At 60.1% G+C, this 56,610-nt stretch carries 45 protein-coding genes, 4 tRNA genes and 1 pseudogene; 27 read left to right on the top strand and 23 right to left on the bottom strand.

Annotated features, from left to right (window positions below):
- The first annotated feature begins 449 nt into the window (after positions 1–449).
- The 3 genes from HX811_RS11190 to HX811_RS11180 all read left to right on the top strand — a co-directional run bounded on the left by HX811_RS11190 (position 450) and on the right by HX811_RS11180 (position 3,939).
- On the top strand, positions 450–1,580 hold the full coding sequence (locus tag HX811_RS11190) for a carbon-nitrogen hydrolase family protein (protein ID WP_177036806.1): 1,131 nt from the start codon (positions 450–452) through the stop codon (positions 1,578–1,580).
- Positions 1,581–1,584: 4 nt separating this feature from the next.
- Positions 1,585–2,619 (top strand): AraC family transcriptional regulator, encoded by a 1,035-nt coding sequence (locus tag HX811_RS11185; RefSeq protein ID WP_177045931.1) that lies wholly within the window; start codon positions 1,585–1,587, stop codon positions 2,617–2,619.
- 300 nt (positions 2,620–2,919) lie between these two features.
- Entirely contained in the window at positions 2,920–3,939 is a 1,020-nt protein-coding gene (locus tag HX811_RS11180; RefSeq protein WP_177045929.1) for a pyruvate dehydrogenase, read from the top strand.
- A gap of 134 nt (positions 3,940–4,073) precedes the next feature.
- Here HX811_RS11180 and HX811_RS11175 read toward each other — a convergent pair whose 3' ends face one another.
- Positions 4,074–4,544 carry a MarR family winged helix-turn-helix transcriptional regulator gene (locus HX811_RS11175; protein WP_003207868.1) on the bottom strand — a complete coding sequence of 157 codons (471 nt, stop codon included), beginning with the start codon at positions 4,542–4,544 and terminating at the stop codon, positions 4,074–4,076.
- Positions 4,545–4,689: 145 nt separating this feature from the next.
- On the opposite strand from HX811_RS11175, the gene aceE reads away from it, so the two are divergent.
- Positions 4,690–7,359: a pyruvate dehydrogenase (acetyl-transferring), homodimeric type gene (gene aceE, locus HX811_RS11170; RefSeq protein WP_003207866.1), complete on the top strand. Its 2,670-nt coding sequence runs from the start codon at positions 4,690–4,692 to the stop codon at positions 7,357–7,359.
- Here aceE and HX811_RS11165 read toward each other — a convergent pair whose 3' ends face one another.
- Positions 7,360–8,208, bottom strand: coding sequence for a DUF2242 domain-containing protein (locus tag HX811_RS11165; RefSeq protein ID WP_177045927.1), 849 nt, complete (start codon positions 8,206–8,208; stop codon positions 7,360–7,362).
- An 89-nt stretch (positions 8,209–8,297) separates the two neighbouring features.
- A complete protein-coding gene (locus tag HX811_RS11160) occupies positions 8,298–9,197 on the bottom strand; it encodes a LysR family transcriptional regulator (RefSeq protein WP_003207864.1) in 900 nt (299 codons plus the stop codon).
- Between the two features lie 128 nt (positions 9,198–9,325).
- Here HX811_RS11160 and HX811_RS11155 point away from each other — a divergent pair, with 128 nt between their 5' ends.
- Positions 9,326–10,504: an MFS transporter gene (locus HX811_RS11155; protein ID WP_177022254.1), complete on the top strand. Its 1,179-nt coding sequence runs from the start codon at positions 9,326–9,328 to the stop codon at positions 10,502–10,504.
- 115 nt (positions 10,505–10,619) lie between these two features.
- Positions 10,620–11,954: a Na+/H+ antiporter NhaA gene (nhaA, locus tag HX811_RS11150; protein ID WP_177045924.1), complete on the top strand. Its 1,335-nt coding sequence runs from the start codon at positions 10,620–10,622 to the stop codon at positions 11,952–11,954.
- Positions 11,955–12,043: 89 nt separating this feature from the next.
- Here nhaA and HX811_RS11145 read toward each other — a convergent pair whose 3' ends face one another.
- From HX811_RS11145 to HX811_RS11100, 10 genes are all read right to left on the bottom strand, one after another.
- Positions 12,044–13,918 carry a SurA N-terminal domain-containing protein gene (locus HX811_RS11145; protein ID WP_003207860.1) on the bottom strand — a complete coding sequence of 625 codons (1,875 nt, stop codon included), beginning with the start codon at positions 13,916–13,918 and terminating at the stop codon, positions 12,044–12,046.
- 230 nt (positions 13,919–14,148) lie between these two features.
- A complete protein-coding gene (locus tag HX811_RS11140) occupies positions 14,149–14,421 on the bottom strand; it encodes an HU family DNA-binding protein (protein ID WP_003174819.1) in 273 nt (90 codons plus the stop codon).
- Positions 14,422–14,567: 146 nt separating this feature from the next.
- Positions 14,568–16,964: an endopeptidase La gene (gene lon / locus HX811_RS11135; RefSeq protein ID WP_003207858.1), complete on the bottom strand. Its 2,397-nt coding sequence runs from the start codon at positions 16,962–16,964 to the stop codon at positions 14,568–14,570.
- 151 nt (positions 16,965–17,115) lie between these two features.
- The gene (gene clpX / locus HX811_RS11130; protein WP_003207856.1) at positions 17,116–18,399 is read right to left on the bottom strand and encodes an ATP-dependent Clp protease ATP-binding subunit ClpX; all 1,284 of its coding nucleotides are present in this window, start codon (positions 18,397–18,399) and stop codon (positions 17,116–17,118) included.
- 112 nt (positions 18,400–18,511) lie between these two features.
- Entirely contained in the window at positions 18,512–19,147 is a 636-nt protein-coding gene (gene clpP / locus HX811_RS11125; RefSeq protein WP_003174822.1) for an ATP-dependent Clp endopeptidase proteolytic subunit ClpP, read from the bottom strand.
- 92 nt (positions 19,148–19,239) lie between these two features.
- A complete protein-coding gene (gene tig / locus HX811_RS11120) occupies positions 19,240–20,550 on the bottom strand; it encodes a trigger factor (RefSeq protein ID WP_003207855.1) in 1,311 nt (436 codons plus the stop codon).
- A 401-nt stretch (positions 20,551–20,951) separates the two neighbouring features.
- Positions 20,952–21,027: transfer RNA gene (locus tag HX811_RS11115), tRNA-His, on the bottom strand.
- A gap of 82 nt (positions 21,028–21,109) precedes the next feature.
- Positions 21,110–21,194: transfer RNA gene (locus tag HX811_RS11110), tRNA-Leu, on the bottom strand.
- A 56-nt stretch (positions 21,195–21,250) separates the two neighbouring features.
- Positions 21,251–21,326 (bottom strand) — tRNA-His (locus tag HX811_RS11105).
- A 32-nt stretch (positions 21,327–21,358) separates the two neighbouring features.
- Positions 21,359–21,435 (bottom strand) — tRNA-Arg (locus tag HX811_RS11100).
- 230 nt (positions 21,436–21,665) lie between these two features.
- On the opposite strand from HX811_RS11100, the gene folD reads away from it, so the two are divergent.
- Entirely contained in the window at positions 21,666–22,520 is an 855-nt protein-coding gene (gene folD / locus HX811_RS11095) for a bifunctional methylenetetrahydrofolate dehydrogenase/methenyltetrahydrofolate cyclohydrolase FolD (RefSeq protein WP_003207853.1), read from the top strand.
- A 209-nt stretch (positions 22,521–22,729) separates the two neighbouring features.
- Positions 22,730–23,662, top strand: coding sequence for a D-alanyl-D-alanine endopeptidase (gene pbpG, locus HX811_RS11090; protein ID WP_003207851.1), 933 nt, complete (start codon positions 22,730–22,732; stop codon positions 23,660–23,662).
- Positions 23,663–23,708: 46 nt separating this feature from the next.
- On the opposite strand, the gene HX811_RS11085 is transcribed toward pbpG, so the two are convergent.
- On the bottom strand, positions 23,709–24,338 hold the full coding sequence (locus HX811_RS11085) for a peptidase C39 family protein (RefSeq protein WP_102370290.1): 630 nt from the start codon (positions 24,336–24,338) through the stop codon (positions 23,709–23,711).
- A 263-nt stretch (positions 24,339–24,601) separates the two neighbouring features.
- Between HX811_RS11085 and HX811_RS11080 the strand changes: the two genes are divergently transcribed.
- On the top strand, positions 24,602–24,763 hold the full coding sequence (locus tag HX811_RS11080; protein WP_003207847.1) for a hypothetical protein: 162 nt from the start codon (positions 24,602–24,604) through the stop codon (positions 24,761–24,763).
- A gap of 4 nt (positions 24,764–24,767) precedes the next feature.
- Here HX811_RS11080 and HX811_RS11075 read toward each other — a convergent pair whose 3' ends face one another.
- Positions 24,768–25,178: a hypothetical protein gene (locus HX811_RS11075; protein ID WP_003207845.1), complete on the bottom strand. Its 411-nt coding sequence runs from the start codon at positions 25,176–25,178 to the stop codon at positions 24,768–24,770.
- Between the two features lie 216 nt (positions 25,179–25,394).
- Between HX811_RS11075 and HX811_RS11070 the strand changes: the two genes are divergently transcribed.
- Genes HX811_RS11070 through HX811_RS11060 form a run of 3 tightly spaced genes read left to right on the top strand, consistent with a single transcriptional unit; the run spans position 25,395 to position 31,174 of the window.
- Entirely contained in the window at positions 25,395–28,616 is a 3,222-nt protein-coding gene (locus HX811_RS11070) for an efflux RND transporter permease subunit (protein WP_003207843.1), read from the top strand.
- The gene (locus HX811_RS11065; RefSeq protein WP_102369543.1) at positions 28,606–29,772 is read left to right on the top strand and encodes an efflux RND transporter periplasmic adaptor subunit; all 1,167 of its coding nucleotides are present in this window, start codon (positions 28,606–28,608) and stop codon (positions 29,770–29,772) included. The genes HX811_RS11070 and HX811_RS11065 overlap by 11 nt, the downstream gene beginning before the upstream one ends.
- Positions 29,756–31,174 (top strand): efflux transporter outer membrane subunit, encoded by a 1,419-nt coding sequence (locus HX811_RS11060; protein ID WP_177045922.1) that lies wholly within the window; start codon positions 29,756–29,758, stop codon positions 31,172–31,174. Before HX811_RS11065 ends, HX811_RS11060 begins: the two co-directional genes overlap by 17 nt.
- A 51-nt stretch (positions 31,175–31,225) precedes the next feature.
- Here the strand turns inward: HX811_RS11060 and HX811_RS11055 are convergent, their stop codons facing one another.
- Together HX811_RS11055 and HX811_RS11050 are read right to left on the bottom strand one after the other, a co-directional pair.
- Positions 31,226–32,473 (bottom strand): ATP-grasp domain-containing protein, encoded by a 1,248-nt coding sequence (locus HX811_RS11055; RefSeq protein WP_177045920.1) that lies wholly within the window; start codon positions 32,471–32,473, stop codon positions 31,226–31,228.
- A complete protein-coding gene (locus HX811_RS11050) occupies positions 32,470–33,399 on the bottom strand; it encodes a DMT family transporter (RefSeq protein ID WP_177045918.1) in 930 nt (309 codons plus the stop codon). Before HX811_RS11050 ends, HX811_RS11055 begins: the two co-directional genes overlap by 4 nt.
- A gap of 297 nt (positions 33,400–33,696) precedes the next feature.
- Between HX811_RS11050 and HX811_RS11045 the strand changes: the two are divergent.
- Positions 33,697–34,058 (top strand): annotated as a pseudogene (locus tag HX811_RS11045) (RND transporter); the annotation flags it as partial.
- Positions 34,059–34,281: 223 nt separating this feature from the next.
- On the opposite strand, the gene HX811_RS11040 reads toward HX811_RS11045, so the two are convergent.
- Positions 34,282–34,734 (bottom strand): hypothetical protein, encoded by a 453-nt coding sequence (locus tag HX811_RS11040; protein ID WP_177045916.1) that lies wholly within the window; start codon positions 34,732–34,734, stop codon positions 34,282–34,284.
- Positions 34,735–35,204: 470 nt separating this feature from the next.
- Between HX811_RS11040 and HX811_RS11035 the strand changes: the two genes are divergently transcribed.
- Complete coding sequence (locus tag HX811_RS11035) at positions 35,205–35,453, top strand: DUF6124 family protein (RefSeq protein ID WP_177045914.1); 249 nt, start codon at positions 35,205–35,207, stop codon at positions 35,451–35,453.
- Between the two features lie 123 nt (positions 35,454–35,576).
- Here the strand turns inward: HX811_RS11035 and HX811_RS11030 are convergent, their stop codons facing one another.
- Positions 35,577–36,860, bottom strand: coding sequence for a Zn-dependent hydrolase (locus tag HX811_RS11030; protein WP_087693198.1), 1,284 nt, complete (start codon positions 36,858–36,860; stop codon positions 35,577–35,579).
- A 179-nt stretch (positions 36,861–37,039) separates the two neighbouring features.
- Positions 37,040–38,527, bottom strand: a complete 1,488-nt coding sequence (locus HX811_RS11025) for an NCS1 family nucleobase:cation symporter-1 (protein ID WP_003207834.1) — start codon at positions 38,525–38,527, stop codon at positions 37,040–37,042.
- Positions 38,528–39,128: 601 nt separating this feature from the next.
- On the opposite strand from HX811_RS11025, the gene hydA reads away from it, so the two are divergent.
- The 3 genes from hydA to preA all read left to right on the top strand — a co-directional run bounded on the left by hydA (position 39,129) and on the right by preA (position 43,374).
- Positions 39,129–40,568 carry a dihydropyrimidinase gene (gene hydA, locus HX811_RS11020; protein WP_003207833.1) on the top strand — a complete coding sequence of 480 codons (1,440 nt, stop codon included), beginning with the start codon at positions 39,129–39,131 and terminating at the stop codon, positions 40,566–40,568.
- Positions 40,569–40,732: 164 nt separating this feature from the next.
- A complete protein-coding gene (locus tag HX811_RS11015) occupies positions 40,733–42,100 on the top strand; it encodes an NAD(P)-dependent oxidoreductase (protein WP_087694481.1) in 1,368 nt (455 codons plus the stop codon).
- Entirely contained in the window at positions 42,100–43,374 is a 1,275-nt protein-coding gene (gene preA, locus HX811_RS11010) for an NAD-dependent dihydropyrimidine dehydrogenase subunit PreA (RefSeq protein ID WP_003207829.1), read from the top strand. The genes HX811_RS11015 and preA overlap by 1 nt, the downstream gene beginning before the upstream one ends.
- A 119-nt stretch (positions 43,375–43,493) precedes the next feature.
- Here the strand turns inward: preA and HX811_RS11005 are convergent, their stop codons facing one another.
- On the bottom strand, positions 43,494–44,114 hold the full coding sequence (locus tag HX811_RS11005) for a TetR/AcrR family transcriptional regulator (protein WP_003207828.1): 621 nt from the start codon (positions 44,112–44,114) through the stop codon (positions 43,494–43,496).
- Positions 44,115–44,258: 144 nt separating this feature from the next.
- Between HX811_RS11005 and HX811_RS11000 the strand changes: the two genes are divergently transcribed.
- From HX811_RS11000 to HX811_RS10955, 10 genes are all read left to right on the top strand, one after another.
- Positions 44,259–44,702, top strand: coding sequence for a GNAT family N-acetyltransferase (locus HX811_RS11000; RefSeq protein ID WP_003207827.1), 444 nt, complete (start codon positions 44,259–44,261; stop codon positions 44,700–44,702).
- Between the two features lie 23 nt (positions 44,703–44,725).
- The gene (gene copC, locus HX811_RS10995; RefSeq protein ID WP_003207825.1) at positions 44,726–45,091 is read left to right on the top strand and encodes a copper homeostasis periplasmic binding protein CopC; all 366 of its coding nucleotides are present in this window, start codon (positions 44,726–44,728) and stop codon (positions 45,089–45,091) included.
- Between the two features lie 3 nt (positions 45,092–45,094).
- A complete protein-coding gene (gene copD, locus HX811_RS10990; protein WP_177045912.1) occupies positions 45,095–45,952 on the top strand; it encodes a copper homeostasis membrane protein CopD in 858 nt (285 codons plus the stop codon).
- A 148-nt stretch (positions 45,953–46,100) separates the two neighbouring features.
- Positions 46,101–47,369 (top strand): OprD family porin, encoded by a 1,269-nt coding sequence (locus HX811_RS10985; protein WP_177045910.1) that lies wholly within the window; start codon positions 46,101–46,103, stop codon positions 47,367–47,369.
- 324 nt (positions 47,370–47,693) lie between these two features.
- Positions 47,694–48,515 carry an NAD(P)-dependent oxidoreductase gene (locus HX811_RS10980; RefSeq protein ID WP_003207819.1) on the top strand — a complete coding sequence of 274 codons (822 nt, stop codon included), beginning with the start codon at positions 47,694–47,696 and terminating at the stop codon, positions 48,513–48,515.
- Positions 48,516–48,545: 30 nt separating this feature from the next.
- The gene (locus HX811_RS10975) at positions 48,546–49,421 is read left to right on the top strand and encodes an SMP-30/gluconolactonase/LRE family protein (protein ID WP_003207816.1); all 876 of its coding nucleotides are present in this window, start codon (positions 48,546–48,548) and stop codon (positions 49,419–49,421) included.
- 51 nt (positions 49,422–49,472) lie between these two features.
- Positions 49,473–50,444 (top strand): TRAP transporter substrate-binding protein, encoded by a 972-nt coding sequence (locus HX811_RS10970; protein WP_177045908.1) that lies wholly within the window; start codon positions 49,473–49,475, stop codon positions 50,442–50,444.
- Positions 50,445–50,511: 67 nt separating this feature from the next.
- Positions 50,512–51,039 (top strand): TRAP transporter small permease, encoded by a 528-nt coding sequence (locus tag HX811_RS10965; RefSeq protein WP_003207813.1) that lies wholly within the window; start codon positions 50,512–50,514, stop codon positions 51,037–51,039.
- A complete protein-coding gene (locus tag HX811_RS10960; RefSeq protein ID WP_003207810.1) occupies positions 51,040–52,320 on the top strand; it encodes a TRAP transporter large permease in 1,281 nt (426 codons plus the stop codon). It abuts the gene before it with no gap.
- 213 nt (positions 52,321–52,533) lie between these two features.
- Complete coding sequence (locus HX811_RS10955; RefSeq protein WP_177045906.1) at positions 52,534–53,394, top strand: aldose 1-epimerase; 861 nt, start codon at positions 52,534–52,536, stop codon at positions 53,392–53,394.
- Between the two features lie 123 nt (positions 53,395–53,517).
- On the opposite strand, the gene HX811_RS10950 is transcribed toward HX811_RS10955, so the two are convergent.
- A complete protein-coding gene (locus HX811_RS10950) occupies positions 53,518–54,663 on the bottom strand; it encodes an HlyD family secretion protein (RefSeq protein WP_003207807.1) in 1,146 nt (381 codons plus the stop codon).
- Positions 54,660–56,318, bottom strand: a complete 1,659-nt coding sequence (locus HX811_RS10945; protein WP_003207803.1) for an MFS transporter — start codon at positions 56,316–56,318, stop codon at positions 54,660–54,662. The genes HX811_RS10950 and HX811_RS10945 overlap by 4 nt, the downstream gene beginning before the upstream one ends.
- Positions 56,319–56,610: the final 292 nt, after the last annotated feature.

Genomic DNA, 56,610 nt, shown 5'->3' with positions numbered 1-56,610 from the left:
ACATTGATGGGTGCGAAGAGGATGCTCATGGACTCTTACGCACACATCTTTACTTGTACATACAAGCATATGCAAGGTTGTTGCCAACTCGACGCGTCGTTGTACAGAGAGGCCTGTAAGGCGCTGAAACACTTGAGTTGCGCGGCCAGCCCTCGGCGAACCCATTGCGCGAATCAACCTTGGCGAGGAACTTGCGCACGGTATTGAGGCACAAAGTAACAATCTGCCAGAAGCTGGTGCGCGCACGAGTAACATCCCACGGCATTGACCAGCGCGCGTGCACCTGTGGTCACAACCCGTTACTGTCGACCCTGGAAAGATCCGGCCCGCGGCGAAAACACGCACTCAAGGCTTTTGAGATTTTCGTGCCAAACCACGGTTTTTCGTACCCAGCCCAGAAATTTGAGAGAAAATGCAAACCCAGCACACGGTCCGTTGTCATTTGCCCCATGCGTAAACTTCTTGCCTTCACCCTCATCATGGCCCTGGTCGCCGCCGTTTCCGCCTATCTGGTCTGGACCCAGGAGCGCCCCGTGGGCCATTACCTGTCCGACCTGCGGATCAACCTGGCCGTCGACCAGGGCGTGCCCGCCGACCGCGGCAACCTGTTGGGCATCCAGCCGGAACTGTTTCCCGCCGACTACCAGAGCCTGGAACGCCTGCACCTCAAGCTGGCGGCCTATCTGCAAAACGCCCGTGACCAGGGCCTGATCAACGACAAGACCATCGTGGTACTGCCGGAACATATCGGCACCTGGCTGATGGTCAGCGGCGAAAAGAACGAGCTGTACCAGGCCACCAACCTCAAGGAAGCGATGAACTGGTTGTCGGCGAGCAACCCGCTGCTGTTCCTGCGGGCCTTGATCAGCGCCAAGGGTGACGACCGCATCGACGACGCCTACCTGCGCATGAAGGCCCCGGCCATGGCCCGCGACTATCAAGTGCTGTTCGGTGGCCTGGCCAAGGAATTCGGCGTGACCCTGGTGGCCGGCTCCATTGCCCTGCCCAACCCGAGCGTCAGCCAGGGCCAGCTGCAGATCGGCCATGGCGCGCTGTACAACACCAGTGTGGTCTTCGACCGCGATGGCTTGCCGCTGGGCCAGCCGCAACGCCAGCTGTATCCGATTTTTGACGAGCGCGGCTTTATTGAGCCGGGCGATGAAAACAGCGTCAGCGTGGTCGATACCCCGGCCGGGCGTCTGGGCATCCTGATCGGCAGCGACAGCTGGTACCCGGACAACTACCGCAAGCTCAACGAGCAAGGCGCCCAGTTGGTGGCGGTGCCGGCCTTCGTGATCGGCCGCGAGACCTGGGACAAGCCGTGGCGCGGCTTCAAAAGCGTGTCGACGCCAGCCGAGATCAGCCTCAAGCCCGAAGAGCTCAGCGAAGGCGAAGCCTGGCACCGCCTGACCCTGATCAGCCAGCAACCCATCAGCCAGGCCACCGCCGGCATGAGCGTGTTCCTGCGCGGGCAGTTCTTTGACATGGGCAGCGCCGGGCAAAGCTTCCTCAGCAGCAACGGCCAGGTGTTCGCCGACGGCAATGCCCGTGGCGCGCGCCTGCTGAACGTGTGGCTGTAACTCAATGAAGCCGGTGCGGCTTGGGGATTTGTCGGTGGGCTTCGTCCACACCTTGACCGATGCGATCCACAGCCATGGCCTGGACCCGCAACCGTTGCTGCTGCAATACGGCCTTGACCCGGCACGCCTGGCCGAGGCGGGTGCACGCTTGTCGATCCCGCGCTATATGCGCCTGGGCTTTGCGGCCATCCAGTTGACCGGCGACGCCAGCCTGGGCCTGCGCATGGGCCAGCTCAGCCGCCTGAGCCAGGCCGGGCTCGCCGGGGTCACCGCCGCCCAGGCGCCCACCGTGCGCGAAGCCGCCCGTACCCTGACGCGCTTCGAAGCCTTGTACGGCTCCAACTATCGCGGCCAGTCGAGCTTTCACGAGGACACGGATGGCGCCTGGTTGCGCTTCTATTCCATCAGCCCCTACAACGCCTACAACCGCTTTGTGGTGGATTCGATCATCGCCGGCTGGCTGCATCAGTTGTCGAGCCTGAGTGCGCAACCGGTGCCGGCGCAGCGGATCGAAATCGAGTTCCAGGCCCCCGACTACAGCGAGCGCTACAGCGTGCTGGGGGACTGCCCGATCCAGTTTGGCGCCGAGCACAATCAGTTGCGCCTTAGCCAGCAAACCCTGGCCCTGCGCAACCCGGAACACTGCCCGAGTACCTGGCAATTACTGGTGCAGTTGTGCGAACGGGAACTGGAGCAGTTGACGCGCACCCGCAGCCTGCGCGAGCGCATTACCCGCTTGCTCGGGCCGATGCTCAATGGCGGCCGGGAACCCGACCTGGAAGAAGTGGCGTCACGCTTGAAACTGCCGACCTGGACCCTGAGGCGCAAGCTGGCGGAAGAAGGGACTCAGTTCCGGGCGATTCTCAACGACACTCGCCGCGACCTGGCCATGACCTACATTCGCGATACCGAACTGGCGTTCGGTGAAATTGCCTATCTGCTCGGTTTTGCTTCAGCGGAAGCCTTTCAACGGGCGTTCAAGCGCTGGAACAGCCAGACCCCAGGGGAATTTCGCCGCAGTCAGCGGCATTCCGCCTGACGTCTGTCTTACAGCTCGGTGGCATCATCGGCCGGATCCAGCGGATCCAGTTCAAAGGCGTGGTACTCGAGCAATTCTTCCTGGTAATCGTCCATGGTTGACTCCTTGTTTTATGAAAAGGGGTTGCTTAGTGACCTGCACAACCAGCCTAAAGTGCCGTCATGACGAAAAAATGTCCGTGGCATGACGTTCCTGCACTTCAGAATTAAACGTAGCAGGATTGCCTTGATTTAGCCGGATGAATTTTAGATGCAACTGCAATCATTGCAATTGCAATCGTAAGCCGAATTCCTTTAGGGTATGGGCACCCGTTGCCAAGCGACCCTGCTCATGACTGCCAGCACCGAACGCTCTGCCCTGATCTGCATCGACGCCCTGAATGCAACGCAGCAGCCCCGCTGCTCGCCCCTGTATAGCGTGATGACCATGGCCAACACCCTGGAGTCCAGCCGGCAGGCGTGGGTGATTCGCGGCCAGTCGCGCTCACGCCGAGTGGTGAGCTGGCCCACCTGGTTCGCGCGCAATACCGGGGAAAAACCCATGCTGTACCTGCACACGGCCGCGTCATCGGCGCAGTTGCGCGCGCTGTCCGGCGAGACCCGTCAGCGGGGCATCCTGTGCAACGACAATGCAACCCAGCCCTCCCCTTCACTGCCCTTATGGCTGGTCAGCAATCCTCACTGCACACCTTATGACCCGGCCTCCGGCGAGGAAGCCCGGGCGATTGTGCTGGCGGGTTTGCAGGCGCTTTATGTCGACGGCGAGCCGGGGTTCTACTACCTGGCACTGCACGATCAACACGAAGGGCCAGGGCTGAGCCCGCAGGATAGTGACCATGCGCTCAGGGGCATGTACCGGGTCCGGCGCTCATACACGAGTGAATTGAGGGTGCGGTTGCTGGGTGCGGGTCGAGCGTTTGAAGAAGTCGTGCACGCCGCGCAGTTGCTCGAGACGGATTGGAACGTCGAGGCGCAACTGTGGAGTTGCCCCAGCTATACACGGCTGGCCCGCGAAGCGGATGCAGCGCAACGCTGGAACCGCCTGCACCCGTTGGCACCGAAGCGCAGTTGTCATCTAAGGGATTGCCTGGCTGGGGATGGCGCGCCGGTGGTCGCAGTCACCGGGTATCCGCAGCCGATCGTCGATCAATTGGCGGGGCATGTGGATGCGCGGTTTGTGGCGTTGGGTGCGGGCTCCGTGGAAACGTCAGCACCCAGTCGCTACTGGATAGCGGTGTTGGCGTTGAAGGCGCTGGCGGATGACGGCGTTATCGAAGTAGAACAGGTAGAAGCCGCCCTGCATCGATATCACCTTAGATGAATGGAATGCGATCAAATGTGGGAGCTGGCTTGCCTGCGATAGCGGGGTGCCAGGCGCCGATACTTTGGCAGACCGTCCGCTATCGCAGGCAAGCCAGCTCCCACCCTGGATCTCGGTGCCCTCTGATATTTGCTTCAGGTCTTACGCCGCCCGCGGGTCTGCACGCCCGCCTCCATCGCCAGCCCCGCGGTACGCTCCAATGCCTCGGCAAAAACCCGGCGTTGCTCGCTGTCGAGCTGCGACAAAAACAATTCATCCACGCTGCTTTCGTAGATTTTCCACATCTTTTTACGCAATACCCGGCCCGCGTCGGTGATCGAGACAAAGGCAGCACGCCCGTCACCGTCGGAGCGCGAACGCACCACCAGGCCGTCCTTTTCCAGGCGGTCGACCAGGCGCGTCAGGTTGTAGCGTTCGATGGCCAGCACATCGGCCAATTCGTGCATGCGCCGGGTGCCATCGGGGCCACTTTCCAGGCCCCACAAAGCGTCGTACCAGGCATACGGCGGCAGACCGGCATCGGCCAGGCGCCGTTCGATTTCACGGATGACCGTCCTGTGGGCCCGAACAAAACGGAACCAGACATCAGGCTCTTTCGACGACATGCAACACCATCCGGGGAATTTCAAGAAGGTTGCAATAGTAGCTCATCCCGCGCTAGATTCAGCCATGTAGTTGCAATTGCAACTACATTCGCAAAGCTCCCACAAGGAGCCCACACGCTGAAACCCGTCCACCCTGGAGCCTGACATGACCCCGAACACTGCAGTACGCCTCGACGACGATCCACAGGAAACCCGCGAATGGCTGGAGTCCATCGAATCGGTGCTGTCCACCGAAGGCCGCCCGCGCGCGCATTACCTGATTGATCAGTTGCTGGATTTCGACGTGGCGCGGCATGGCGACTTCTACGGGCGGGTGACCACGCCGTACGTCAACACCATCCCGGTAGACCGCCAGCTGCCCTACCCCGGCAACCTGGCCACCGAGCGCCGGCTGAATGCGTTTATCCGCTGGAACGCCATGGCCATGGTGCTGCGCGCGGGGAAACATTCCGGCGTGGGCGGGCATATCGCAACCTATGCGTCGGCTGCGGTGCTGTATGACGTAGGCTTCGACCATTTCTTCCGTGGCCGAACTGAAAGCTTCGATGGCGACCTGGTGTACATCCAGGGCCACTCCGCGCCGGGCATTTACGGGCGGGCGTACCTCGAAGGCCGGATCAGCGAAGCGCAGCTGGACAACTTCCGCCGGGAAGCCGGTGGCGACGGTTTGTCATCCTATCCGCACCCTCGCCTGATGCCGGACTTCTGGCAGTTTCCTACGGTTTCCATGGGGCTCGGACCGATTACCGCCGCGTATCAGGCGCGCTTCATGCGCTACCTGGAGTTCCGCGACCTCAAGCAGCACCAGGGCCGCAAGGTGTGGGCGTTCCTCGGTGATGGCGAGATGGATCAGCCGGAATCCCTGGCAGCCATTTCCCTGGCCGGGCGCGAGAAGCTCGACAACCTGATCTTCGTGGTCAACTGCAACCTGCAACGCCTCGATGGCCCAGTTCGCGGCAATGCCAAGGTGATCCAGGAATTCGAAAGCCTGTACCGCGCCGCCGGCTGGAACGTGATCAAGGTAATCTGGGGCGGCGGCTGGGATGCGCTGCTGGAAAAGGATAAAAGCGGCTTGCTGCGCCAGCGCATGATGGAGTGCGTGGACGGCGACTATCAAAACTACAAATCACAAAACGGCGCCTACGTGCGGGAACACTTCTTCGGCAAATACCCGGAGTTGCTGGCGCTGGTGGCAGACATGTCCGACGACGACATCTGGAAACTCTCACGGGGCGGCCATGACCCGGACAAGGTCTACAACGCCTATGCCGCCGCCGTGCGTCACAGCGGCCAGCCGACGGTGATCCTGGCGAAAACCGTCAAGGGCTTCGGCATGGGCGAGGCCGGCGAAGGCCAGAACATCAACCACCAGCTGAAAAAGATGGGCGCTGAAGCCGTCAAAGCCTTCCGCGATCGCTTCGGGCTGGAAGTGGCCGACGACCAACTGGCTGAAATCCCGTATCTCAAACCGGCCGCCGACAGCGAAGAAGCCCGCTATTTCGCCGCCCGCCGCCAGTCACTGGGCGGCTACGTACCGGCTCGCCATAGCGCGGTCGAGTCGCTGAAGATCCCGGAACTGGATGCCTTCGCCACCCAGCTCAAGGACACCGGCGAACGCGCGATCTCCACCACCATGGCCTTTGTGCGCATCCTCGGCACCCTGCTCAAGGATCCGAACCTGGGCAAACTGATCGTGCCCATCGTGCCGGACGAGTCCCGCACCTTTGGCATGGAAAGCCTGTTCCGCCAGATCGGCATTCACTCCGCCGTCGGCCAGCTCTACACCCCACAAGATGCCGGCCAGCTGTCCTACTACAAGGAGAGCAAGGACGGACAGATCATGCAGGAAGGCCTGAATGAATCCGGCGCCATTTCCTCGTGGATCGCAGCAAGTACGTCCTACGCCAACCACGGCTTGATGACCGTACCGTTCTACATTTTCTATTCGATGTTCGGCTTCCAGCGGGTCGGCGACCTCGCCTGGGCCGCAGGTGATGCACGGGCGCGGGGCTTTCTGCTGGGGGCGACGGCCGGGCGCACCACGCTGATGGGCGAAGGCCTGCAGCATGACGATGGCCACAGCCATGTGCTGTCGTCGGTGATCCCGTGCTGCATTTCCTACGATCCGACGTTTGCCTTCGAGCTGGCGGTGATCATTCGCGAAGGCATGCGCCGGATGTACGTCGAGCAAGAGGACATCTACTACTACATCACCCTGCTCAACGAAAACTACCCGCACCCGGCGATGCCCGAAGGCGTCGAGGACGGGATTCTCAAGGGTATGTATCGGTTGAAGGCGGCTGAAGACACCACGCAACCACGGGTACAACTGATGGGCAGCGGTTCGATCCTGCGGGAAGTCATCGCCGCCGCGGACCTGCTGCGCGATGATTTTGCCGTGGCCAGCGATGTGTGGAGTGTCACCAGCCTGACCGAGCTGCGCCGGGAAGGCCATGCCGTGGAGCGCTGGAACCTGCTGCATCCTGAAAGCGAACCGCGTACCAGCTATGTCGAGCAGTGCCTTGAGGGCCAGCCCGGGCCCGTGGTGGTCGCCACCGACTACATGAAAATCTTTGCCGATCAGATTCGCCCGTTTGTACCGGGCCGGCGCTTTGTGGCGCTGGGCACCGATGGCTTCGGGCAATCGGATACCCGCGAAACCTTGCGCGAGTTCTTCGAGGTGGACCGGTATTTCATTGCCCTGGCGGCCCTGAAGGCGCTGGCGGATGACGGCCTGATCAGCCGCGCCAGGGTGGCGGAGGCGATCAGCCGCTACGGGATCAACGTCGACAAGGCCAACCCCGTAGCGGTGTAGTTACTGCGCAGGCGTCGGCAGAGGCGGAATCGCTTCGGTCGGCGCCGGCAGCGCAGGAGTGGTGGCCTCTGGCGCAGGTGCCGGGGCTTCCTTTGGTGCAATCGGCGCGGGTTCCGCCGGTGGTACCACCGGCTCCGATGCCGCTGGCTCTACCGCCGGCGTCACTGGGGCTGCCGGTGTGGCCGGCGTTTCTTTTGGCACTTCTTTCGGCGCTTCAACCTTATCGGCCTTATCGGCCTTATCGGCCGCCGGAGCTGCCTTAGGTTCCGGGATGCCCAGGTCAGCCTTGGGTTTCTCTGGAATATGCGCTGCCTTTTTCACTTCCTGGGGCAGGAAAACGTCCACCAGGGCGAAATAACGCTCATAAAACTTCGGCGCAGACACCGTCTCGCTGGCCACCTTGACCATGGAGTCGTCGGTGGAGCCAATCGGCATCGACACCGAACCCAACACACCCACACCGAGGCTGGCGGAGTTGTTGACCTTCTTCAAGGCGTAGCGATCCTGCAAGGCGTTGGCGAACATCGTCGAGTGATGATTGCCGCTGCCATCGTCGGCACACACCACGTTGAAGCTGATCTGCAGGTGAGTTTCGCCGGTCTGCTGGAAGCTCTTGTTACCCGCCACCAGCTTTGGATCGCTGCTGGTGATGATGTAACCCTGGCTCAACAGCGCACGCCGCGCCGCTTCGCAGGCCGCCGTGTCACTGACCGGGTAATCACGGGAAAACGTGCCGGAGTCGTCGAAGTTCTCATGTTCATAAATAGCGGTCTTGGGTGACGAGCAGCCCGCAGCGCCCGCCAGCACCAGCGCCAACCCGAGGCTACGCAAGTGAAATGATGTCGACATCGAAAATCCTGAGGAAAACAGTCAGGGCGGTATTGTGCAACAGAACGTGGCCTCGGCGCGCGAATTCCTGTCGGTAAAACGTCACAACCTTACGGGACGGTGTCCGCAGGAAAAAGCCGCTCGCCCATATGGTCGATAAACACACGCAATTTCGCCGAGGCATGGCGACTTGATGGCCAGAGCATCCAGAAGCTGCCGCTGTGCTCCAGGTAATAGTCCAGCACCCGTTGCAGCCGGCCCTGCTCCACCGATTCGCGAACCATGAAGTCTGGCAGGCAGGCAATCCCCAGGCCTTCATGGGCCACGTGCATCAGTGATTCGATGGTGGTGGAGACCAGCGGCGCACGCAGGGTCGGCTCCGGCAGGCCCGGCTCCGGGCGCAGTGGCCAGGTTTCCAGCTTGCCGGTGGCGCAGAATTTGTGGCGCAGGCAGGCGTGGTCGCTCAAATCCCGGGGCTGGCGCGGCGTACCGTGCAGGCGCAGGTACTCCGGGGACGCCACCAGCACCAGGCGGTAATACCCGAGGTGGCGCGCCATCAAGCGTGAGTCCTCGGGCTTGCCGGTGCGGATCACCGCGTCGAAACCCTCCTCGATCACATCCACCATGCGGTCGGAGAAGTCCACGTCCAGCTCGATCTCGGGATAGGCGCGCATGAAATCCGTCAGTACCGGCATCAACAAGCCGCGCACTTGCGGCAGGCTGACGCGCAACTTGCCTCTGGGGGTGGCGGATGCCTGGCTCAGTTCCTGTTCTGCGGCTTCGACTTCCGCCAGGATGCGCCGGGAGCGTTCGAGAAACAGTGCGCCCTCGCTGGTCAACGTGATACTGCGGGTGCTGCGATGGAACAGCCGCACCCCCAGGCGCTCTTCGATGCGCGCGATGCTTTTGCCAATCGCCGAGGACGACACCCCCAGCATGCGCCCGGCCTCGGTAAAGCTGCGGGTTTCGGCCACCTGCACAAACACTGAAATACTGCCCAGGCTGTCCATCGTCTCGCTCCCGAGGATTGCGGACATTGGCGTCCGATAAGTTCGGAACCTTAGCCTGTTTTTCTCCACCGTGCAGCACCCTACTCTGGCTCCCTGCCCTTTCGTCTGAAAACCGGAGCCCAGAAAACATGAGTGACAGCGCCCTATCTTCCACGACCCGCGCGGTGAGCCGTGAACGACTGCCTCTGGGCGGTCTGTTGGCATTGGCTACCGCCGGTTTCATCACCATCCTCACCGAAGCCATGCCGGCGGGTTTGCTCCCGCAAATGGGCGCCGGCCTCGGGGTGTCCGAAGCGTTGGTGGGCCAGTTGGTGACCCTGTACGCCCTGGGCTCGCTGTTGGCCGCGATTCCCCTGACCATCGCCACCCGGGGCTGGCGCCGGCGGCCATTGCTGATGATTGCCATCGGCGGGTTTGCCTTGGTCAACAGTGTGACGGCGTTTTCCAGCGATTACCTGCTGACCCTGGTGGCCAGGTTCTTCGCCGGGGTGTTCGCGGGATTGCTCTGGGCGCTGCTGGCCGGTTATGCCAGCCGCATGGTTGCGCCGCACCTGCAAGGCAGGGCCATTGCCGTGGCCATGCTCGGCGCGCCATTGGCGCTGTCACTGGGTGTACCGGCCGGGACATTCCTGGGCACCACGGTTGGCTGGCGCCTGAGCTTCGCGATCATGTCCGGCCTGACGGTTGTGCTGCTGGCCTGGGTGCGCTGGCAGGTCCCGGACTTTGCCGGGCAACAGGCGGAAAAACGCCTGGGGCTGCGCCAGGTGCTGGCACTGCCAGGGATTCGTCCGGTGCTGTTTGTGACTTTCACCTACGTACTGGCTCATAACATTCTCTACACCTATATCGCGCCGTTCCTGGTACCTGCCGGGATTGCAGCGGACATCGACCAGGTGCTGCTGGTGTTTGGCCTGGCGGCGCTGCTGGGTATCTGGATCGTCGGCGCGCTGATTGATCAGCGGCTGCGCGCCTTATTGGTAATCAGCTGCGCAATGTTCGCGCTGTCGGCCCTGGCGCTGGCGTTCTGGATCACCTCGGCGACGGTGATCTACACCACGGTGGCGTTATGGGGGCTGGCGTTTGGCGGTTTGCCGGCATTGCTGCAAACGGCGCTGGCCAAGTCGGCCGGGGATTCAGCCGATGCCGCACAGTCGATGCTGGTGACGGTGTGGAACCTGGGCATCGCCGGTGGCGGACTACTCGGCGGCATGTTGTTGCAAGGGTGGGGAGTGACATCGTTTCCATGGGCGGTCGCCGCGTTGGTCGTACTGGCGCTGATCGCGACGCTGCGTTTAACCGATGTTTAAACGAAACGTGACGTGATGTTTCTTAACTCTTATGATCGCACCGGGTGCGCTGCTGCATACGGCACAGCGCAGGTTAAAGGATAAGCATTGGTCGGGCCGCCAATGGAGACTTGTCGTGCCTGATAAACACCCTGCTATTCCGCGCCCCCAGGTTCTGGTCGAAGGCGCCCTGTCCGCATTGGAGCGGTTTTCAAGGATCGAAGCAGTCAGCGGTATCGTGTTGCTGCTGGCAGCGATCGTCGCGCTGGTCTGGGCCAACAGCCCCGTCGCAGATTCCTACGAACACTTCTGGAACACCCCACTCACTATCGGGCTGGGAGACTTCACGGTCTCGCGCTCGTTGCACTTCCTGGTGAACGATGGGCTGATGACCATCTTCTTCCTGGTGGTGGGCGCCGAGATTCGCCAGGAGATCAGGGACGGCGCACTCGCCAACCTGAAACTGGCCACCCTGCCCCTCGGCGCGGCACTGGGTGGCGTGCTGATGCCGGCGCTGATTTACACCCTGCTCAACCATGGCACCGTAGCGGCCAGTGGCTGGGCAGTGCCCACTGCCACCGACATTGCATTTGCCGTGGGTGTGCTGGCGCTGTTGGGTAAATCCATCCCCGCCGGCGTGCGCATCCTGCTGCTGGCGCTGGCGATCATTGATGACATCGTCGCCATCCTGATCATCGCGATTTTCTATACCGCCAGCCTGGACTACATGGGCCTGGTGATCGCGGCCTGCGGGCTGGCGCTGGTGCTGGTTTTTCAGCGGATGGGAATTGGCAAGGCGGTGGTGTACCTGTTGCCGGGGGCGATTGTCTGGTTTGGGCTGCTCAAGACCGGCGTGCATCCTACGCTTGCCGGCGTGATGCTGGGCATGATGACACCCGTCACGTCCAGGCCCACCCGGGAACGCCCTCTGGACACCATCGGGCGCACGTTCAACGAGCTGATGGAGCGGCTTTCACAATCGGCTGAAAGTGCCCATCAAGTCGCCAAACCGTTGAAGCAATTGAGACAGGCCCAACGGGAAATGTTGCCGCCGGTGCAGCGGATTCAAGCCGGGTTACACCCATGGGTGGCCTTTGGCGTCATGCCACTGTTTGCCCTGGCCAACGCCGGAGTGAGCCTGCAAGGGTTCAACCTGGACGATCCACTGCCCCACGGCGTGTTCATGGGGGTCATCCTGGCCCTGGTGCTCGGCAAGCCGCTCGGTGTGATGCTGGCGAGCGTGGTGCTGGTCAAACTGAACATCTGCCAATTGCCGGAGGGCGTGACCTGGAACGGCATCGCCCTGGTGGGCCTGCTGGCGGGGATCGGTTTTACCATGTCGATCTTCATCTCGTCGCTGGCCTTCTCCGATCCGACGCTGCTGTCGGCTGCCAAGCTGAGTGTGCTGAGCGCTTCGACCCTGGCGGCTGTGATTGGCCTGAGTTGGGGCAAGCTCAAGTTTGCGCGTTGAATCAAGACTGGTTGAGTCAGCTGATTAGTGGATAAAAAAAGACCCCGGCCTCTTCAGGCCGGGGTCTGTTTATTCAGGCTGTTACGAGATCAGAACTTCTTGATCTCAGCCTTGGTTTCCAACTGCTTGCGATAGGCGGCGAAGTCTTGCTGGCCGACACGGGACGCGAGGAAGCGGCGGTACTGAGCCTTCTCGTCATCGGTCGGTGCAGCGGCTTCATTGACCGCGTTCAAGCGCACGATCACCAGGCTACCGTCTGGCAGGGTCACGCTGGTGAAGGTCGGCTTGTCCTTGGCCGCAGGCTTTGGCATGCGGAACAGGGCTTGCAGCACGGCTGGCTCGACGCCTTCCTGGCCACGGGTGGCCGCTTCGGTGACTTTCCAGGCCTGGCCATCCACCGGCTGGTTCAGCGGTGTCTTGCCATCACGCAGGTTGGCAATCAGCTCGTCCGCGTGAGTCTTCGCCGCAGCGCTCGCGCGCTCCTTGGTCAACTGGGCACGGATGGCAGTGGCAACGCTTTCCAGCGGCAGCTGGGTAGGCTTCAGGTGCTCTTTGGCACGCAGCACCACGATGGTTTCCGGGTCCAGTTCGATGGCGGTGCTGTTGGCACCTTCATCCAGTACTTCAGGGCTGAATGCAGCGGTCACTACGGCACGGTTGGCAGCGATGCCTTCGCCACCTTCACGGCCAAACGGCGCGGAAGTGTGCACGGTCAGCTTCAGATCCGACGCCGGCTGGGCCAGGTCGGAAGCTTCGAATGCAGCGTCCTCCAGTTGCTTGGTCGCGTCGACGAAACGCTGTTCAACCTGCTGGGTCTTGAGCTCGCGGGTCAGCTTGTCTTTCAGGCTGGCGAACGATGGCACTTCTGGTGCTTCAACACCCAACAGCTTGATCAGGTGCCAGCCGAAGCTGGAACGCACCGGTGCCGAGACCTGGTCCTTGTTCAGTGCATACAGCGCTGTTTCGAAGGCAGGGTCGTAGACACCAGGGCCAGCGAAACCGAGGTCACCGCCGTTGTTCGCAGAACCCGGATCCTGGGAGAACTCCTTGGCCAGGGCTTCGAATTTCTCGCCCTTGGCCAGGCGTGCCTGGATCTCTTCGATCTTGGCCTTGGCCTGCTCGTCGGTGGTCTTGTCGTTGACTTCAATCAGGATGTGCGCCGCGCGACGCTGTTCAGCGAGGTTGGCGGTTTCTTTCTGATAGAGGGCTTGCAGCTCATCGTCCTTGACCGCGACCTGGTCGAAGAAGGAAGCCTTCTTCAGCTCCAGATAGTCGATGACCACCTGGTCCGGGGTCATGAACTCCTTGGCGTGCTGGTCGTAGTAAGCCTTGACCTCGTCGTCAGTGATCTTCACTGCTGCAGGGTCGGCCTTGACGCTGACGGTGGCAAAATCGCGGGTCTGTTTTTCCAGACGGGCGAACGCGAGCACTTCGGCATCAGTCACAAAACCGCTGCCGGCAATGCCTGCACGAACCTGGCCGATCAGCATTTCCTGGCTCAGCATCTGACGGAATTGCATACGGCTGTAGCCCAGCTGACGGATCACCTGGTCGAAACGCTCAGCGTTGAACTGGCCATCCACCTGGAATTCCGGCGTCTGCAGGATCACTTGATCCAGCGCAGCTTCGGAGAAAGCGAATTTCGAATCGGCCGCGCCTTGCAGCAGCAGCTTGCGATCGATCAGGCCCTTGAGGGCGGCGTCGCGCAGCAGCTTTTCGTCCAGCAAGGAAGCATCGAAGTCCTTGCCCAGCTGTTGCATCAGCTGGCGACGTTGCATGTCGACGGCCTGGCCCAGTTCGCTTTGGGTGATTTCTTCACCGTTGACCTTGGCCACGTCCTGCTTGTTGTTGGTCGAAGCCTGAAAAATAGCCTCGATACCGGTGAACGCCATCAATGCGACGATGATCCCGATAATGGTCTTGGCAATCCAGCCTTGTGAATTGTCCCTGATATTCTGCAGCATGCGTCCCCCAGAAACGGTTGAACTTCAAAATTAGGCAACCGTGGAGCGTGGGTAGAGTCCGGATAGAAGAAAGGCGCATCCGAGGATGCGCCTTCTCGTAACTGGCGGAGCGGACGGGGGTTTGAACCCACACCCCCGGCGTGGCGACCCGATGGATACTCGGGTCAGCTGCCGCTCCGCTGCCAGGTCAGACCTGCGTCCGACCCGGATGGGTAAGGCTTGAGCGAAGCTTAGTTAACGGCTTCTTTCAGGGCTTTACCGGCTTTGAAACCTGGTTTTTTGGCAGCGGCGATTTGCAGAGCCTTGCCAGTCTGTGGGTTACGGCCAGTGCGAGCTGGACGATCGGTCACAGAGAAAGTACCGAAACCAACCAGTACCACAGAGTCGCCGGCCTTGAGAGCGCCAGTGACGGATTCGATTACTGCGTCCAGCGCACGGCCAGCAGCGGCTTTCGGGATATCAGCAGATGCAGCGATAGCATCAATCAGTTCCGACTTGTTCACTCTAAGTCCCCTTATATCTATTGAGTATGATTCTAAGTTTTTTGGTGAAAGCAAAAACCAGTGCTGAATGGCCTACAGACACTTAAGAGCCGCTTTATAACAAGGGCTCTAAAAAGCTGTCAAGGAAGCCCCCAGGCTTAAACGTATTAATGCGTGCTAATTCTTTCCTTAGAGTCAGTCTCGCGTTTTTCATCCTTTGCAACTATCTCCGGAGCCACATCCGGCAAGGGCTCCGGCGCGTATTGCAGCGCAATTTGCAGGACCTCGTCAATCCATTTAACCGGTTTAATCTGCAGATCCTGCTTGATGTTGTCAGGAATCTCCTTCAAGTCGCGAACATTCTCTTCAGGAATGATCACAGTCTTGATACCACCGCGGTGTGCAGCCAGCAATTTCTCTTTGAGGCCACCAATGGCCAGTACCTGGCCACGCAGGGTGATTTCCCCGGTCATGGCGACATCGGCGCGCACCGGAATGCCGGTCAGGGCTGATACCAGTGCCGTGCACATGCCTACGCCTGCGCTAGGACCGTCTTTAGGCGTTGCCCCTTCCGGCATGTGGATGTGGGTGTCGTGCTTCTCGTGGAAGTCCAGGGGGATCCCCAGGCTCTTGGCGCGGCTGCGCACCACGGTCTGCGCGGCGGTGATGGATTCAACCATCACGTCACCCAGGGAACCGGTCTTGATCAGTTGCCCTTTGCCCGGGATCACGGCGGCCTCGATGGTCAGCAATTCGCCGCCCACCTGGGTCCACGCCAGGCCAGTGACCTGGCCTACCTGGTCCTGCTGCTCAGCCAGGCCGTAGCGGAATTTGCGCACGCCCAGGAAGTGTTCCAGCAGGTCCGCGGTGACCTTCACCGAGAAGCGTTTTTCCAGCGCATGTTCCTTCACGGCCTTACGGCAGATCTTCGCCAGTTGACGCTCAAGGCCCCGTACACCGGCCTCGCGGGTGTAGAAACGAATGATGTCGCGGATCGCGTCGGCATCAAATTCGATCTCGCCTTTTTTCAGGCCGTTGGCCGCAATCTGCTTGGGCGAGAGGTATTTGACGGCGATGTTGATCTTCTCGTCTTCGGTGTAACCCGGCAGACGAATCACCTCCATCCGGTCCAGCAAGGCTGGCGGAATATTCATCGAGTTGGAGGTGCACAGGAACATTACGTCGGACAGGTCGTAGTCGACTTCCAGGTAATGGTCGTTGAAATTGTGGTTCTGCTCGGGGTCGAGCACTTCCAACAAAGCAGACGCCGGGTCGCCACGCATGTCGCTGCCCATCTTGTCGATTTCATCGAGCAGGAACAGCGGGTTGCGCACACCCACCTTTGTCATCTTTTGAATCAATCTTCCTGGCATCGAACCGATGTAAGTCCGGCGATGACCACGGATTTCCGCTTCATCACGCACACCGCCCAGGGCCATGCGCACAAATTTGCGGTTGGTGGCGTGGGCAATCGACTCCGCCAGCGAGGTTTTACCCACACCAGGAGGACCGACCAGGCACAACACCGGACCACGAATCTTCTTCACGCGCTTTTGCACGGCGAGGTATTCGAGGATGCGTTCCTTGACTTCTTCGAGGCCGTAGTGATCGGCATCGAGAATATCTTCGGCGCGGGCCAGGTCCAGGCGCACTTTGGTCTGGGCCTTCCACGGCACCTGCACCAGCCAGTCGATATACGAACGAACCACGGTGGCTTCGGCCGACATCGGCGACATTTGCTTGAGCTTGTTCAGCTCGGCAGTGGCCTTGGTCAACGCGTCTTTCGGCAGGCCGGCGGCATCGATGCGCTTTTTCAGCTCCTCGATTTCGTTGTGGCCTTCCTCGCTGTCGCCCAGCTCTTTCTGAATGGCCTTCATCTGCTCATTCAGGTAGTACTCGCGCTGGCTGCGCTCCATTTGCTTTTTGACACGGCCGCGAATGCGCTTCTCAACCTGCAGCAGGTCGATTTCGGCATCCAGCAGCGCCAGGACGTGTTCGACCCGGGCCGACAAATCGATGATCTCGAGAATGTCCTGCTTCTGCTCGATTTTCAGCGCCATGTGCGCGGCCATGGTGTCGACCAGGCGGCTTGGCTCATCAATGCTGTTGAGGGAAGAGAGGACTTCTGCGGGGACTTTCTTGCCCAGTTGCACGTATTGCTCGAACTGGGACAGCAGGCTGCGAACGAACACTTCGGATTCGCGCTCAGGGGCGTCGACTTCGTCGATCAGCGCCACTTCGGCACGCAGGTGGCCGTCCACTTCCATGAAGCGCTCGACCGCACCGCGCTGCTCGCCTTCCACCAGCACCTTGACGGTGCCATCAGGCAGCTTGAGCAGTTGCAGGACAGTTGCAACGGTACCAACGCGATACAGGGCATCTTCGCCCGGATCATCGTCAGCAGGATTTCTCTGGGCCAGCAGCAGGATCTGCTTGTCGCCCGTCATCGCGGCCTCGAGGGCTTCGATAGACTTCTCGCGCCCCACGAACAGCGGGATAACCATGTGCGGATAGACGACGACATCACGCAACGGCAGGAGAGGCAATTCGATGGTTGTCTTCATGATTTCGCCTCTATGACAGATGAAAGTAAGCTTGAAACCAAGATGGGGGCTGCCTGCAAAAAAAACAAGCGTAATGGCATCAGTTAAACGCAGTAAAAACAAAGGGGCCCCTTAAGGCCCCTTTATTTTGTACAGCTCGGCGGTGCAACGCTTACGCGTCTGGCGCAGCCTTGGCAGCCGGCTCACTGTTTTCGTAGATATACAGTGGCTTGGACTTGCCTTCTATAACGCTTTCGTCGATCACCACTTTACTCACCTCGGACTGCGAGGGGATTTCGTACATGGTGTCGAGCAGTACGCCTTCGAGGATCGAGCGCAAACCACGGGCGCCGGTCTTGCGCTCCAGTGCCCGCTTGGCCACCGATTTGAGCGCGTCAGCACGGAACTCGAGGTCCACACCTTCCATCTCGAACAGCTTGGCGTATTGCTTGGTCAGGGCGTTTTTCGGCTCGGTGAGGATCTGCATCAACGCAGCCTCATCCAGCTCGTCCAGCGTCGCCAGGACCGGCAGACGGCCAACGAATTCCGGGATCAGACCGAACTTGACCAAATCGTCAGGCTCGACTTCACGCAGGGATTCACCGACTTTCTTGCCTTCTTCCTTGCTGCGTACTTCTGCACTGAAGCCAATGCCGCCACGGGTGGAACGGTTTTGAATAACCTTTTCCAGGCCGGAGAACGCACCGCCACAGATGAACAGGATGTTGCGCGTATCAACCTGAAGGAATTCCTGCTGCGGGTGCTTGCGGCCGCCTTGTGGCGGTACGGAAGCAACCGTGCCTTCGATCAGTTTCAACAGCGCTTGCTGCACGCCTTCACCGGAAACGTCCCGGGTGATCGACGGGTTGTCGGATTTGCGCGAAATCTTGTCGATTTCATCGATGTAGACAATGCCCATCTGGGCCTTCTCCACGTCGTAGTCGCATTTCTGCAGCAGCTTCTGAATGATGTTCTCGACGTCTTCACCTACGTAACCGGCCTCGGTAAGAGTGGTTGCGTCGGCGATGGTGAAGGGAACGTTCAGCAGGCGAGCCAGGGTCTCTGCAAGCAGGGTTTTACCCGAGCCTGTAGGGCCGATCAGCAAGATGTTGCTTTTGCCGAGCTCGACGTCGTCACTTTTCTTGTCACGCTGGTTCAGACGCTTGTAGTGGTTGTACACCGCTACGGCCAGAACCTTCTTTGCACGCTCTTGACCAATCACATACTGATCAAGGATGCCGCTGATTTCTTTAGGCGAAGGCAATTTATGCGCGCTGCTTTCGGCCTGGGCTTCCTGCACCTCCTCACGGATGATGTCATTGCACAGGTCGACGCACTCGTCGCAGATAAAGACCGAGGGGCCGGCAATCAACTTGCGTACTTCATGCTGGCTTTTGCCACAGAAGGAGCAATAGAGCAGCTTGCCGTTGTCCTCGCCGTTGCGGGTGTCAGTCATTCGTTCGATCCAAATCCGATAGGCTTGCAACACAAGATGAAGGCTATTGAGGGCTTTTTCAAGTCCACTGGTGGTCGGACCTGCCGACCAGCCCTATTTTGAGCTGCTTATATTAAGCGGGGCGCTTTTCGATCACTGCGTCGATCAACCCGTATTCACGAGCCGCTTCGGCGCTCATGAAATTGTCACGGTTGGTGTCGCGCTCGATCTCTTCCAGGGTATGCCCGCTATGTTTGGCCATCAGCGTGTTGAGACGCTCACGAATGAAGAGGATTTCCTTGGCATGGATTTCGATGTCCGATGCCTGGCCCTGGAAACCGCCCAGTGGCTGGTGAATCATCACGCGTGAGTTCGGCAGGCAGTAACGCTTGCCCTCAGCACCAGCGGTCAGCAGGAAAGCACCCATGCTGCACGCCTGACCGATACAGGTGGTCGATACGTTCGGCTTGATGAACTGCATGGTGTCGTAGATCGACATGCCCGCTGTCACCGAACCGCCCGGGGAGTTGATGTAGAGATGGATGTCCTTGTCCGGATTTTCCGCTTCAAGGAACAGCAGCTGCGCACAAATCAGGTTGGCCATGTAGTCCTCTACCGGACCAACCAGAAAGATCACTCGCTCCTTGAGCAGGCGCGAGTAGATGTCATAGGCGCGTTCGCCACGAGCAGATTGCTCGACAACCATCGGGACCAGGCCGCCAGCGGCCTGGATATCAGAGTTCTGCTGAATATACGAATTACGGAACATGCTCTGCAGTTACTCCCAAATAGTCATGTCTTGAATACGCATAAGCCAGCGCGAGGCTGGCTTATGGGTGTATTTTCAAACGAGTTGAGCGATCAGTCGGCTTGTGCTGCTTCAGCCGGCTTGACTGCTTCTTCGTAAGAGACCGCTTTATCGGTCACCTTAGCCTTCTGCAGAACAGTATCCACAACTTGCTCTTCCAGCACAACCGAACGCACTTCGTTCAGCTGCTGGTCGTTCTTGTAGTACCAGGACACAACAGCCTCAGGCTCCTGGTAGGCCGAAGCCATTTCCTGGATCATTTCGCGAACGCGGGTTTCGTCAGGCTTGAGGTCGAATTGCTTGACCACTTCAGCCACGATCAGACCCAGTACAACGCGGCGCTTGGCCTGTTCTTCGAACAGTTCGGCCGGCAGTTGGTCAGGCTTGATGTTGCCGCCGAACTGCTGAACAGCCTGCACGCGCAGACGATCAACTTCGTTGGACAGCAGGGCCTTCGGCACTTCGATCGGGTTGGCGGCCAGCAGACCGTCCATCACCTGGTTCTTGACCTTGGATTTGATGGCCTGGCGCAGTTCACGCTCCATGTTCTTGCGAACTTCGGTGCGGAAACCTTCGATGCCGGTTTCCTTGATACCGAACTGGTTGAAGAACTCTTCGTTCAGTTCCGGCAGCTTGGGCTCGGAAACGGTGTTGACGGTCACGGTGAACTCGGCGGTTTTGCCAGCCAGGTCCAGGTTCTGATAGTCAGCCGGGAAAGTCAGGTTCAGAACGCGCTCTTCGCCGGCTTTGGCGCCAACCAGGCCGTCTTCGAAACCAGGAATCATGCGGTTGGAACCCAGCACCAGCTGAGTACCCTTGGCGGAGCCGCCAGCGAATGCTTCGCCGTCAACCTTGCCTACGAAATCGATGTTCAGCTGGTCTTCGTTCTGGGCAGCACGATCGGCCACTTCAAAACGGGTGTTCTGCTTGCGCAGGATTTCCAGCATGTTGTCCAGGTCGGAGTCAGCAACATCAGCGCTCAGGCGCTCGATGGCGATCGAATCGAAACCGGCAACTTCGAATTCAGGGAACACTTCGAAGATTGCAACGTATTCCAGATCCTTGCCTGCTTCCAGGGACTTGGGCTCGATGGAGGGCGAGCCAGCCGGGTTCAGCTTTTGCTCGACAACGGCTTCGTAGAAGGAAGCCTGGATCACGTCACCTACAGCTTCCTGACGTGCATCAGCACCGAAGCGGCGCTTGATTTCGCTCATTGGCACTTTGCCTGGACGGAAACCAGCGATCTTGGCCTTTTGGGCAGTCTGCTGCAGACGCTTGTTGACCTGGGTCTCGATGCGCTCGGCCGGCACGGTGATGCTCATGCGGCGCTCAAGAGCAGAAGTATTTTCAACAGAAACTTGCATGGATATTCCTCGTTGCACAGACGTTAGCTGGCCGTTTCCGACCCCAGAATCAAGGGCATGCATTCTAGTGGGTCAAACTCAAGAAGTCACCCTACTGAAAACGGGTAAAAAAACAGCAGGCAATTTATAGGTGCGAATGCACGAGTGCAGCTCGCCCCGGTGGCAAATACATCCCATCATGCCAGGGCTCTGCGCCAACCCTTCTATATATAGAAGCGGTTGCCAATCATCTCCCTGACAACCGACCCTGCGGACAAGGCCGGCAAGCAGTGCGGCATCATCGCGAAACATAAATACGACGAAACGCCCTGCCCTGCAGCCCAACACCTGCGACTGCGTTGAAACTCAAACCGCTGAAACAAAAAAGGCGCCAGACTATTAATCTGGCGCCTTTCGAAATATGGGGTGGACGAAGGGGATCGAACCCTCGACAACGGGAGTCACAATCCCGTGCTCTACCAACTGAGCTACGCCCACCATATTGCGTGACCAAAAAGCCCGTCAAAAAGGCTATTTGTTGAGCTTCGCGCCGACCCGCAGGCCTTCACGAAACTTTATTTGGTGCGGATGAAGAGACTCGAACTCTTACACCTTGCGGCGCTGGAACCTAAATCCAGTGTGTCTACCAATTCCACCACATCCGCGCTTGAAGCTTTTAAAGCAAAGGCGCCAGACTATTAATCTGGCGCCTTTTCAAATATGGGGTGGACGAAGGGGATCGAACCCTCGACAACGGGAGTCACAATCCCGTGCTCTACCAACTGAGCTACGCCCACCATATTGCGCTACTTGTGCCAAAGCTGCCTAATGGCGCACCCGGCAGGACTCGAACCTGCGACCATCCGCTTAGAAGGCGGATGCTCTATCCAGCTGAGCTACGGGCGCCTTATTAATCTGTACTCTTGGAGGATTACAAACTAACCAGTGCTAGGCTGTGCCCGACAAGTGCGACGAATAGTATAGATGGACCCGAAACCCGTCAAATCCTTTTTATAAAAAATTCATTTTATTTAAGGGGTTAGGGGAATTTGCAGACCAAGCGCCTTTGCCCTCACGCCATGGCATGCGAGAATGCGCGCACTTTTCTTCCCCCTCTCGATGGTTAATCACGCGTAATGACTGCACAACTTATCGACGGCAAATCAATCGCCGCCAGCCTGCGCCAGCAGATCGCCAAACGAGTCGCCGAGCGCAGCCAACAAGGCCTGCGCACGCCGGGCCTCGCGGTGATCCTGGTCGGCAGCGATCCTGCCTCTCAGGTTTATGTCTCGCACAAGCGTAAAGACTGTGAAGAGGTCGGCTTTATTTCCAAAGCCTACGACTTGGCTGAAGACACCACCCAACAGGCCCTCACCGACCTGATCGACAGCCTCAACGACGATCCGGCCATCGACGGCATCCTGCTGCAACTGCCATTGCCCGAGCATCTGGACGCGTCGAAATTGCTCGAACGCATCCGTCCGGACAAGGACGTCGACGGTTTCCACCCTTATAACGTCGGCCGCCTGGCCCAGCGTATCCCGCTGCTGCGCCCGTGCACCCCGAAGGGCATCATGACCCTGCTGGAAAGCACCGGCGTCGATCTGTATGGCCTGGATGCCGTCGTCGTCGGCGCCTCGAACATCGTCGGTCGCCCGATGGCCATGGAACTGCTGCTGGCCGGCTGCACCGTGACCGTGACTCATCGCTTCACCAAGGACCTGGCCGGCCACGTTGGCCGCGCCGACCTGGTGGTCGTCGCCGCCGGCAAGCCGGGCCTGGTCAAGGGTGAGTGGATCAAGGAAGGCGCCATCGTCATCGACGTGGGCATCAACCGCCAGGACGATGGCAAGCTGGTGGGCGATGTGGTGTATGAAACCGCCCTGCCCCGTGCCGGCTGGATCACCCCGGTACCCGGTGGTGTCGGCCCGATGACCCGTGCCTGCCTGCTGGAAAACACCCTGTACGCCGCCGAAACCCTGCACGTCTAATAACCAGCCGTTCTGAAAGAGCCCTGCCTTATCGCAGGGCTTTTTATTGGCCGAAAAAAAGTAGTTTTTTCTTTGTTTTTAAGGGGTTTCATCTGTTTCTAGAAGAACATTCGACAGTTTCTGATCCATACTTCTAGAATGTAACGTTATTTGTCAGAACCTCCGTTGCAGAACGGTATATCCCTACTTTTTTTAGCGAGTTCATCCGCGTGAAAATTCATCTTTCCATTGTCAGCCTATTTTTTGCATTGACAGGCACCTTCGCGAGCGCAAGCGAAACCACCACCGCTCCCCGCGACATGTCCACCCTGCACATCGCCTCCGGCAGTGCGATGGTGGTAGACCTGCAGACCAACAAAGTCATCTATGCCAGCAACCCGGATGTCATCGTGCCGATCGCCTCGGTGAGCAAACTGATGACCGGCCTGATCGTGCTGGAAGCCAAGCAGAACATGGATGAATACATCGACATCAACATCAAGGACACGCCAGAGATGAAAGGCGTGTTCTCCCGGGTCAAGATCGGCAGCGAGATGCCGCGCAAGGAGATGTTGCTGATTGCCCTGATGTCCTCGGAAAACCGCGCCGCCGCCAGCCTGGCCCACCACTACCCGGGCGGCTACCCGGCCTTCATCGCAGCGATGAACGCCAAGGCCAAGGCACTGGGCATGACCAGTACCCATTATGTGGAACCTACCGGCCTGTCGATCCATAACGTGTCCACCGCCCGCGACCTGAGCAAGCTGCTGGCCGCCGCACGCAAGTACCCGATGCTCAGCCAGTTGAGCACCACCAAGGAAAAGACCGTCTCGTTCCGCAAACCCAACTACACCCTGGGTTTCTCCAACACTGACCACCTGATCAACCGCGCCAACTGGGACATCAAGCTGACCAAGACCGGCTTTACCAACCAGGCCGGCCATTGCCTGGTGCTGGTGACCAGCATGGGTAATCGCCCGGTGTCGCTGGTGATCCTCGATGCCTTCGGCAAATTCACCCACTTTGCCGATGCCGGGCGCATCCGCAGCTGGGTCGAAACCGGCAAGAGCGGCTCGGTGCCAGACGTCGCATTGCGCTACAAGGCTGACAAGAACCTGAAGAACCGCCCACGGGCGAATGTTCAGGTCACCGAGTCCCGCTGATCCGTAAATAGCGACATAAAAAACGGCGCCCTTGAGCGCCGTTTTTTTATTTGGCCTGACTGGCCAGTGCCTTGACTGCTTGGGCCGCCGCCTGTTCCTGGCCCGCCTGGGCTGTGGCGCTGGCAGCCTGCTGCCAGCGCTGGGCGTCGACCTTGACCGGCAACTGGGTGGGCCGCTGAATCAGTACCGCCCACTTGCCGCCGTCTTTCCACGCCGACTCAAACGCACTGAAATCCATCGGCATGCGTCGCGCCAACCCTGTACGCAGCAACACCATGCTCTTCTGCTTGTTGTAACCCACCACCACGACATACCGCGGACCGGCCCAGAAGGTTGAGCCCTGGGTGATACGCGCCATCACCGGGTACCCGGCCGCGACCTGTGCCAGCAGCGCCGGCAACTGATCTTCCAGCGGGTACACCAACATCCCGTATTCACGGGCCAGCACCTGCATGTTGCGCTCAAGGTCCGCTTCAGCGCCCGGCAAATGCAGTGGCTTATCCAATAGCCCCGGTGTAATCACAATGCCTTGTTGAGACAGCATGCTGGCCAGAGCGGCTGGGCCACCGAGGTAAGTCTCACCGCGAAACGCCGGCACGCCCTTGAGCTCGACACTCTCCGGCAGCCCCGGGATGCTCGTGGGTTTTGGATGCGAGGAACAGGCCGCCAGCCCCATGAAACAGGCGGCGACCCACCAGGAGGTTTTAATGTTCGAGGGAAACCGCAACTTCTTCACTCACTTGATCAACGGTCGACGTGGGCCCTGATCATAGGACGCTCCGGGGCGCGGGTATAGCCTTGCAGCGCAGTAAAAGGCCGGCGATAGAGCAAACAAGTTGGACGCACACGACCATTGGTCAATAGCAGGCAACCTGCGGATAGCTAGACTGTCCATTGAGAAGACAGTGTGTGCCCGGCACCGGGCGAAAGGAGGCACTTATGAGCCTGACAACAACGATTCTGCTTTTGATCTGTGGCTGGCTGGCCGTCGCCGCCGCCATGCTGTGGGGCGTGATGCGCGTGACCCGCCGGCACCATCACCCACACGTAAAACCCGCAGCACCCGGCAAGCTGCACAAACCCGCCGGGCACCACGCCTGACGCCTTAGCCAGGCATGCAACTGAAGTCTTCGGTCTGCGCCAATTCCTTGCCGTGGCTATCCTTCAACTCGGCACGCACCGTCGTACCCAGGCTGGATTCCACCAGGGTGTAATGCTCGCCGGCCTTGAAGTTGCCGTAGGTCACATGCCCGCGACAATCCTGCTGGTTATCATCCCCCGCCTCTTCTTCAAACAAGGTGACGTCCAGGCGATGCGCGCCGGGTTTCACTTCGAAGTAGCGGCCATCATTAATGTTTTTACCGTCTACCCGCTCGGCCATCAGGTCGTTGGGTGCCTCCTCTTGCAAGCCGATCCAGGCTTCGCTCGGGTCCGCCTTCGGCATCGGGCCGGCACACGCCGACAACAACAGGACCGCACTCAAGGCCGGGATCAACAACAAGGGTTTAAGAGACATGGCAGAACTCCAAATGGATAAAGAGTGAACAGGCGAAACAGCTCCCGTTCGATCGGTATCCAGCTTGTTACTGTCACCATTGTTGAACAAATGAATACATATGAAAGGATCTTCAGCCGTTAACTAAATCTTCCTTCACCTGGCTGAAAGGTGCGTGTTAGGTGGGTCCGTCAAGACTGCGAGCGTTTGCAATCCAACTCCTTTGGAGGTTACGGCATGCTCGGGCTGGTAAAGACCGCACTGCTCAAGCCCTACACGTTTATCGTGCTGGCAATTTTCATCTGCATCATCGGGCCCATGGCGGCCTTGCGTACCCCCACTGACGTATTTCCCGATATTGGCATCCCCGTCGTTGCGGTGGTTTGGCAGTACAACGGCCTGTCTCCGGACGCCATGGCCGGTCGCGTGATCTACACCTACGAACGCTCCCTGAGTACCACCGTCAACGACATCGAGCACATTGAATCGCAGTCGTTACCCGGCATGGGCATCGTGAAGATTTTCTTCCAGCCCGGCGTGGATATCCGCACCGCCAACGCCCAGGTAACAGCGGTGTCACAAACCGTGCTCAAGCAGATGCCACCGGGCATTACGCCGCCGCTGATCCTCAACTACAGCGCCTCTACGGTGCCGATTCTGCAGATGGCGTTCTCCAGCCCCAGCTTGTCGGAAGCGAAGATCCGCGACCTGGTGCAGAACAACATCCGCTTGCCCCTGAGCGCCCTGCCCGGCCTGGCCATGCCCACGCCAATGGGCGGCAAGCAACGCCAGATCACCCTCGACCTCGACCCGCAGGCGCTGGCCGCCAAAGGCCTCTCGGCGCAGGACGTAGGCAACGCCCTGGCCCTGCAGAACCAGATTATCCCGGTGGGTACCGCCAAACTCGGCCCCAACGAATACACGATTTTGCTCAACAACAGCCCGAAGGCGATTGATGAGCTCAACGACTTGCCGATCAAGACAGTCGACGGTGCGATCATCACCATCGGCCAGGTGGCCCACGTGCGTGACGGCTCGCCGCCGCAGACCAACATCGTGCGCGTCGACGGCCACCGTGCGGTGCTGATGCCGGCCCTGAAAAACGGCAGCATCTCTACGCTCTCGATCATCGACGGCATCCGCCAGATGCTGCCGCGCATCAATGAAACCCTGCCGCCGTCGCTGAAGACCTCGCTGCTCGGCGACGCCTCGGTGTTCGTCAAACAGTCGGTGGGCAGCGTGGCCCAGGAAGGCATCATCGCCGCCTTGCTGACCAGTGCGATGATCCTGCTGTTCCTCGGCAGCTGGCGCTCGACCATCATCATCGCCGCGTCGATTCCCCTCGCGGTACTCTCGGCCATCGCCCTGCTGGCGGCCACCGGGCAAACTCTCAACGTCATGACCCTCGGCGGGCTGGCGTTAGCGGTGGGGATCCTGGTGGACGACGCCACAGTGACCATCGAGAACATCAACTGGCACCTGGAACAAGGCAAGGCGGTGAAGGACGCGATCCTCGACGGCGCCAAGCAAATCGTCGGCCCGGCATTCGTGTCCCTGCTGTGTATTTGCATCGTGTTCGTACCGATGTTCATGCTGCAAGGTATCGCCGGTTATCTGTTCCGTCCGATGGCATTGGCGGTGATTTTCGCCATGGCCAGCTCGTTCATTCTGTCGCGAACACTGGTGCCGACCCTGGCGATGTTCCTGCTCAAGCCGCACGTGCCGGAGCAAGGTGAAGGTCATCACCCGGAAGATGAATTCATCAACCATCACGAGGGCGACCAGCACAAACCGCAGCGCAACGCGGTGCTGCAATCGGTGCTGAATTTCCAGCAGGGTTTTGAGCGTCACTTCTCCAACGTGCGGGACGTTTATCACGGCCTGCTGACCCTGGCCCTGGGCGCACGCAAGCGATTCATCGTGGGTTTTCTGGCGTGCATCCTTGCCTCGTTCCTACTGCTGCCAAGTCTGGGCCAGGACTTCTTCCCGGCCACCGACGCCGGGGCCATGGCCCTGCACGTGCGCTTGCCGCTGGGCACACGCATCGAAGAGAGCGCGGCGGCCTTTGACCGGATCGAAGCGCGGATTCGCGAGATCGTTCCGGCCGACGAACTGGACACCATCGTCGACAACATCGGCATCCCGCTGAGCGGCATCGACATGGCCTACAGCAGCAGTGGCACCATCGGCCCACAGGACGGCGATATCCAGGTCACCCTGAAAAAGGACCATGCGCCCACCGCCGACTACGTGAAAAAACTGCGTGAAGCGTTGCCCGAAAGCTTCCCCGGCAGCCAGTTCGCATTCCTCCCGGCAGACATCAGCAGCCAGATCCTCAACTTCGGTTCGCCGGCCCCGCTCGACGTGAAAATCTCCGGGCGCAGCGATGAAGAAAACCGCGCCTACGCCATCGAACTGGAACGTCGCCTGAAACACATACCGGGCATTGCCGACCTGCGAATCCAGCAGTCCACCGGCTACCCGTCACTGCAAGTCAACGTGGACCGCATGCGTGCCAACGGCCTGGGCATCACCGAGCGTGACGTAACCAACAGCATGGTTGCGTCCCTGGCCGGCAGCTCGCAAACCGCACCAACGTTCTGGCTCAACCCGGCCAACGGCGTGTCGTATTCGATCGTGGCAGCCACCCCGCAATACCGCCTCGACAGCCTGCCGTCCCTGGAAGCGTTGCCGGTAACCGGTGCCGATGGTCAGTCGCAGATCCTCGGCGGCGTGGCGACCATCTCGCGGGTACAAAGTCCGGCGGTGGTGACCCACTACAACATCGAGCCGACCCTGGACCTGTACGCCAACGTGCAAGGCCGCGACCTCGGCGGCGTCGCCAGCGATGTGCAAAAGGTGCTGAACGACATGGCCCCGATGCGCCCCAAAGGCGCGACCATCAGCCTGCACGGGCAGATCGATGCGCTGCATGAAGCGTTCAACGGCTTGAGCTTCGGCCTGCTCGGTGCGGTGGTGCTGATCTACCTGCTGATCGTGGTCAACTTCCAGTCCTGGACCGACCCGTTCGTGATCATCACCGCACTGCCGGCAGCCCTGGCGGGGATCGTGTGGATGCTGTTCCTCAGCGGCACCTCTTTATCGGTGCCGGCACTCACGGGGGCCATCCTCTGTATGGGCGTGGCCACCGCCAACTCGATCCTGGTGGTGAGCTTCTGTCGAGAGCGCCTGGCCGAACATGGCGATGCACTCAAGGCGGCACTGGAAGCCGGCTACACCCGTTTCCGCCCGGTCTGCATGACCGCCCTGGCGATGATCATCGGCATGTTGCCGCTGGCCTTGTCCGAAGAACAAAACGCGCCGCTGGGACGTGCCGTGATCGGCGGCCTGATCCTCGCCACCACTGCCACTTTGCTGTTTGTACCCGTGGTCTTCAGCCTGGTCCACGGTCGTCACCCTACTCGCGCTGCTGCTGGAGAAACTTCACATGTCGTCTGATCACAAACCCTCGCGCAAGCGTCTGATGCTCATGGGTGTCGGCGGCCTGACACTGGCCGCCCTGTTGGTCGCCAACGGCCTGCACGCCCGTACGATGCATGAAAAATCCGTCACCGCCTGGACCGAAACCGCCGCCGTGCCGCAGGTGCTGGTATTCCAGCCCAAACAGAACGCGGCCGGCGACACCCTGCGCCTGCCCGCGCATCTGGAAGCCTGGAGCAAGGCACCGATTCATGCGCGGGTCAGCGGTTACCTGAAAGACTGGAAAGTCGACATCGGCAGCCAGGTCAAGGCCGGGCAGATTCTCGCCGAAATCGACAGCCCCGACCTCGACCAGCAAGTGGCGCAAACCCACGCGCGCATGGTGCAGGAACAGGCCAATGCACGCCTGGCGCAAACCACCGCCACCCGTTGGAAAAACCTGCTGGACAGCCATTCGGTATCGCGCCAGGAGGCCGATGAAAAAACCTCCAACGCGCTGGCGGCCAAGGCCAACGCCCAGGCCGCCGAGGCTGACTATGCGCGGCTCTCGGCCCTGGAAGACTACAAGACCATCCGCGCGCCATTTGCCGGCGTGATCACCGCACGCAACACCGACATCGGCCAGTTGATCAAGGCTGACAGCGACAGCGATCCGGAACTGTTCGACATCGCCGACACCCACCAACTGCGCCTCTACGTGCCGGTGCCGCAGAACTACGCCGCGGTGATTCATCCCGGGCTGGCCGCCCAACTGACGGTACCCGAGCACCCCGGCGAACACTTCAGCGCGAAGCTGATGGGCGACTCCACCGCCATCGACCGCCGCTCCGGCACCCTGCTCGCACAGTTCGTGGCCGACAACCCGGACGGCAAGTTGCTGCCCGGCGACTACGCCGAAGCCACCCTGGCGATTCCGGCGGATACCCATGGCGTAAGCATCCCGGCCAGCGCCCTGATCTTCCGGGCCGAAGGCACCCAGGTCGCGGTACTGGACGCCAAGAACCACGTGCATCTGCAAGACATCCACATCGGCCTCGACCTCGGCGAGCGCCTGGTGATTGACCAGGGCCTGAAACCCGCCGATCGCGTAGTCGACAACCCACCCGACGCACTGCGCGAAGGCGACGCCGTGCAAATGGCCGATGCCGGAGGTGCCCATGCGCCCAAGGCTTAAACCCCTCGCGGCCCTGGTATTGGTGGCACTGCACGGTTGCTCGCTGGCGCCCACCTACAAGGCGCCGACCATCGACCTGCCGGCCAAGTACCGCGAACAGACCAGCGACGGTCCGTGGCACAGCGCACAACCGTCCGACCAACTGGCGCCGAAGTGGTGGCAGCTTTACCAGGACCAGCGCTTGAACGACCTGCAGGAACAACTGCTCAAGGCCAACCCGGACCTGGCGGCGGCGCTGGCGCATTTCGATGCGTCACAAGCGTATGCCAGCCAACTGCATGCCGGGCTGTTCCCGCAAATAACCGCCAGCGCGCAACCGTTGCGCCAGCGGCAATCGGACAATCGGCCACTGCGGGGTGATACCCAGCCTTCGGTGTACAACAGCAACACGGCGGGGTTTGCGCTGAGCTTCGATCTGGATCTGTGGGGCAAAATCCGCAACCAGGTGGCTGCAGGTGATGCACAGGCCCAAGCCTCCGGGGATGACTTGGCGGTGGCGCGCCTGAGCCTGCAGCATCAGTTGGCGACGCTGTACGTGCAGCTCAACGGGCTGGATGCCCAGAGCCGGATTCTCAGCAGTTCGCTGGATGATTTTGGCCAGGCGCTGAAACTGACCCGCAGCCGGTACGAGGGGCAGATCGCCTCGGAGCTCGACCTGACCCGGGCGCAGAATCAGCTGGCTGAAGCACAGGCGCAGCTTGACGATGTGCGCGGTCAACGCAATCTCACCGAGCATGCGATTGGTGAATTGGTGGGCGTATCCGCCAGTGAATTCCAGCTGCCGCCGAGCCAGCAATTGATCGCGCTGCCGGGGATTCCGCAACAACTGCCGAGCCACCTGCTGCAACGCCGGCCGGATATCGCGGCAGCCGAGCGACGGGTGTTTGCGGCCAACGCGAATATCGGCGTGGCCAAGGCGGCGTGGTACCCGGATTTCAGTTTGACCGGCTTGATTGGCGGGCAGACCCAAGGTGTGGGCAACTTGTTCTCCGCCGCCAATCGGTATTGGGCGCTGGGGCCGCTGGTGAATCTGCCGATCTTTGATGGCGGCCGGTTGAGCGCCAATGAGCGCCAGGCCAAGGCGGAGTTTGAAGAGGCTTCGGCGCACTATCGCAGCCAGGTGTTAAGAGCCGTGCGTGAGGTGGAAGACAACCTTGGGCAACTGCGCGACTTGCAGCAGGAGGCGATGGACGAACAAGCCGCCGCGAATGCCGCCGAACACACACAGGCACTGGCGATGAACAGTTACCAGGCGGGGGCTGTGAGCTATCTGGATGTGGTGACGGCGCAGACGGCGGCGTTGCAGGCGCAGCGCACGTTGCAGGCGGTGCAGACGCGGCAGTTGCAGGCGAGTGTGGGTTTGGTGACGGCGCTGGGCGGCGGCTGGTTGCCTGGGGCGTGAGGTTGCTTCCTACAACCGGGATTACATACGGGAGTTTTGTTGATCCGGACGTCAGGGCGCCAAGTAGGCTCCCACAGCCTCGAGTGCTCGAAGCTTCAAATAATCCGCCTTGATGACCGCGTTGTCGGCATGCACCAAATAAATGGTACCCGGTTGGCTGAATACGTCTTTGGTCATGCCAATCGGCTGCCCGCTGCCAACGTAGAACACCGAATAAAAATAGGACTCGAGCTTCAGAAGCTCGCTTAAAAACAGCTCTTTGGTGAAACAACCCGGCGAACGATTGATTAGGCAGACGTTATAGCTGTGCAGCAACAATTCATAACCTACCTGGGCGTCAAGCAAGCGCTCAAATTGTTCTGGCTCAACGATGGACATAACCGTGGCGCGAATCTGCCCCAGTCCTGTCGTCTGTTCGGATACTTCAGGACGAAGAATTCCGTCGGTGCGCGCTGCGATCTCCACAAGTCTGGGACCTTTTTCGGTCAGCATAACCTCCGCGTGGCTAGGGCCATTTTCAATGCCCAGGCTTCTGACGACCTTGCGGGTGTAGTCGACCAGCAGCTCACACTCAGGCTCGGCAGGGCTGACCAGTTCATCAATGTCGTAAATGACGCTACCGCTGTCCAGCCGCTCCTTTCGGTATCTCACCACTTCAGTGACCATCTGCCTCGCGCCCAGGGAGACCATATTCACAACATATTCCACACCAACCAAATATTCCTGGATCAGGACCTGAGCGTTTCTAATATTGAGTCGATTGGTCGTTCCCAAAACCTTTCCGAAGGCGACCTCACAATCTTGCAAATCATCGCAAATATAAACCCCATCCGCGCCTGCACTATCCAGAGGTTTCAGCACCACGGGAAACCTGCCATGCCCCAGGATCCAGGCCTTGGCCGCATTCCATGACTCAACGATAGCCTGTTGCGCGGCTGGCAGCCCAGCGTCGGCGACACAACGGATCATTTCAAACTTGTTCCTGCGCGCCTGAGTTCGGTTGAATCGGTTGCGATAAGGAAGATTGAGCTGCTCGTTGAGCCAATCAGACAACAACACACCGGTTTCAGCCCCAGCGATGATGTACTGGGGATCGAACGTCGCAACGCGTTCGACCGTCGCTTCCAACTGCTTATTGACGATCAGACATTCATAAATCGAGGCATCGAAACCCATGTAGTAATAATCATCGAGCGTCGCGGACGACGCCACATGGATCAACGTACAGCCTCGCTCACGCAACGCTTTCGCGACAAACTTACCGGATGAAAAACCATCGACTATCACGACTCTGCTCATCTCAATCCCCGCCTTTCGAGATACAGACTTGCGATTGCTCGTCCAGAGAGTAAAAAAATAATGACGCCAACCGCCGTGACACTGGCTGCCGAAAACTCCACTCGTGTGTCGAGATATTGAAGCAGCAGGACAAACACCGGCAGTGTCAGCAGTAACAGCGAGACATGGATAGCACTGAGATAATGAATGGTTTTTTGAATCAGATAAATCGGCAGCAAATGGCCAATCACCACTAACGTCAGCATCGGCCAGAACAGCTCAGGGCCCAAGGCAAAACCGACACCCGTCGCGGGAATCAAGACGACACAGGCAATGATCATCACCACATTTCGGACCGCCAGAATTTCATAAACAACCCACTGTCGAGCGAATAGCTTTTTCGAGACGATCGTATACATCACGGTGCCCAACGCGCACACCAGAACGCTGACGATGCCAAGCATTCGCTGCCCGGTAGTGGTGGAAGACACACCACTGTCACCCATGAATGACTTGAACAACATGATTCCCACGGAAATCAGTACCAGCCAGGAAATCAATGTATCCGCCAACGCGGTTTTAACCCTGTTTTTATCAAAAGCAGAGAGGATGAGCGTTAGCGCCGGCCCGCATGCCACTGAGGCCACGCCGACAACGGCAGGTTCCAGGTAACGGAGTGCGTAGAACAGGCCGCCCCAGTTCAATAGAACTGCAACATTGACTAAAAAAACTAACAATATGTTTTCGCACAGTTTTAAGATAAGTTTTTTGTTACTTCGCAAGAGCGTAAAACTTAGAAAAAAGGCTCCTGAAAAACTGAAGCAGTAAAAAATGACTACCAAGGGATTTATCATTTGGGTAACAAAAGCCACATACACGTCAAATACAGCACTGATAAAGCAAAAAATCAGCCCAAGCACCATTCCGCGCCGCATCAAGCTACTCATTTAAATCACCAGATGGTGTGCAACCTTGACGGGCTTCGAATTGTTTCATCGTATCGATGCCATGCTTTAAGAAGTAACGTATCTTCTATATCACCTAGCTTCATTACTCCTCCTTCAATCCAAAAATTTATTCCGATGCATTTAACCCTATCAAAACATTGCAAAAGTAAATAGCAAGCAAAACGGTTAGGTGCTTGCAAAAAAACTAACACCTTCAGGTAGCACCGATAACGGAAAAATGAAAAAGGGAACTTTCACACAAGCTGCTCGGATGTGACCTTCATACTATTTAACCCATTATCTGCAGTTACCAGTACCCACTGGGCTCTGGGGCCCTTGGTAAACCTGCCGATCTTCGACGGCGGGCGCCTGAGTGCCAAGCCAAGGCCGAATTTGAAGAGGCCTCGGCCCACTACCGCAGCCAGGTTTTACGCGCCGTGCGCGAGGTGGAAGATAACTAGGGGCAACTGCCGGATTTGCAGCAGAAAGCGCTGGATGAACAGTTATCTGGCGGGGCTCTGAGTTATCTGGATGTGGTGACGGCGCAGACGGCGGCGTTGCAGGCGCAGCGCACATTGCAAGCGGTGCAGACGCGGCAATTGCAGGCGAGTGTGGGTTTGGTGACGGCGCTGGGCGGAGGCTGGAAGCCCGACGCCTGATACAAATCTCGAGCCCACCCTGGATCAAATGTGGGAGCTGGCTTGCCTGCGATAGCGGAGTGTCAGACACTGCAACTGTGTCTGAAACACCGCTATCGCGGGCAAGCCCGGCTCCCACATTTGAGAGGAGTGAAGCCTGTCGACTCAGGCGGCCGGTTTGCCGCTGGCAATCGCCACCGACGTGGGTCACGTCAAACATCTCTAGACTGACCCACCGCCAATTTCAATCTTCCGGCCGACTATTCAGAAAAACACTCACTGCTGTGTAATCGCTGCCATTGGCATGTCGATACAGCGTACTGCTGTGATAGTCGGATACATCCCCCGCCACCGACACATTGATCGTACGGCCCTGAACATCAACTTTTGCCGATGCGTCACGCGTAATTAGAAATGGACTGGCATCCCTCAACGCAGCCAATACTTCACTGTCGTCCTCCAAGGCGCGGTAAACGTAATATCGATAGCTGAACGGAACAGTTGCCCCTCCACGGTCATCCTTGACGCCATAGACGGCCCCGTCAGTGCCAAGTGGCACTCTCATTACAACTTCTGTCAATTGCGGGTGCCCCGGCGATAGCAGCCAATGACCACCGATATACACCAAGCAAAACGCCAATAGGATCGTAGTGACAACTGAGTAAATCGGCTTTCTAGTAGTTCCTGAACCTGGCATACCTGATTCCTTCCTTGATCCAATATTGGTCGACTCTCGTCGAGCAATTTCCCCGCATTAGATACTTATGTGGCGGAAGCTAACACTGGAAGGCCGAGATGATGAGAGACCGACGAACAAAGGAGACCTCGTACAAAGGAGCAGGACATGCCTTACAACCCATCCTCGAAGCGACATATTTCCTACGTTTCTTTCGGGTTGCTGGTCGGAACGGGCACCACTAGTCTTCGCCAGTCGCTGCCAATTCAGCGACCGGACGTGAGAAATCCGAACGACTCCATTGGCGCAAAAGCGCCCGCCGTCTACAGTGCAGGCGCTTTTTCTATGCTCGCTGTTATGGCGGCTGTGCGCGGGCACGCTTCGGCGTGGCCAAGCTCCTGGGGTCTTGGTTTTCTCACTCCGCGTACAGCTGCCACCTTCGTTCGTGAGAAAAACCTGGTGGTAGTCTCTAACTCTCCAGGAACTGCATCATGATCAAAGACAGTCCAAATCCTCTTTCCGATTCAAACCTGTTCTTCACCCTCCGCCCTGGTCTCGATACCGAAACCCTGCTGCTTAATGCCTCTCAGGATCTGGAATCCATCAATGCCATCGCCGCGCACTTGGCCTTTGAGGTTGATGGTTCACAGCGCAGTGTGGTGCTGGGGATGTGTCGGATGCTGGAGGGCGTGCAGTTGCTTGTAGATCGGGTGGTGGATGCGAGGGTAGCCGTGAGCTGACCCATAAATGTGGGAGCTGGCTTGCCTGCGATAGCGGAGTGTCAGGCACTGCAACTGTGTCTGAAACACCGCTATCGCGGGCAAGCCCGGCTCCCACATTTGAGAGGAGTGAAGCCTGTCGACTCAGGCAGCCAGTTTGCCGCTGGCGATTGCCACCGAAGCTGCCACCATCGCCCTCAGCAACACCGCACACCCCGCCGCCAAATCATCCGGCGCCGCGTTCTCGATTTCGTTATGGCTGATGCCACCTTCACACGGCACAAAGATCATCCCCGCGGGCCCCAGTTCCGCGACGAAAATCGCGTCATGCCCTGCCCCGCTCACGATATCCATGTTCGACAACCCCAACCCATTGGCCGCATCACGCACGGCATCCACGCAGCCTTTGTCGAAGTACAGCGGCGGGAAGTCAGCGGTGGGTGTCATCTCGAATGTGAGGCCGTGCTTGGCGCAGGTCTCGTCGATCACCTTGCGCACCTGGGCAATCATCGAATCCAGCCGCGCCGGTTCCAGATGGCGGAAGTCCAGGGTCATGCGCACTTCGCCAGGAATGACGTTGCGTGAGCCCGGATACGCTTGCAGGCAGCCGACGGTGCCGCAGGCGTGAGGCTGATGACCCAACGCCGCCGCGTTAACTGCAGCCACCACGGCCGCGGCACCGACCAGGGCATCCTTGCGCAGGTGCATCGGGGTCGGCCCGGCATGCGCCTCGACACCCCGCAGTTTCAGGTCGAACCATTTCTGGCCAAGGGCGCCCAGCACCACACCGATGGTTTTCTTTTCATCCTCAAGAATCGGACCTTGCTCGATATGTGCTTCGAAATATGCGCCCACCTTGTGCCCGCTCACCGGGCGTGATCCGGCATACCCAATGGCATTCAGCGCATCGCCCACGGTCACGCCATCGGCATCCGTCTTGGCCAGCGTGTCGGCCAGGGTGAATTTCTCGGCAAACACCCCGGAGCCCATCATGCATGGAGGAAAGCGCGAGCCTTCTTCGTTGGTCCACACCACCACTTCCAGCGGCGCTTCGGTTTCCACCTTCAGGTCATTGAGGGTGCGCAATACCTCAACGCCCGCCAGCACACCAAAACAGCCATCAAACTTGCCGCCGGTGGGCTGGGTGTCGATATGGCTGCCGGTCATCACCGGCGGCAACTGGGGATTGCGCCCCGGCCGGCGGGCGAAGATATTGCCGACACCATCGATGGTCACGGTACAGCCCGCTTCCTCGCACCACTTCACAAACAGGTCGCGGGCCTGGCGATCGAGGTCGGTCAGGGCCAGGCGGCAGACGCCGCCCTTGGGGGTGGCGCCAAGCTTGGCGAGTTCCATCAGGGACAGCCACAGACGATCGCGGTTGATGTGCTGATGGGTGGATTGCAGAACGTCTATGGCAGCGTTCATGGGGATCTCCTCAGGCAGTAGTTCTTATGAATTTGACCAGACTCTCACTGGAGGACTGCGATCAAAAATGTGGGAGCGGGCTTGCTCGCGAAGGCGGTGATTCAGCTAACACATCTGGCGACTGGCACACCGTATTCGCGAGCAAGCCCGCTCCCACATTTGATTGCATTCCACATCGATTAAAGCGGTGTTTTCACCGCGACCACACGAGCCCCGCGTTTCATGCAGAGGGCGTAATACAACAGGCCACCGAGCGCCGAGCCGGTGAACCAGCCATAGCTGTAGAACCAGCTGAACGCATCGCTGCCCAGGGACAGCAACGTCAGCACCACCGGCACGCCAAACGCCAGGAAGCCATGCCAGTTCCACGCCGGGTACACGTCATCACGATACAAACCGGCGAGGTCCAGTTGCTGTTTCTTGATGATGAAATAGTCCACCACCATGATCCCGGCGATCGGCCCCAAGAGGCTTGAGTAACCCAGCAACCAGTTGGAATAGACGGTTTCCAGGCTCACGTCGGAGATGATCAGCCCGAGCTTTTTCAGCAGCTCATGGGCCATCAACGCCAGGCCCACCAGGCCGGTGAGCACCACCGCCGTGGTGCGGTTGATCAGCTTGGGCGCGATGTTCTGGAAGTCGTTGGTGGGTGAGACGATGTTCGCTGCGGTGTTGGTGGACAAGGTGGCGATGATGATCAGCGCCATGGCCACGGCTACCCACACCGGGCTCTGGATATGGCCGATCAGGGTCACCGGATCGGAGACGCTGACGCCCACCAGTTTTACCGAGGCGGCGGTCATGATCACGCCGAGGGCGGCGAACAGGAACATGGTCAGCGGCAGGCCGAAAATCTGCCCGAGGATCTGGTCTTTCTGACTCTTGGCGTAGCGGCTGAAGTCGGGGATGTTCAATGACAAGGTGGCCCAGAAACCCACCATCGCCGTCAGGCCTGCCATGAAGTAGCCGGTGAGGCTCGCGCCTTCGGGACGCTTGGGCGGGATGGCCATCAACTCGGTCAGCGACACATTCGGCAGCGCCCACACCAGCAGCCCGATACCCACCGCCACCAGCAGCGGTGCCGACAGGGTTTCCAGCCATTTGATCGACTCGGCGCCACGCAATACCACCCACAGGTTCAGGGTCCAGAAGATCATGAAGCCGATCACTTCACCGGTGCCGCCAAGGGATTTCCAACCCTCGAAAATCGACCCCAGGAACAGGTGGATCGCCAGGCCGCCAAACATCGTCTGGATGCCGAACCAGCCACACGCCACCAACGCGCGGATCAGGCACGGTACGTTGGAGCCGAGCACGCCGAAGGACGAGCGCAGCAACACCGGAAACGGGATGCCGTACTTGGTACCGGGGAAGGCGTTGAGGGTCAGCGGGATCAGCACCACGATATTGGCCAGCAGGATCGCCATCAGCGCCTCGCCCACCGACAACCCGAAGTACGCGGTGAGCACGCCGCCCAGGGTGTAGGTCGGCACACACACCGACATGCCGATCCACAGCGCGGTGATATGCCACTTGTTCCAGGTGCGTTCGCGCACCTTGGTCGGTGCCATGTCGTGGTTGTAGCGGGGGCTGTCGAGGACGTCGGGGCCGGCGTCGAGTTCGTACAGGCCGTTGCGCTCAATGACTTGCGATCTGTTCTGTTGCATGGCCGCTCCACGGTTTTTTCGAATTATTTTTGCTCACCCCGTGACGTGCACGGGATGGCCGGAGTACCTCGTTGACAACATGACATCCGGGACCCGGCCAACCGCCACCGCACTCAATAACCGTGCCGTAAACCGTCAACCTGCCCGCACCGCTTGTATAACTTGCTGATGTTTATCAGCTTTATTGTCTCGACCGAAGAGCCCCTCGTTACTTTCAGCGTTACTCAGGCCAACTAACGCAGAAGTTGTCCGAACCCTCAGGACTCAATCTGGTGCAACACAATTATTTTTATTTACCGGCCCCGTCAAGAGGCATGTCTCAAGCGTCTGATTTGCAATAGGAAATGTTGCTCATATTGTGAACCTGTCAAGTGCGTCAAAATGGTGAGAGGCCGCTACATTTTGGTGATTTTGATTTTTTATCTTTAAAATTCAATTACTTAATAAAGATATAAGCTTATAAAAAATATTCTTGCTCATTCGAAAAACTCGGGCTAGTTTCTATTCCTGTCACCGCTGACAGGAATTAATTTTCCAGCGGCGCGATGCATGACAACACTTAGAACTGGCACAAGCCGGTCAAGCCTGTGAGGAACTCGACATGTCGCTGTTGATCCGTGGCGCTACCGTTATTACCCATGATGAAAGTTACCGAGCCGATGTTTTATGCGCAGACGGTCTAATCCGCGCCATTGGCACTGATCTGGATATTCCCGCCGGCACCGAGATACTCGACGGCAGCGGTCAATACCTGATGCCCGGCGGCATCGACCCCCATACCCATATGCAGTTGCCCTTCATGGGCACCGTGGCCAGTGAAGATTTTTTCAGTGGCACGGCCGCCGGGTTGGCGGGCGGCACCACGTCGATCATCGACTTCGTGATTCCCAACCCGCAGCAATCCCTGCTGGAAGCCTTCCATCAGTGGCGCGGCTGGGCCGAGAAGTCGGCGTCCGACTACGGCTTTCACGTCGCCATTACGTGGTGGAGCGAACAGGTCCGCGAGGAAATGGCCGAGCTGGTGAGCCAACACGGCATCAACAGCTTCAAGCATTTCATGGCGTACAAGAACGCAATCATGGCCGCCGACGACACCTTGGTGGCGAGCTTCGAACGCTGCCTGGAACTGGGTGCGGTACCGACGGTGCATGCCGAAAACGGCGAGCTGGTGTATCACCTGCAACGCAAGCTGATGGCCCAGGGCATTACCGGGCCTGAAGCGCATCCGTTGTCGCGGCCTTCGCAGGTGGAAGGTGAAGCCGCCAGCCGGGCGATCAGGATTGCCGAAACCATCGGCACGCCGCTGTACCTGGTGCACGTGTCCACCAAGGAAGCGCTGGATGAAATCACCTACGCCCGCAGCAAGGGCCAGCCGGTGTACGGCGAAGTATTGGCCGGGCATCTGCTGCTGGACGACAGCGTGTATCAACACCCCGACTGGCAGACCGCCGCCGGCTATGTGATGAGCCCGCCCTTCCGCCCGCGCGGGCATCAGGAGGCACTGTGGCATGGCCTGCAATCGGGCAACCTGCACACCACCGCCACCGACCATTGCTGCTTCTGCGCCGAGCAAAAAGCCGCCGGGCGGGATGACTTCAGCAAGATTCCCAATGGCACTGCCGGTATCGAAGACCGCATGGCGCTGTTGTGGGATGAGGGCGTGAACACTGGGCGCTTGTCGATGCAGGAATTCGTTGCGCTGACGTCTACCAACACCGCGAAGATCTTCAACCTGTATCCACGCAAAGGAGCGATCCGCGTAGGGGCCGACGCTGACCTGGTGCTGTGGGACCCGCAAGGCACACGGACCATTTCCGCGAAGACTCACCACCAGAAAGTCGACTTCAACATCTTCGAAGGCAAGACCGTGCGCGGCGTGCCGAGCCATACCATCAGCCAGGGCAAGCTGGTCTGGGCGGATGGGGATTTGCGCGCCGAACGGGGTGCGGGTCGGTATATCGAACGGCCGACGTATCCGCCGGTGTTTGAGCAGTTGAGCAAGCGGGCGGAGCGTTCCAGGCCGGTTGCTGTGAAACGCTGAGGCCGCCATTCGCGAGCAAGCCCGCTCCCACATTCGCCCCCATTCCAACAGGATAAATGCAGTCGAATGTGGGAGCGGGCTTGCTCGCGATGAGGCCGGTACAGGCAACAAAAAAAACCACTGCCCACCAGAGGCAGCACCTCAAAAACCGTGAGGCCAATACCGTGATCCAGACCCTGAACCATCTTCCCCACCCCCATGAAGATGCGGCGGCCCTCGCCGCGCATTTCACCGACCTGGCGCCGCCGCTCAATGCCCGGCAAGCCCAACTGGAAGCCTCGCGCTGCCTCTACTGCTACGACGCGCCGTGCGTCAACGCGTGCCCCAGCGAGATCGATATCCCGTCGTTCATCCGCAATATCCACACGGAGAACGTCCAGGGCGCCGCGCAGAAGATTCTCTCGGCGAATATCCTCGGCGGCAGTTGCGCCCGGGTCTGCCCGACGGAAATCCTCTGCCAGCAAGCCTGCGTGCGCAACAACGCCGAGGAATGCGCCCCGGTGCTGATCGGCCTGTTGCAGCGCTACGCGGTGGACAACGCGCACTTCAGCGAACACCCGTTCCAGCGCGCCGCGCCCACTGGCAAACGCATCGCGGTGGTCGGCGCCGGGCCTGCGGGGTTGTCCTGCGCCCATCGCAGCGCCTTGCACGGCCATGACGTGGTGATTTTCGAAGCCCGGGAAAAAGCCGGCGGCCTGAATGAATACGGGATCGCCAAATACAAGCTGGTGGATGACTTCGCGCAAAAGGAACTGGATTTCCTCCTGCAAATTGGCGGCATCGAGATCCGTCACGGCCAGCGCCTGGGCGACAACCTGACCTTGAGCGAACTGCACCAGCAGTTCGATGCAGTGTTCCTCGGCCTTGGCCTGGCTGCCAGCAAACAGCTCGGCCTGCCACACGAAGACGCCCCCGGCCTGCTCGCCGCCACCGACTACATCCGTGAACTGCGCCAGGCCGACGACCTCAGTCAACTGCCCCTGGCCGACCGTTGCATCGTGCTCGGCGCCGGCAACACGGCCATCGACATGGCGGTGCAAATGGCCCGCCTCGGTGCCCGTGACGTCAACCTGGTGTATCGCCGTGGCCTGGCTGAAATGGGCGCCACCGGCCATGAGCAGGACATCGCCAAGGCCAACCAGGTACGCCTGCTGACCTGGGCCCAGCCCGAAGAAGTGTTGCTCGACGACCAGGGCCATGTGCGCGGCATGCGTTTCGCCCGTACACGCATGGTCGATGGCCGCCTGCAAGCCACCGGCGAGACCTTCGAACTGGCCGCCGACGCGATCTTCAAGGCCATCGGCCAAGGCTTCGACGACGAGGCGCTGCACGACCCGCTGGCCCACCAACTGCAACGCCAGGGCGATCGTATCTTCGTCAACGAACAGCTGCGCACCAGCATCCCCGGTGTGTACGCCGGCGGCGATTGCGTCAGCCTCGGCCAGGACCTCACCGTCCAGGCCGTGCAACACGGCAAGCTGGCCGCGCAAGCCATGCACGCTCAACTCATGCTGAATGTGGAGGCTGCGTAATGGCCGATCTCTCGATTGTATTCGCCGGTATCAAAGCCCCCAATCCGTTCTGGCTGGCCTCCGCGCCGCCTACCGACAAGGCCTACAACGTGGTCCGCGCCTTTGAAGCAGGCTGGGGCGGAGTGGTCTGGAAAACCCTCGGCGAAGACCCGGCAGCGGTCAACGTCTCATCGCGCTACTCGGCGCACTTTGGCGCCAACCGTGAAGTGCTCGGCATCAACAATATCGAGCTGATTACCGACCGCTCCCTGGAGATCAACCTGCGGGAAATCACTCAGGTGAAAAAGGACTGGCCGGACCGCGCTCTGATCGTGTCATTGATGGTGCCGTGTGTTGAGGAGTCGTGGAAACACATCCTGCCACTGGTGGAAGCCACCGGCTGCGACGGCATCGAGCTGAACTTCGGCTGCCCCCACGGCATGCCGGAACGCGGCATGGGCGCGGCGGTGGGCCAGGTGCCGGAGTATGTGGAACAGGTGACGCGCTGGTGCAAGACCTATTGCTCGCTGCCGGTGATCGTCAAGCTCACGCCGAACATCACCGACATTCGCGTGGCGGCGCGGGCAGCGTATCGCGGGGGCGCGGATGCGGTGTCGCTGATCAACACCATCAACTCAATCACCAGTGTCGACCTGGAGCGCATGGTCGCCCTGCCGATGGTCGGCACCCAAAGCACCCACGGGGGTTACTGCGGCTCGGCGGTGAAACCGATTGCGCTGAACATGGTGGCGGAGATTGCCCGGGACCCACAGACACAAGGCTTGCCGATCTGCGGGATTGGCGGGATTGGCAACTGGCGCGATGCAGCGGAATTCGTCGCGCTGGGCTGCGGCGCGGTGCAGGTGTGCACGGCGGCGATGCTGCATGGGTTTCGGATTGTCGAAGAAATGAAGGACGGGCTGTCGCGGTGGATGGACAGCCAGGGTTACAGCAGCCTGCAGGAATTTTCCGGGCGGGCGGTGGGCAATACGACGGATTGGAAGTACCTGGATATCAATTACCAGGTGATCGCCAAAATTGACCAGGCGGCATGTATTGGCTGTGGGCGTTGCCATATTGCCTGTGAAGACACGTCGCACCAGGCGATTGCCAGCTTGAAGCAGGCGGATGGGACGCATAAATACGAGGTGATCGATGATGAGTGCGTGGGGTGCAACCTGTGCCAGATCACCTGCCCGGTGGCGGACTGTATCGAGATGGTGCCGGTGGATACCGGGAAGCCGTTTTTGAACTGGACGCAGGATCCGAGGAACCCCTACCGCGAGGCGGTGTAGCCTGAATGATCGTTCCCACGCTCCGCGTGGGAATGCATCCGTTGACGCTCCGCGTCACGACCTTAAGAGCGGACGCAGAGCGTCCAGGGCGGCACTCCCACGCGGAGCGTGGGAACGATCTAGGGCTCCAACCCGATCCCCCGCAGGATCACACTCGTCACCGTCTGCACCGCCCGCTCAAACTGCATGTCCGACAACGGCTGATGGTCATTCAGGATCTTCACCTGATGATCAAAGTCGGCATAGTGCTGGGTCGACGCCCAGATCATATACAGCAGGCTCGACGGCTCCACCGGCAAAATCCGCTTGTCCTCCACCCACTGGCGAATCTTCGCTTCCTTCATCTTGGCCCAGTCATACAGGCTCACATCCAGCGCCTCCCCCAGGGTTGGCGCGCCGTGGATGATTTCATTCGCCCAGACTTTCGAACCATAAGGCCGGCTGCGGGAATGTTGCATCTTGGCGCGGATGTAGCTACTGAGCACCACCCGCGGGTCGTCGAACATCTCGAAGCACAAGGCGTCCTGCTTCCACACCTCCAGCAGGTCGAACAACACCGCGCTGTACAGCTCGCTCTTGGTACTGAAGTAGTAATGCAGGTTGGAGCGCGGCAGTTGCACTTCTTCAGCGATGTCGGCCATGGCGGTGCTGCCATAGCCCTTCTCGGCGAAGACCTTTTCAGCCGCCAGCAGAATCTTTTCGACGTTGACCCGACGAATACCGATCTTGTGATTGCCCATAAGGGCTCCCTGACAACAACATGGGTTCAAGACTACCATCCGCTCTAGATCGCGGCGACACGCCACTGTGAAACTTCGTACAAGAACCTTCCCCGTCGATAGCGGATTGGTTAGCATCGCCATCCCCTCGAAGGATCATCCCCCATGACTATTCGACAGCGAAGCGCGTGCGACGACCCGGTGCTGGGTGCACTGTGGGAACGCTCGGTGCGCGCCACCCATGACTTTCTCAGCGAAGACGACATCCAGCGCCTGCTGCCCCTGGTACGCGACTGCTACCTGCCGATGCCCGCACTTGAAGTGTGGGTGTACGAAGATACCCAAGGCATTGGCGGCTTCGTCGGCACCGGCGGCAATAATGTCGAGATGCTGTTTATCGACCCGAACCGACGCGGCCAGGGCATCGGTCGCCAGTTGCTGGACTTCGTCCGCGCCCGCCACGACACCCTGCGGGTCGACGTGAACGAGCAGAATCCACAGGCCGTGGGTTTCTACCTGCACTATGGTTTTATCCAGACCGGCCGCTCGCCCGTCGATGGCGAAGGCAAGCCCTTCCCCTTGTTGCACATGGCACTACCGAACGACTGACTCTCACCTGAAGGTATTGAACAATGTTGATCAAGAAGACCCTCACCACCGTTGCCCTGCTCGCTTCCCTGCTGGGCGCCTCGGCCGCGTTTGCCCACGCCCACCTGAAAAGCTCGGAGCCTGCCGCCGACAGCAGCGTCGCCGCGCCCAAGGACCTGCGCCTGACGTTCAGCGAAGGCGTTGAAGCGACCTTCACCAAGGTATCCCTGAGCAAGGACGGCACCGAAGTCGCGATCAAGGGCCTGGAAACCCCGGACGCCGACAAGAAAGTATTGGTGGTGACACCGGCCGCACCCTTGGCCGCCGGCACCTACAAAGTGGTGTGGAACGCGGTCTCGGTGGATACCCACAAGAGCAACGGTGAATACAGCTTCAAGGTCGGCCAATAATCCATGGCCACCCTGCTGGTGCTGTGCCGTTTCCTGCATTTCATCGTCGTGCTGTTGATGTTCGGGGCCTGTGTGTTCAGGCCCTGGCTGCTGGGCGCGGGACCGCAACCGGTGCTGGACCGCCAACTGTCGCGCATCACCCAAGGGTTGGCGTGGCTGGCATTGGTGTCGGGGGTGGCGTGGCTGCTGTTGATCAGCGCGAGCATGGCCGGTGTCGGGCTGGGCGCGCTGGAATGGTCGACCGTGCAGTTGGTGCTGGGCAAAACCTTCTTCGGCCAGGTCTGGACCTGGCACTTGCTACTGAACGTGCTGCTGGTTCTGGGCCTGATGACGCCGTGGAAGGAGTTGCGCCTGCCGCTCTGTGCATTGCTGCTGGCGACACTGGCACCGGTGGGCCATGGCGCCATGCTCAATGGCATGGCCGGACAGTTGCTGATCCTCAATCAGGTGGTGCACCTGGTGTGTGTCGGTGCCTGGCTGGGCGGCCTGCTCCTGCTGGTGTTGATCCTCAGGCAATCGCCCCGCTATCCGTTGGAACCGATCCTCAAGCGCTTCAGTGGCATCGGTTATGGCCTGGTGACAGGGCTGCTGGTGACCGGATTGATCAACGTGCGGGTGCTCACCGGGCAGTTCTGGCCGACGCCCTTGTTCACAGGGTTCGCCCTGATCCTGTTGATCAAGGTGCTGCTGGTGTTCGGCATGCTCGCCCTGGCGCTGCTGAACCGCCTGCGGATTCACAACTGTGAGCAGCGGCTGCCTGCCTTGAAGGCCAGCGTGATGATTGAATGGTTACTAGGTGTTTCAGCGGTAGCCGCCGTTTCGCTGCTTGGCACCTTGCCGCCCATGGTTGCAGCGGGATAACTCCTTCCCCCCTGACTCCTTTCACGCAGGGAGTCATCGTATAACTTTCGATTGACATCCCCCTGAAACCTCGCAAATATCGCCCTCAATGTTGTACGACAACGTATAACAAAAAATAAAAACAACAAAAAGACAAGGGAGCGTCACTGTGAGCCAACACGTCCGCCATTTCTCCGGCACCACCCGTTTTGCCGCCATCGGTTTGAGCAGCCTGGCCTTTACCCTCCCCGCCACCGCCTCGGCAGAAGGCTTCATCGATGACGCCACCGCCACGCTCAACCTGCGCAACGCCTACTTCAACCGCAACTTCACCAACCCCGCCTACCCCCAGGGCAAGGCTGAGGAGTGGACGCAAAACTTCATTCTCGATGCCAGGTCCGGCTTCACCCAAGGCACCGTCGGTTTCGGCCTGGACGTGCTGGGCCTGTACTCGCAGAAACTCGACGGCGGCAAAGGTACCGCCGGCACCCAACTGCTGCCGACCCGCAGCGATGGCCGCCCTGCCGATAACTTCGGGCGCCTGGGCGTGGCGCTGAAAACCAAGCTGTCGAACACCGAATTGAAAGTCGGCGAATGGATGCCGGTACTGCCGATCCTGCGCTCGGATGACGGCCGCTCACTGCCGCAAACGTTCCGCGGCGGCCAGGTAACGTCCAGGGAAATCGCCGGCCTGACCTTGTATGGCGGCCAGTTTCGCGGCAACAGCCCGCGCAACGACGCGAGCATGGATGACATGTTTCTCAACGGCAAAGCCGCATTCACCTCGGACCGCTTCAACTTCGGCGGCGGCGAATACACCTTCAACGACAAGCGCACCCAGGTTGGCGTGTGGTACGCCGAACTCAGTGACATCTACCAGCAACAGTATTTCAACCTCACCCACAGCCAGCCCGTGGGCGACTGGACGCTGGGCGCCAACCTCGGGTTCTTCACCGGCAAGGAAGACGGCAAGGCCCTGGCCGGCGACCTCGACAACAAAACCGCGTTCGCCCTGCTCTCGGCCAAATACAAAGGCAACAGCTTCTATATCGGCCTGCAGAAACTCAGCGGCGACAGCGCCTGGATGCGGGTCAACGGCACCAGCGGCGGCACCCTGGCCAACGACAGCTACAACGCCAGCTACGACAACGCCAAGGAAAAATCCTGGCAGGTGCGGCACGACTTCAACTTCGTGGTAATGGGCATTCCCGGGTTGACCATGATGAACCGCTACATCAGTGGCGATAACGTGCACACCGGGGCGATCACCAATGGCAAGGAGTGGGGCCGTGAGTCGGAGCTGGCCTACACGGTACAAAGCGGTCCACTGCGGGACCTGAATGTGCGCTGGCGCAACGCAACGATGCGCCGGGATTTCAGTACCAACGAGTTTGATGAGAACCGGATATTCATCAGTTACCCGCTGTCGTTGTTATAGCGGTTTACAAACAACCGGAAAGGCTTTTGTGGCGGGGGAGGTTGCTGTGGGGAGGTAGATTGCTGTGGCGAGGGAGCTTGCTCCCGCTGGAGTGCGAAGCGCTCCCAAGATTTTGGGGCCGCTGCGCAGCCCAGCGGGAGCAAGCTCCCTCGCCACAGCAAGCTCCCTCGCCACAGTAAGCCCTCTTGCCACAGCAAGCTCCCTCGCCACAGGACAGCGATGAGCCTCTATCAACTTCGACCAATAGTGCGTTGACAAGTGTAGGAAACCCTAAGGATACTTCGGATCAGTCATACGACAACCTACAACAATAACGGGATCACCATGACCACCACAACCGCCCCTACCCCGTTCAACCGCTTGCTGCTCACCGGTGCCGCCGGTGGCCTGGGCAAAGTCTTGCGCGAACGCCTGCGTCCTTACGCCAAGGTACTGCGCCTGTCGGATATCGCCGACATGGCCCCGGCCGCTGACGACAGCGAAGAAGTATTGCCTTGCGATCTTTCCGACAAACAAGCCGTGCACCAACTGGTGGAAGGCGTCGATGCGATCCTGCATTTCGGCGGCGTATCGGTGGAACGCTCGTTCGAGGAAGTGCTGGGCGCGAACATCTGCGGGATCTTCCACATCTATGAAGCGGCGCGTCGCCATGGGGTCAAGCGCGTCATCTTCGCCAGCTCCAACCACGTGATCGGCTTCTACAAGCAGGACGAAGCCCTCGACGCCCACTCCCCGCGCCGCCCCGACAGTTACTACGGGCTGTCCAAATCCTACGGCGAGGACATGGCCAGTTTCTACTTCGATCGCTACGGCATCGAGACCGTCAGCATCCGCATCGGCTCCTCGTTCCCGGAACCCCAGAACCGCCGGATGATGCACACCTGGCTGAGCTTCGACGACCTCACCCAACTGCTCGAACGCTCGCTGTACACACCGAATGTCGGGCATACCGTGGTCTACGGCATGTCGGATAACCTCGATGTGTGGTGGGACAACCGCTTCGCCGCGCACCTGGGCTTCACCCCGCGGGACTCTTCCGAAGTATTCCGCAAACAGGTGGAAGCCCAGCCGATGCCCGCTGCCGACGACCCGGCGCGGGTGTACCAGGGTGGCGCGTTTTGCGCCGCCGGCCCGTTCGGTGACTGACCACAGACCAACCCAAGGGAATGAGTGGCCATGCAAGCAGAACTGATTGTCGACGCCCGCAACGCCGTGGGTGAATGCCCGGTGTGGGTACCCGGGGAAAACGCCCTGTACTGGGTGGATATTCCCACAGGCGAACTGCAACGCTGGAACGCCACCAGCGGCCAGGCGCAGGCCTGGAAAGCTCCGCAGATGCTCGCCTGCATCGCCCGCACCTCGGCGGGCGATTGGGTTGCGGGCATGCAAACCGGGTTTTTCCGGCTGACGCCCCACAACGATGGCAGGCTCGACACTGCGCCCCTGGCCAGCGTCGAGCACGCCCGCCCGGACATGCGCCTGAACGATGGCCGCTGTGATCGCCAGGGCCGGTTCTGGGCCGGCAGCATGGTGCTGAACATGGCCGAGAATGCGGCCGACGGTGCACTGTACCGCTACGAAACAGGCCGGGCGGTTCACACCGCACTCAACGGTTTCATCACCCCCAACGGCCTGGCCTTCAGCCCGGACGGGCGCACGATGTACCTCTCGGATTCGCACCCGTTGGTCCAGCAGGTCTGGGCCTTCGACTACGACATCGACAGCGGCACGCCGTCCAATCGGCGGCTGTTTGTGGATATGCACCAGTTCCTCGGCCGCCCCGACGGAGCCGCCGTGGATGCCGAAGGTTGCTACTGGATCTGCGCCAACGATGCCGGGCTGGTCCACCGCTTTACCCCCGACGGCCGTCTCGACCGCTCACTGGCCGTGCCGGTGAAAAAACCCACCATGTGCGCCTTCGGTGGCAGCCGCCTGGACACCCTGTTCGTCACCTCGATCCGCGACGACCACAGTGCCCAGTCGCTGGCCGGCGGCGTGTTTGCCCTCAACCCCGGGGTCACCGGATTGCCGGAGCCCACCTTCATCCTCTAGCTGCATCGCTGTGCCTTGAATAAAACAATAACAAGACTGGAGAGACACCCCATGGACTTCAAACGCACTTTGCTCCTCGCCGCACTCCCCTTCACCTTCGTCTTCGCCGGTGCCGCCCACGCGCTGGAAATCAAATTCGCCGACATCCACCCCGCCGGCTACCCCACCGTCGTCGCCGAAGAACAGCTGGGTAAAACCCTGGTGGCCCAAAGCAACGGCGGCCTGACCTTCAAGATGTTCCCCGGCGGCGTGCTGGGCTCGGAAAAGGAAGTGGTGGAACAGGCCCAGGTCGGCGCGATCCAGATGGCCCGGGTCAGCCTCGGCATCGTCGGCCCGGTGGTGCCGGACGTGAACGTGTTCAACATGCCGTTCGTGTTCCGCGACCAGGTGCATATGCGCAAGGTCATCGACGGCGAGATCGGCGATGAAATCCTCGCCAAGATCACCGACTCCGAATTCAACCTGGTGGCGCTCGCCTGGATGGACGGCGGCACGCGCAACCTCTACACCAAGAAACCGGTGCGCAAGATCGAAGACCTCAAGGGCATGAAGATCCGCGTGCAGGGCAACCCGATCTTCATCGAAACCATCAACGCCATGGGCGGCAACGGCATTGCCATGGACACCGGCGAGATCTTCAGCGCCCTGCAGACCGGCGTGATTGACGGCGCGGAAAACAACCCGCCCACCCTGCTGGAACACAACCACTACCAGAACGCCAAGTTCTACAGCCTGACCGGCCACCTGATTCTGCCCGAGCCCATCGTGATGTCGAAAATCACCTGGAACAAGCTCACCCCCGAGCAACAGGTGCTGGTGAAGAACACCGCCAAAGCCGCGCAGATCCAGGAGCGCGAGCTGTGGGACGCCAAGTCTGCCAGCAGTGAAGCCAAGCTCAAGGCCGCCGGTGTGGAGTTCATCGACATCGACAAGAAACCGTTCTATGAGGCCACCGCTTCGATCCGCGACAAGTACGGCGCGCCCTACGCCGACCTGATCAAGCGCATCGAAGCCGTCGAGTAACCCTCCTTCCCTTCATAGATAAGGCCCGGCGCGGTCGGCATCGACGCGCCCGGTTACGGTGAACGCCATGAAGAATTTACTGCTGCGCATCAACGACCGCATTTACATGAGCTGCATCTGGATCGCCGGCCTCGCCGTTCTCGGCGTCGCGCTGATCATTCCCTGGGGCATCTTCGCCCGCTACGTGCTCGGCACCGGCTCCAGCTGGCCGGAGCCCACCGCCATCCTGCTGATGCTGGTGTTCACCTTTGTCGGCGCCGCCGCCAGTTACCGCGCCGGGGCGCACATGTCGGTGGCCATGGTCACCGACCGCCTGCCGCCCGGCCAACGCCGAATCGTCGGCATCGTCTCACAATTGCTGATGGCAACCATCTGCCTGTTCATGACGATCTGGGGCAGCAAATTGTGCCTGTCGACCTGGAACCAGTTCATGAGCGCCATGCCGACCTTGCGGGTGGGCATCACCTATATGCCGATCCCGATCGGTGGCTTGCTGACCCTGGTTTTTGTGCTGGAAAAACTCCTGCTGGGTGACCAGAGCAACCGTCGGGTCGTGCGCTTCGACCTGGTTGAAGAAAGTGAAGGGGCTGCCTGAATGGACGCATTGATTCTGTTGGGCAGCTTTATCGCCCTGATCCTGATTGGCATGCCGGTGGCCTACGCCCTGGGGCTTTCTGCGCTGATCGGCGCGTGGTGGATCGACATTCCGTTCCAGGCCCTGATGATTCAGGTGGCCGGCGGGGTGAACAAGTTTTCGCTGATGGCGATTCCGTTCTTCGTGCTGGCCGGGGCGATCATGGCCGAGGGCGGCATGTCGCGCCGGCTGGTGGCGTTTGCCGGGGTGCTGGTGGGGTTTGTGCGCGGCGGCCTGTCCCTGGTGAACATCATGGCCTCGACGTTTTTTGGCGCGATCTCCGGCTCGTCGGTGGCCGATACGGCGTCTGTCGGTTCGGTGCTGATTCCGGAAATGGAACGCCAGGGCTATCCGCGCGAATTCGCCACCGCCGTCACCGTGAGCGGCTCGGTGCAAGCCTTGCTGACGCCTCCCAGCCACAACTCGGTGCTCTACTCCCTGGCGGCTGGCGGCACCGTGTCCATCGCCTCGCTGTTCATGGCCGGCGTGGTCCCGGGCCTGCTGATGAGCGCCTGCCTGATGGTGCTGTGCCTGATCTTCGCGAAAAAGCGCAACTACCCCAAAGGCGAAGTGATCCCCCTGAAACAGGCACTGAAAATCTGCGCCGATGCACTGTGGGGCCTGATGGCCATGGTGATCATTCTTGGCGGGATTCTGTCGGGCATCTTCACCGCCACCGAGTCGGCGGCGATTGCGGTGTTGTGGGCGTTCTTCGTGACCATGTTCATCTACCGCGACTACAAATGGAGCGAGCTGCCCAAGCTGATGCACCGCACGGTACGCACGATCTCCATCGTGATGATCCTGATCGCGTTCGCCGCCAGCTTCGGCTACATCATGACCCTGATGCAGATCCCGGCGAAGATCACCACGATGTTCCTGACCCTGTCGGACAACCGCTACGTGATCCTGATGTGCATCAACGCCATGCTGCTGTTGCTGGGCACGGTGATGGACATGGCGCCGCTGATTTTGATCCTCACGCCGATTTTGCTGCCGGTGATCCTGGGGATTGGCGTCGACCCGGTGCACTTCGGCATGATCATGCTGGTGAACCTGGGGATCGGCCTGATCACCCCGCCGGTGGGTGCGGTGTTGTTTGTGGGGGCGGCGGTGGGCAAAGTCAGCATCGAGAAGACCGTGAAGGCGTTGCTGCCGTTTTATGGCGTGCTGTTTTTGGTGCTGATGGCCGTGACCTACATTCCGGCGTTGTCGTTGTGGTTGCCGGGGTTGGTGTTATAAGCCCCACACTGCGTGTAGCGAGGGAGCTATTGTGGAGAGGGAGCTGCTGTGGCAAGGGAGCTTGGTGTGGAGAGGGAGCTTTCTGTGGCGAGGGAGCTTGCTCCCGCTGGAGTGCGAAGCGCTCCCGCTTTTTTTGGGGCCGCTCCGCAGCCCATCGGGAGCAAGCTCCCTCGCCACACAAGCATTCATCATTCAATAGGTCTGCTGACACTCATGATGCTTGAACTCGAAGACAGCCTGACCCACCTGACGCTGGCGCCAGCGTTGGGCGGGAGTATCGTCAACTGGACAGTACGCAGCAGCGGCCAGCCGTTGCTACGCCACACCGATCAACAGGCGCTGGCCAGCGGCCTGCCGGGGAAGCTTGCGTGCTTCCCGCTGGCGCCCTGGTCGAACCGGGTTGCCGACGGTGGCTTTGATAACCCATCAGGGTGGTTGGGACTTGAGCCCAACAGCCCGCTGGACCCGCTGCCAATTCATGGCAGTGCCTGGCAACAGGTGTGGCAGGTGGTCAGCCAGACGTCAGACGAAGTGGTGTTGCAACTGGACAGCAGCACACCCTTTGCGTATCGCGCCGAGCAGCGGGTTCAGTTGAAGGGCGGCAAGTTGAGCATCACCTTGCGCGTCACCCATCTGGCGGAAAAAGCGGCGTGGCACGGGCTGGGATTGCATCCGTATCTGCCCCGCAGGCCGGGCACGCAATTGCAGGCCAAGGCTTCGCAGGTATGGATGAGTGATGCGGCGAAATTGCCGACAGGGCTGGCTGCCGTACCCGCCGAGTGGGATTTTCAACACCCAGAATCGTTGCCCCAGACACTGGTGGACAACGGCTTTTGCCCGTGGGATGGGCGCTGCGTCATCCAGCAGCCAGACCTGGGTTACACCCTGGAATGCCAGGCCACCGGCAGCGACTACTACCTGCTGTATTGCCCGCCGGGGCTGGATTTTTTCTGCTTCGAGCCGGTGAGTCATCCGGTGAATGCCCATCACCTGCCGGGTAGGCCGGGGTTGAAGCTGTTGGAACAAGGCCAGTCGGCAGAACTCAGTTTCAGCCTGCAATACACAACCCTCTAACAACACAAAACCCATGTGGGAGCGGGCTTGCTCACGAATGCGGTGGATCAGTCAACACATCTGCGACTGACACTCCGCATTCGCGAGCAAGCCCGCTCCCACATTTTTGATCTCCATTGTGTCTTAGGGAGGGGTGTTTTTCAGGCGCCCCGCCGTGTCGATACTCACCACCACCGACAACCCCGGTCGCAGCCGTTCACTCTGCTCCTGCCCCGGATCCACGGTAATCCGCACCGGCACCCGCTGGGCGATCTTGACGAAGTTGCCGGTAGCATTGTCCGCCTGCAACAGGCTGAACTCCGACCCGGTCGCCGGGGAAATGCGCTGCACCGTGCCGTGAAACTTGCGGTGGTCCAGGGCATCCACGGTAAAGGTCACCGGCTGGCCAACCTGCACGTTGTCCATCTGGGTTTCTTTCATGTTGGCGATCACCCACAGCTGGTTCGGCACCAGCGCCATCAACTGCGCGCCGCTGTTGACGTAGGCCCCGAGGCGCACGCCAATCTGGCCCAGTTGCCCGTCACGCGGGGCGATGATCCGGGTGTTCGACAGGTCGATACGCGCCAGCTCCACTGCCGCATCGGCACTGGCCACCGCCGCCTCCAGCGAACCGCGATTGACGATCACTGTCTGCAAATCCTGCCGGGCGATTTCCAGGTTGGCCTGGGCCTGGGCCACGGCCGCGATGGTTTGCGCATTGGCGGCGCGGGTCACGTCCAGCTCGCGTTTGGACACCGACCCATCGCTGATCAACTCCTCATTGCGGCGCAAATCCGCGGTGCTTTTGCGGGCCTGGGCCTGGCTGTCCATCAAGGCCGCCTGGCGCAGCTTGATGGTCGCCTCGGCGCTGTTGCGTTGCTGCACCACATTGGCCAGGGACGCCTGCTGCACCGCCAGTTGCGCCTGGGCCTGATCAAGGCGCTGCTTGTAGATACGGTCATCGAGGCGCACCAGCAAATCCCCGGCCTTGACGTACTGGAAGTCCGTCACCGGCACTTCATACACGTAGCCGCTGAGCTGCGGCCCGATGATCGTCACCTGGCCGCGCACCAGGGCGTTTTCGGTGGTTTCCACGGCGCTGCTGAAGGGCGGCAACTGCCAGGCGTAGAGCACGATCAGCACGCCGATAATCGCAATCGCGGCAAAGCCCATGGAAGAGATGATGCGCACCCGCAAGGAGCGCGGTTCGGTGGCCGGCATGCTCGGCGGCGCGGTGCCTTCCGGCGTGGAAGCGATGGCGTTGGTGGTGGTCGTGGTCGGTTCGGTCATGAAGAAAGTGCGCCGCTGGGTTGAACGGGAGGCGCTGCACTGGCGGCAGCTTTAGTGGTACTCATCAGCCAGAGGCTGCGGATAAAGATCCAGATCATGGTGAGTATGGCGATGATCGCGATCAGCATGAACACATCGTTGTAGGCCATCACATTCGCCTCGCGGGTGGCGGCCGTGGCCAGGCTGCGAATGCCCATGAGGTTGCGCAACTCGGGGTCGGCGATCACCCCGCCATAGGCCGAGCCGCCGCTGGCAACACGCGCCGCCACACGCGGGTCGAGCAAGGTCAGGTGTTCGACGATCATGCTGGAATGGAATTTTTCCCGCACGATCTGGAACGTACCGAGCAATGCCGCGCCGATGAGGCCGCCGAGGTTCTGGCAGATCCCGAACAGCACCGAGAAACTCACCAGGTTCCTGGGGTTGGTCAGTACGTTCTTCGTGCCCAGGACCATGGTCGGCCCGAGGAAGAACGTGCCGCCAAAGCCTAGCAGGAACTGGCTGATGTACATGTTTTGCGGACGCGTGAGGTTGCTGGAGAAACTATCCATCACCGAGCCCACTGCCATGAAGGCCAGGGAGATGATCAGCGGCATCAGCAAATGCGCGGGGTTGATGGTCAGCGCGCTCACGGCCAGGCCGGCAATCGCCCCCGCCAGCATCACCCAATACAGCGTACGCATCTGCTCGTTGCTCATGTTCAGCATCTGCATGAAGCCCACGGCGCCGGTGGACTGCTCCGAGAGCACCATGCGAATCAGCACCACCGCCAACGCCAGGCGAATCATCGCCCCGCTGCCCAGCCAACGGGTCATCAGCAACGGGTTCGAGCGGTTATGTTCGATGGCCAGGCCGGCCATGATCAGCACCAGCGAGCAGGCCGAGGCGATACCGATCCACGGCGCTTCCAGCCACCAGTCGATACGGCCCAGGGACAGCACCGCGCAGAGCAAGGCGACGCCGGTGGCGAGGATGGCGAAGGTCAGGAAGTCGAGTTTTTCGAAGGTCTTGAAGCGGTCGCCCGGTGGCAGCTTGAGCAGGAACACACAGCCCAGGCAGGTCAGCGCCATGCCCAGTTCGAACAGGTACAGGCCGCGCCATTCGGCGATTTGCAGCAGGTCTTCGGAGAACAGTCGGGCCAGGGGCAACGCCAATTGCGCGGTGCCCAGGCCGAGCACCAGGGCTTTCATCCGCCACTTTGCGGGAAAGGCCTGGATCATGTAGTAAAGGCCCAGGGAACTGAGGGCGGCGCCGACCATGCCGTGGGCCGCGCGTACGGCGATGGCCGAGCTGAGGTCGTTGACGAACAGGTGGCCGAAGGTGACCAGGGCGTAGAGCACCAGGAACACTTCGGTGAACGCACGCAGGCCGAATTGCTGACGGAATTTTACCAGCAGCAGGTTCATGGAGACGTTGGTCATGACGTAGGCGGCGGGGAGCCAGGCCATCTCGGCCGTCGTCGCGCCCAGGGCGCCCTGGAGGTACACAAGGTTGGCGATCACCAGCGAATTGCCGAGGCCACCGGTGATTGCCACGAGTACGCCGACGAGGGCGTAGGCCCAGCGCTTGCGGGTGGAATGCAGCGGCGTCGACGGCGAGCCCGGCAGGCTCGGGCGCTCGTGGGGCTGCCAGGTGTGGGGGGTGTATTTGTCCATTCGGTGGCCTTGATGACCGGCGTTTGGGGCCGGTGGAACGGTTACTCAGGGAGTAGTAAACCTGAGTGGAGTTCAACTTGCCATCTTGGGAGGGATTTGGGCGGTTGGGGTGCATATCCGTTGCTGCGGTAACGGCTGCTTATGGTTCCGCTCTTACAGCGGCTCACTTTTGAACAGCGCAAAAGTAAGCAAAACGCTCTTGCCCCACCACTCGGCACCTCGCCTAGGCTCGGTGTGCCCTCACTCCGGCTTTGGACCGTGGGCCGCCGTCATGGGCCATCCTTGGCCCAGG

Source organism: Pseudomonas sp. F8002 (assembly GCF_013385495.1).
Taxonomy (GTDB): Bacteria; Pseudomonadota; Gammaproteobacteria; order Pseudomonadales; family Pseudomonadaceae; genus Aquipseudomonas.
The sequence above is the reverse complement of the archived record's forward strand: the minus strand, read 5'-3'. Positions and strand labels throughout refer to the sequence as shown.

Excerpts from the sequence above, each read along its gene's own strand:
- lon (WP_003207858.1), bottom strand. The coding sequence starts at position 16,964 with ATGAAGACAACCATCGAATTGCCTCTCCTGCCGTTGCGTGATGTCGTC.
- HX811_RS11175 (WP_003207868.1), bottom strand. The coding sequence starts at position 4,544 with ATGTCGTCGAAAGAGCCTGATGTCTGGTTCCGTTTTGTTCGGGCCCAC.
- HX811_RS11075 (WP_003207845.1), bottom strand. The coding sequence starts at position 25,178 with ATGTCTCTTAAACCCTTGTTGTTGATCCCGGCCTTGAGTGCGGTCCTG.
- HX811_RS11185 (WP_177045931.1), top strand. The coding sequence starts at position 1,585 with ATGAAGCCGGTGCGGCTTGGGGATTTGTCGGTGGGCTTCGTCCACACC.
- preA (WP_003207829.1), top strand. The coding sequence starts at position 42,100 with ATGGCCGATCTCTCGATTGTATTCGCCGGTATCAAAGCCCCCAATCCG.
- HX811_RS11190 (WP_177036806.1), top strand. The coding sequence starts at position 450 with ATGCGTAAACTTCTTGCCTTCACCCTCATCATGGCCCTGGTCGCCGCC.
- tig (WP_003207855.1), bottom strand. The coding sequence starts at position 20,550 with ATGCAAGTTTCTGTTGAAAATACTTCTGCTCTTGAGCGCCGCATGAGC.
- HX811_RS11080 (WP_003207847.1), top strand. The coding sequence starts at position 24,602 with ATGAGCCTGACAACAACGATTCTGCTTTTGATCTGTGGCTGGCTGGCC.
- HX811_RS11035 (WP_177045914.1), top strand. The coding sequence starts at position 35,205 with ATGATCAAAGACAGTCCAAATCCTCTTTCCGATTCAAACCTGTTCTTC.
- hydA (WP_003207833.1), top strand. The coding sequence starts at position 39,129 with ATGTCGCTGTTGATCCGTGGCGCTACCGTTATTACCCATGATGAAAGT.
- HX811_RS10980 (WP_003207819.1), top strand. The coding sequence starts at position 47,694 with ATGACCACCACAACCGCCCCTACCCCGTTCAACCGCTTGCTGCTCACC.
- copD (WP_177045912.1), top strand. The coding sequence starts at position 45,095 with ATGGCCACCCTGCTGGTGCTGTGCCGTTTCCTGCATTTCATCGTCGTG.
- HX811_RS10970 (WP_177045908.1), top strand. The coding sequence starts at position 49,473 with ATGGACTTCAAACGCACTTTGCTCCTCGCCGCACTCCCCTTCACCTTC.
- HX811_RS10955 (WP_177045906.1), top strand. The coding sequence starts at position 52,534 with ATGATGCTTGAACTCGAAGACAGCCTGACCCACCTGACGCTGGCGCCA.
- HX811_RS11040 (WP_177045916.1), bottom strand. The coding sequence starts at position 34,734 with ATGCCAGGTTCAGGAACTACTAGAAAGCCGATTTACTCAGTTGTCACT.
- HX811_RS11180 (WP_177045929.1), top strand. The coding sequence starts at position 2,920 with ATGGGCACCCGTTGCCAAGCGACCCTGCTCATGACTGCCAGCACCGAA.
- HX811_RS10950 (WP_003207807.1), bottom strand. The coding sequence starts at position 54,663 with ATGACCGAACCGACCACGACCACCACCAACGCCATCGCTTCCACGCCG.
- HX811_RS11155 (WP_177022254.1), top strand. The coding sequence starts at position 9,326 with ATGAGTGACAGCGCCCTATCTTCCACGACCCGCGCGGTGAGCCGTGAA.
- HX811_RS11165 (WP_177045927.1), bottom strand. The coding sequence starts at position 8,208 with ATGTCGACATCATTTCACTTGCGTAGCCTCGGGTTGGCGCTGGTGCTG.
- copC (WP_003207825.1), top strand. The coding sequence starts at position 44,726 with ATGTTGATCAAGAAGACCCTCACCACCGTTGCCCTGCTCGCTTCCCTG.
- aceE (WP_003207866.1), top strand. The coding sequence starts at position 4,690 with ATGACCCCGAACACTGCAGTACGCCTCGACGACGATCCACAGGAAACC.
- HX811_RS11070 (WP_003207843.1), top strand. The coding sequence starts at position 25,395 with ATGCTCGGGCTGGTAAAGACCGCACTGCTCAAGCCCTACACGTTTATC.
- HX811_RS11055 (WP_177045920.1), bottom strand. The coding sequence starts at position 32,473 with ATGAGCAGAGTCGTGATAGTCGATGGTTTTTCATCCGGTAAGTTTGTC.
- HX811_RS11005 (WP_003207828.1), bottom strand. The coding sequence starts at position 44,114 with ATGGGCAATCACAAGATCGGTATTCGTCGGGTCAACGTCGAAAAGATT.
- HX811_RS11060 (WP_177045922.1), top strand. The coding sequence starts at position 29,756 with ATGCGCCCAAGGCTTAAACCCCTCGCGGCCCTGGTATTGGTGGCACTG.
- folD (WP_003207853.1), top strand. The coding sequence starts at position 21,666 with ATGACTGCACAACTTATCGACGGCAAATCAATCGCCGCCAGCCTGCGC.
- HX811_RS11030 (WP_087693198.1), bottom strand. The coding sequence starts at position 36,860 with ATGAACGCTGCCATAGACGTTCTGCAATCCACCCATCAGCACATCAAC.
- HX811_RS10945 (WP_003207803.1), bottom strand. The coding sequence starts at position 56,318 with ATGGACAAATACACCCCCCACACCTGGCAGCCCCACGAGCGCCCGAGC.
- clpX (WP_003207856.1), bottom strand. The coding sequence starts at position 18,399 with ATGACTGACACCCGCAACGGCGAGGACAACGGCAAGCTGCTCTATTGC.
- HX811_RS11160 (WP_003207864.1), bottom strand. The coding sequence starts at position 9,197 with ATGGACAGCCTGGGCAGTATTTCAGTGTTTGTGCAGGTGGCCGAAACC.
- HX811_RS10965 (WP_003207813.1), top strand. The coding sequence starts at position 50,512 with ATGAAGAATTTACTGCTGCGCATCAACGACCGCATTTACATGAGCTGC.
- HX811_RS11050 (WP_177045918.1), bottom strand. The coding sequence starts at position 33,399 with ATGAGTAGCTTGATGCGGCGCGGAATGGTGCTTGGGCTGATTTTTTGC.
- HX811_RS11085 (WP_102370290.1), bottom strand. The coding sequence starts at position 24,338 with ATGGGGCTGGCGGCCTGTTCCTCGCATCCAAAACCCACGAGCATCCCG.
- HX811_RS11145 (WP_003207860.1), bottom strand. The coding sequence starts at position 13,918 with ATGCTGCAGAATATCAGGGACAATTCACAAGGCTGGATTGCCAAGACC.
- HX811_RS11065 (WP_102369543.1), top strand. The coding sequence starts at position 28,606 with ATGTCGTCTGATCACAAACCCTCGCGCAAGCGTCTGATGCTCATGGGT.
- HX811_RS10960 (WP_003207810.1), top strand. The coding sequence starts at position 51,040 with ATGGACGCATTGATTCTGTTGGGCAGCTTTATCGCCCTGATCCTGATT.
- HX811_RS11000 (WP_003207827.1), top strand. The coding sequence starts at position 44,259 with ATGACTATTCGACAGCGAAGCGCGTGCGACGACCCGGTGCTGGGTGCA.
- HX811_RS10975 (WP_003207816.1), top strand. The coding sequence starts at position 48,546 with ATGCAAGCAGAACTGATTGTCGACGCCCGCAACGCCGTGGGTGAATGC.
- HX811_RS11025 (WP_003207834.1), bottom strand. The coding sequence starts at position 38,527 with ATGCAACAGAACAGATCGCAAGTCATTGAGCGCAACGGCCTGTACGAA.
- clpP (WP_003174822.1), bottom strand. The coding sequence starts at position 19,147 with ATGTTCCGTAATTCGTATATTCAGCAGAACTCTGATATCCAGGCCGCT.